This is a genomic window from Methanococcoides methylutens (assembly GCF_000765475.1).
GTDB classification, from domain to species: domain Archaea; phylum Halobacteriota; class Methanosarcinia; order Methanosarcinales; family Methanosarcinaceae; genus Methanococcoides; species Methanococcoides methylutens.
Window position 1 is genome coordinate 1 of sequence record NZ_JRHO01000004.1, and the last position, 56,343, is coordinate 56,343.

The window sequence follows — 56,343 nt, forward strand, 5'->3', positions numbered from 1 at the left end:
ATAATATTTCATGGACTGGCACATTTTATGCCTTATAAATGTAGTGCATGAGCTATGCTCAGAGTAGTATCAGTAGTCTTGAAAAAAGAGTTACGCTTTTAAAGCGAAAAGCTAATTTGATGATCTCGGATTAAATATTCTTAACCATGCAACAATTTGATCACATCGTGCTTTGTGACAAAACCTGTAGTAACTCCTTTTTCGAGTACCAAGACAGCAGGATTTCGCTCAAGCATGTGTGATATGACATCAAGTTCAGTTGTTGGTGAGACGGTCGGGAATGCATCTCCCATCATGTCCCTGATCTTCATCTGGGATATGGTCGAAGCCTTCCTGTCAGCCATATATTTAATAATAGTATCCTCTGAGATACTTCCTACGGGTACTCCATTATCGATCACTGGAACCTGCGAAAAACCATGTTTTTCCATCAGGTTAACAGCAGATTCTACAGAATCCTCAGAAGAAACAAAGATTACAAGAGTATGCATTATGTCCTTTGCAAGTATCTTTTCCTTTTCAACTTCCTCAAAAGCAGTGAATATTTTCCTGAGTGTGGAAAGCCGAGGGTCAACGTCGCCGGATTCTATACGGGCTATCAAAGGCTGACTAACGCCTGCACGCTTTGCAAGACCACTCTGTGTAAGGTTCAGTTCGATCCTTTTCTGCCTTAGTCTCTCAGGAGTCGGAAGTTGCATAATATTACTGATAGTAATGATTATATTTAAAGAGTTTGATTATTTAATTCAAAACCCTGCTCAATTGTTTCAAAAAGCAGACATTTATATGTTTGTCATTCAAATATAATATTAGGGATTTTAGATTAGGTATTGAGGGTAGTGTAATCTTCCTTTAACGTAAATGCTATCGTTCCTTAGTGATTCTTGCTTTCGGGAATAATATTACATTGGTCTACTGTCTGTGTACTTTCAGCAGGGTGTCCGGCATGAAAATGGATGATGTACCTCTAAAAGTGAAACTGATCCTATACATCGGGTTCAGTGTCCTTATAGTAATGGCTGTTACAACGGCTATCATTATCAATACCAGCACCACTCAGAATGAGGAACTTGCATACAAGAAATCCATAGAAAAAGCAAGCAATTATGCAAACCAGTTCAACTCAGATATGCAATCGAACATGGCCATTGCAAGGACGATCGCAAGTACACTGACCGTTTACAATTCCTCAGACAGGGAGGAGGTCAATGATTTCCTAAGGGAGATCCTTGTTGATAATCCCAATTTGATAGGCACCTATACTGGTTTTGAACCCAATGCTTTTGATGGAAGAGATTCTGAATTTGCGGGTACCGAAGGATATGATTCTACAGGGCGCCTTGTACCTTACTGGAACAAGATCGGAGGGACCATGTTCGTGGAACCCCTTATTGACTATGATACCTTAGATTACTACCAGTTGCCAAAACAGCTTGAAGAGGAAGTACTTACAGAACCATACCTATATCAAGGTGAACTTATTGCGAGCTATGTAGCACCAATAATGAGGGATGACGAATTCGTTGGTATAGGAGGGGTCGATGTATCACTTAACTATATCGATGAGATCGTTTCAAATGTCACTGCTTTTGAAGAAGGCTATGCGTTTACCACAAGTAACGAAGGGATACTACTTTCCCATCCTGTACACAAAGAATGGATCGGATCAAAGACACTTGATGATTTTAACGATCCTGAGATATCACGCATGGCCAACGATATCCTTGTAGGAAAAGGAGGTCATATTGAGACCACCGACCCGACAACAGGCGAGTATTCGATAATCTTCTATGAGCCGGTACGTACTGGAAATTACTCCTTTATTCTGGTGATCCCGGAAGATGATATGCTTGCGGATGTTACAGCCCTGCGGAATGAACTTATCCTCATCTCTTCGCTTGCACTTATTTTCATGGCAGGTGCAGCTTATCTGGTCGCGATGTCCATTACACGTCCGATAAATGATATTGTTTCAAATTTTGCATATATCTCGAATTCTGCCCTGAAAGGTGATCTGAAAAGGAGGGCTGAGACGGATGTAGAGGTGGACTTCAGGAAGATACCTTCGGGATTGAATGATATTCTTGACTCGCTCCAGACCTATTCGGATGAACTTGAAGAAGCAAATGAGGAACTAAAATCACTGGACCAGATGAAGGATTCCTTCCTTTCAAATGTAAGCCATGAGTTAAGGACACCTCTTACAAGCATCAAAGGTTATACCCAGAATGTCTATGATGGAACCCTTGGTGATCTTAACGACCAACAAAAGACCTCACTTGGAACAGTAATGCGTAATTCAGAAAGGCTCAGGCGCCTGGTGGACTCTCTACTTTACGTAAGCCAGGCACAGGCAGAGATCATTGAATACGACTTTAAGGAATGTCAGATAGCAGAAATAATGAACAACACCGTTATGGATACTATCATGCTCGTCGAGGCTAACGATCTGCATATTGAAAAGAAGATACCTTCTGGCCTTCCTTTGATAGTAGCTGATAAGGACCGCCTGGTGGATATGTTGAATAACATAGTCGATAATGCGATCAAGTTCACCCCTCCGGGTGGTATGATAACCCTGGGTGCATATGAGGAAGAAAAATACCTCCACCTTACCGTCCACGATACTGGAATAGGTATTCCCAAAGAACTAATTCCAAACCTATTCAGGAAGTTCTACCAGATCGATTCATCGATCAGAAGAAAATATGGAGGAACCGGTCTGGGTCTTTACATCTGCAAAGAGATCGTTGATGCACATTCCGGTGAGATCTGGATCGAAAGTGAGCCGAAAGAGGGGACCACAGTCCACATAAAAATCCCAAAGCCCAGAAGTACTCTGGAAGTCAGTGGAAGCAAGGAATAAGATTAATTTGATGGAATTTAGCTCAGTGAAAATTCCGTACAGTCTACCATGTTTCATTAAGCCTATATTTCCAGATATTATTTATCTACTGTTTTTCGAGATTGAGAATGAAACTCGGCAATAAATATTTATATTACCGATCCAATTCCACACCGTTATGTTCATGAAAACATAACGCTTTACTATACTTGATATGAGGGATCTTATGGAAAAGAATCATCTGATTATTGTTATTGCAGCAGTGATACTCGTTGCGGCTGCAGCTATGTTAGTAATGCCGTCATCACAGGCGGAGGAGAATACAGAGATCACAGTTTCAGCTGCTGCAAGCCTGACAGAGAGCTTTACAGAGATCGAACAGGAATTTGAAGCACAAAATCCGGATGTTAATGTAAATATGAATTTTGCAGGTTCCGGTTCTCTTCGTATGCAGATCGAGGCTGGTGCACCTATCGATGTCTTTGCTTCGGCTTCCCAGAAGCACATGAACATCCTTGAAGAAGGAGATCTGATCGACACCGACACAAGGCATGACTTTGCTGAGAACTCACTTGTTATGATCGTTCCGGCATCCGATGAAGATGAAGAGAACCGCATAATGTCTCTTGAGAACCTGACAGACAGTTCGGTAAAAAAGATAGCAATTGGAGACCCTGAAGTTGCACCTGTGGGAAGATATGCAAAAGGATCAATTGAGGAAGCATCCCTTTGGGACGATGTAAGTGAAAAGCTCATCTATGCAGAAACTGTGAAACAAGTTCTGGTATATGTTGAGAACGGAGAGGTGGATGCAGGTTTTGTCTATATGACAGATGCGATGACGTCAGATATGGATGAGATCAAGATCGTGGCAGAAATCCCGGTCACCACAAGCATCAGCTATCCTATTGCAACCATTTCTTCTTCAACCGAAAAAGAAGCCTCACGGGAATTCATCGACTTTGTGGTTTCAGATGAAGGAAAAGCTATATTCGAAAAGTATGGTTTTACAGTAACAGATGCGAACTAATGGATGATAGTTGATGCTTGAAGATGCCTGGATCCCCCTGTTGATAACCCTTAAAGTGGCAGTATTGTCCACTGCTTTTGTAGCTTTGCTTGGGATTTTGATCTCATATGCACTTGCAAGGCGGGAGTTCAGGGGGAAATGGCTCGCAGATATCTTTGTGACCCTCCCACTGGTGCTGCCACCTACAGTTACAGGTTATCTTCTTGTGGTCCTGCTGGGTAAGAACGGAATAATAGGTCAGACGATATTTGAGTTGACGGGATGGTCGCTGCTTTTCACATGGCATGCTGCCGTGATAGCAGCTTTCGTTGTGTCACTTCCGTTGATGGTCAAAACTACGGCCTCTGCAATAGGTGCAGTGGATCGTGAACTGGAGTATGCAGCCTATACACTTGGACACAGTGAGCTTGAGACCATGCTTTTTGTGACCCTTCCCCTTGCCAAAAAAGGCATACTTGCAGGTATTGTGCTGAGCTTTGCAAGGGCTGTCGGGGAGTTTGGTGCCACTCTTATGGTTGCTGGCAATATTCCCGGGAAGACAAATACGATGTCGTTGTCCATCTATACTGCATTCCAGTCAGGCAATGATGCACTGGCAAATATTCTTGTCATAACCCTTGTTGTTGTTTCTTTGTTGTCCATGGCACTTACTGCAAGGTTTGTAGACCGATGGAGTGTATGAGGTGGTCAAATGGGTATAAAGGTGAGCGTATCAAAGGAATACAGGTCCCGCAACAAAAAGAACAACAAAAAGAGCGGACGCGAGGATGTTTTCTCACTTGATGCTACTTTTGAGACGAGGGATGAACTGGTGGTCCTTTTTGGTCGCTCCGGTTCCGGCAAGACCACGACGCTTCGATGCATCGCGGGGCTGGAAAAACCTGATAATGGTAGCATTATTGTCAATGATCAGACATATTTCGATAGCATTTCGGGCATCAACCTTCAGCCACAGTACAGGAGGCCGGGTTACGTTTTCCAGAACTATGCTCTTTTCCCGCATATGAATGTAAGGAAGAATATCACCTATGGCCTCAAGGGATGGGATAAGGAGAAGAAAGAGGAACGTATGTTCGAAATGCTTCGCCTTTTGCACATCGAGGGGCTGGAGGACAGGTATCCTTCACAGCTTTCAGGCGGCCAGAAACAGAGAGTTGCCCTTGCGCGTGCTCTTGCTCCAAAGCCAGGGATACTGCTACTGGATGAACCGTTTTCAGCTCTTGATATGGTCGTCAGGATGCGACTGAGGGAAAGGATCAAAGCAATTCAGAATGAGCTAAAGATCCCGATCCTGTTCATCACTCACAGCCCCGAGGAAGCATTTTCGCTTGCAGATAGGGTCATAGTCCTCCATGATGGCAAGGTTCACCAGACAGGCAGTCCGAGAGAGGTATTCTATTCACCTGTTGACAGGAACGTGGCTGAGCTTGTGGGAGTCAGCAATATTTTTGATAACGGAAAAGTGATTGGAAGTTCTACTGCAGGGACTGTGGTCGAAGGGAGAGGTCTGGAGTTCATAACAAGTTCCAGTGTTAATTCATCCGGAAAAGTGTCCCTGGGGATCAGGCCTGAGAATGTGCATCTAAAGGCCTATGATGAAGGGCTGTTTTTAGGCGATGGCAATATTTTTGCTGGCAATGTCATTGATATTACGGATAAGGGCAGCAGTAAAATGATGGCTGTTGAACTTGATGGTAGCGATTTTATTTTGCTATGCGAGGTTCCGACACGCTTGTCAGGAGATATCGGTCTTTCACGGGTGATCGTGGAGATCTCGCCGGATGATGTGCTGGTCTTTGAGTGAATTTGCTTTTGCAAGGGTACCTGCTATGTTTTAAAAGATTAAAAAAGCAAAAATAAAGGAAAAGTACGTCCCCTGAATCAATACTTCAATGCAAAGTACATACTTCCCATTGCTACCAGCGTTGCCAGAAGGCTGATGAGCCCACCCACAAATGGCAGTTCGGTCAGGACCAGAAGCAGGAAAAGTCCGGCTGCAAGTACAGTCCATTGATTATATTCGAAACCTGCTTTTCTGAACGTTATCTCTCCGAGCCACATTGCAGTGTACACCTTTGCGAACATCAGTACAATCAACAGCAGCAATAGCAGTAAGAGCGCAATCGGGATACCGATGATAGTTATCATCAGGATGGCAGATCCGATGATTACGCCTATCAGTAAAAGTAGTCCCACGGCGATATTCTTGAAAGTTTCCTCCTGTATGTCCTTTACGATCTCTTCGGTCTTTTCCGGGAAGACAAGGATGAGTATTACTCCAAGACCGAACAGGAAGAGGTAATACGCGATCTTACCGATAAAGGATATCACTTTTAGCACGCCATCACCATCAAAATCGTCTCCGCTTTGTGCGATTCTTTCAGACTTGATCTCCTCTCCGACAATACCGGCCGGGATGGATAGCTCATTGGAGCTACTGTATTCCAAATCGCCTTTTATACTGGAATCAGGTCCGATGGTCAAGTCGTTTGCATCCAGTATCGCATCTCCTTCAACATTACCGGAGAACATCAGGTCACCTGCTGAAGCATCCAGCAGCCCTCCGAAGTTCCCTGCAAGGTCTGCATCGCCACTTCTTATGGTCGCGTCACCGCCAACAGTTGATTCCCCAGTTGTGGACACTGTTCCGGCAGTTACCAGAAGATCGTCACCGACATTTCCACTGAGTTCAAAATTACCGCATGCGACCCTTATGTCGTCACCGATACTACCAGTAATGGTCACATCACCTGAAGCAACAATGAGATCGCCTGAAATGTTCCCATCGATCTGGACTGTGCCGCCTGTAGCCACAACATCCCCCAGCACAGTGCCACTTACTATTAGTGTACCGCCTGCAAGGTAAACATCATCTTCAACTATATCGTCGATGATCACTGTATCCCCGGCATCGAACATCGATGCTGCGCTTGCATTGCCTGCGAATAAAAGCATTAGCATTATCGGTATTAACCATAAAGTTCGATCAATTTTCATAGTAACCCCCGCCTGAATATTGTATATATATTACTGGGTTTTTCTTGCTATTAAGGTTTACTTAAAAAAATTCAATTGTGGGTTTAATGCAGGGAATTCAAAATAGATCCAAATAAGGTGAATGAATTTGATTTTAAGAAAAGGCTGTAATTCTGTCAATAATAATGCATTTGCATATCACGGCCAGGCGGGATGAATAGCCGTGATATGCAAGTTCAGATGTCCCCCCACTTTGAAACTCTGAAAAGTCCCCAGACTTCTCAGACAACTTCTAAGGTCAAGAGAAACGGCAAACTCCTGACCTTGTATGATATATATTAAAATCCGCCCTATAAAAGTGTATCTAAAATATGTGTACTTTGCCGCTATATTGGATATATAAATGTACATATATATACATTGCCACAATCCTTTACTTTATATATAATTAAATCACACCATAGTATGGCGTGGGTTTACTTCTGCAACTTATAAGTACTGCAGTCAGCTACTTTTATATAGCAGGTCCGTAAATCTATACGCAGTTAACGCCGTTAACAAATCAAAGGAACCAGCAAGAGAGTGGTTCAGGTATAGCAGACCGATCGATTGGGGTTCAAAATTGTTTTTTACAGTTTTGCATATCCCTCAACGAGCAGGTGGTAACAGAATGGATGAACAAATCAACAAAAAATATCTCGCCAACAAAATATTTGAAACCCAGTTCGCACTGGAGGATCTCAGGCAGATAGTAAGGCAGGCTTTACCTACGGGTATGAGCGATGAGCAGTCTGCACGCTTTTCTGAGATCGTGTCGGGTCTTGGCGGCCTTATCGAGGAGATAGGCGCAAAAGACGGCCAAACACAACCTGTCAGTATTGTGGGCGACCTTATGTGCCGAACAAGAGAAGAGGAGTTCATAAACATACAGCCCATTCAGGCAGGTGGAAGACTGACACCGGAAGCCCGCAAAGCTGTCATAGCTTATGGGGACGGTTACTCAACCTGTGACAACTGCCGAAAACCCTTCAGGTTAGATAAAATCGAAAAGCCTTCGATTGCGCAATTCCATACAGAGCTCGCAGAGTTCGTTGGAATGGACCAGGCAAGAGTAGTTCCCGGTGCCAGGAGAGGTTTCCAGGCCGTTGCATCAACCCTTGTTGAAAAGGGTGACACTGTGATCGTATCTGCATTTGCACATTATACGGAATTCCTCGCTGTGGAAGGTGCTGGTGGAGTTGTAAAAGAAGCTCCTGTGAACGAAGATAACGTGCTCACAGCCGAATCCGTGGCACACAAGATCGATGAGGTCAGGAAAGAGAGCGGAAAGTTACCGTCTCTTATCATGATCGACCATTTCGACTATCTGTTCTGTAATGAACACGATATCTATGGTATCGGTAAAGTGGCACAGGAATATGGAATCCCATTCCTGTACAACGGGGCATATACAGTAGGTATCATGCCTGTTGATGGAAAGAAGATCGGTGCGGACTTCGTAGTAGGTTCCGGACACAAGAGCATGGCATCAGTAGCTCCTTCAGGAGTATTGGCAACCACGGAAGAATGGTCTGACAAGATATTCAGGACCACACAAATGGTTGGGGATGTCACCGGAAGGAAGTTTGGCATCAAGGAGGTCGAATTCCTTGGTTGCACACTGATGGGAGCTCCACTGCTGTCAATGATGGCATCGTTCCCTTATGTAAAAGAAAGGACAAAGCACTGGGATGAGGAAGTCAAGAAATCCAACTATTTCCTCAACGAGTTCCTGAGGATCGAAGGAAATGAAGTGCTGAGCGAATTCCCGAGAAAGCATGCTCTTTCCAAGGTGGATACCACCAACAGCTTCGATAAGGTAGCAAAGACACACAAACGCAGAGGATACTTCTTCAGTGATGAACTGAAGAAACGCGGAATCGCAGGTGAATTCCCCGGTGCTACAAGAAGCTGGAAGCTGAGCACGTACGGACTCTCATGGGACCAGATACACTATCTCTCGGATGCATTCCTTGAGATCGCTGAAAAATACGAACTTAACATTAACTGAGGTACTATTATGACTGAAAAGAATTACGGATTGGACACAATATCATTACACGCAGGACATCAGCCTGACCCTACCGGATCACGTGCTGTCCCCATTTACCAGACCGCAGCATACCTTTTCAAGGATGCAGACCACGCAGCGAACCTTTTCGCGCTGAAGGAATTCGGCAACATCTATACTCGTCTGATGAACCCGACAACCGGTGTCCTGGAAGAAAGAGTAGCTGCCATCGAAGGCGGCACAGGAGCACTTGGTGTAGCTTCAGGCATGGCTGCCATTTCCTTAACGGTTCTGGCTGTCACACAGCTTGGTGATGAGATAGTCTCTGCCAACAACCTTTATGGTGGTACATACCAGCTCTTCAATCACACCCTTCCAAAATTCGGCAGGAAAGTGCACTTTGTGGATTCCACAAAACCTGAAGAGTTCGAGAAGGCGATCACCGATAAGACCCGTGCCATCTACGTAGAGATCATTGGAAACCCAAAACTTGATGTTCCGGACCTTGACAAGATCGCGAAGATCGCACATGATGCAGGTGTCCCACTTATCGTGGACAATACCGTAGGTGTGGGTATCGCAAAGCCGATAGATCATGGTGCAGACATTGTAGTTTTATCCGCAACCAAGTTCCTCGGAGGTCACGGCACTTCCATAGGCGGTATTATCGTAGATTCCGGAAACTTCAAATGGGACAACGGAAAGTTCCCTGAATTCACAGAACCCGACCCAAGCTATCATGGCCTGAAGTTCTGGGAATCCTTCGGTGACATTCCGGGAATGGGAAACCTTGCTTTCATACTAAGAGTTCGCACACAACATCTGCGTGACCTTGGACCGGCAATGAGCCCGTTCAATGCATTCCAGTTCATACAGGGTGTTGAAACCCTTCCTTTAAGGGTACAGAGACACGGCGAAAATGCGCTAAAAGTAGCAAAACACCTTGCATCCCATCCACTGGTCGAATGGGTAAACTACCCCGGTCTTGAGGACCATCCATCCCATGAGCTTGCAGGCAAATACCTGAAAGGAAGCTACGGAGCGATCCTTGGATTCGGTGTCAAGGGCGGACTGGAAGCAGGCAGGAAGTTCATTGAGAACGTGGAACTGCTCTCTCATCTGGCTAACATCGGTGATGCAAAGACACTGGTTGTCCATCCGGCATCCACAACACACCAGCAGCTTACAAAGGAAGAGCGTGAACAGACAGGTGTGACCGATGATTTCATAAGGATGTCTGTAGGTCTTGAGAATGCAGAAGATATTATTGCTGACATTGATCAGGCTTTAGAGAGGTCCCAGAAGTGAGTGAAAGGTCCGTAGGTATTGTTGGAACTAATTTTCATACGATAGAAGGTGAATTCCTTTTAGAAGGCGGGCAGACCCTGAAAGATATCAGGGTCGCCTATGAGACCTATGGTAACCTGAACAAAGACAAAAGTAATGCTATTCTTGTCTGCCATGCCCTTACAGGCGATGCACATGCTGCAGGCAGACACAGTTCGGATGATCGCAAACCCGGCTGGTGGGAGGATGTCATCGGACCGGGGAAAGCCCTCGATACTGACAGGTATTTCGTAATCTGTTCAAATGTACTGGGTGGATGTATGGGCACCACAGGCCCTGCATCACTCAACCCTGATACCGGAAACCCATATGGCATCACCTTTCCGGTGATAACTATTGGAGATATGGTCAATGTCCAGAAAGAGCTGATAGACTATCTCGGGATCAAAATACTTTTTGCAGTTGTCGGCGGGTCCATGGGCGGCATGCAGACCCTCCAGTGGGCGGTTGCTCACCCGGACATTGTAAGGAAAGCGGTTGTGATCGCTTCCACAGCAGTCTCATCACCTCAGCAGATAGCTTTCAATGAGGTTGGCAGGAATGCCATCGTCTCCGATCCTGACTGGAATGAAGGTGACTACTATTCCGGAAAGTCTCCTGTGCATGGATTGGCCACAGCCAGGATGATAGCTCATATCACCTATCTTAGCGATGACTCCATGCATGATAAGTTCGGCAGGAAACTTCAGCAGGGTGAGAATTATAAATTCGACATGTCACATGATTTTCAGGTCGAGAGCTACCTGAAATATCAGGGAGAAACATTTACTGAAAGGTTTGATGCCAATTCCTATCTCTATGTAACAAAAGCAGTGGATTATTTTGACCTTTCAAAGAACGGTTCCCTTGCAGAAGGTATGAAGGATATCAAGGCAAAGATGCTCTTGATCTCAATTACATCGGACTGGCTGTATCCTCCATACCAATCAAAGAAGGTAGTGGAAGCTCTCCTTTTCAATGACCACGATGTAAGTTATCGGGAGATAGAATCCAGCTACGGCCACGATGCTTTCCTTCTCGAGAGCGGGCACATCAATTATGTTGTCCACAATTTCCTGACACACACATCTGTTGGCGATGTCATGACCGAAGAGGTTGCTACCATCAGAGAGGGGGTCAGCATAGAGACCGCTGCAAAGGTCATGTTCGAGGAAGGATTGACACATCTGCCGGTGGTTAATGAGAAAGGCTGTCTTGCAGGCATCGTTACGTCCTGGGATATCTCAAAGGCGGTTGCATTGAAATCCGTCGATCTGGATGATATCATGACAAAAGAGGTACTTGTGGCAATGCCGGACGAGCCTATCATTGCCGGTGCAAAGCGCATGGAAAGACATAGCATTTCCGCTTTGCCAGTTGTCGATGAGAAGAAAAGGCTCGTGGGAATTATTGATAGCGAGGATATCAATCGACTGATCGGTTGATCTTTTTATATTCTATTTTTACTTTCAATCCATAGCTTACTATTTGTTGTTAATTTTCTTTTGCATTATTAGAAAAAGTCACAAAGAAGAATGAATGGAGGCAAAGCTCCTCCATTTCATCCCATCTCCTTCTCAGTCTCCAGAACCTTCAATGAGATCTTCATCACAGAATCCGGGTTCAGCGAAATAGAATCAATACCTTCCTTCACAAGGAACTCAGCAAATTCCGGGAAGTCGCTTGGAGCCTGACCACAAATTCCGCTGTGCTTGCCATTCCTCTTTGCTCCCTGAACTGCCATGGAAACGATCTTCTTCACAGCTTCATCTCTTTCATCAAAAGACGATGCCAGTATTTCCGAATCCCTGTCCACACCAAGGGTCAGCTGGGTGAGGTCATTGGAGCCTATTGAGAAGCCATCGAAGTATTTGCTGAACTCATCTATCAGCAGGACATTGCTCGGGATCTCACACATCACATAGACCTGTAGGCCGTTCTGTCCTCTTTCCAGACCGTTCTTCTTCATTTCAGCGATCACTTTTTCCGCTTCTTCGATACGCCTGCAGAATGGGATCATGAGTATCAGGTTTGTAAGTCCCATCTCATCCCTGACCTTCTTCATGGCCTTGCATTCAAGTGCGAATCCTTCCCTATAGCGCTCATCATAATACCGTGATGCTCCCCTGAAACCTATCATCGGGTTGCTCTCTTCGAATTCGAAGTACTCTCCTCCGATCAGGCTAGCATACTCGTTCGACTTGAAATCGCTCATGCGTACAACCACAGGTTTCGGATAGAATGAGGCTACAATGGTCGCCACTCCCTGGGAAAGCTTCTCCACGAAATAGTCTTCCTTACTTTTGTATCCGGAGGTGAGCTTCTCAATTTCCTCAAGCACACTCTCATCTTCCACCTTTTCAGGATGGATCAATGCCATTGGGTGGATCTTGATGTAACTTGTAATGATGAACTCAAGTCTTGCAAGCCCGATACCATCGTTTGGTATCATGGAAAGTGCAAATGCCTCTTCCGGATTTCCAAGGTTCATCATCATCTCGGTCTTTGTCTTACCTAAGCCCTTAAGATCAACCGTCTCGATGTGGAAAGGTAGTATTCCTTCGTAGACCCTACCGATATCACCTTCAGCACAGCTCATCGTGACATCCATTCCGTTCTTCAGCTTTTCAGTCGCATCCTCAGCACCCACGACCGCAGGAACTCCCAGCTCACGGCTGACGATAGCTGCATGGCAGGTCCTTCCGCCTTTGTTGGTGATGATAGCAGCAGCACGCTTCATGATAGGTTCCCAGTCAGGGGTTGTGGTATCGGCTACCAGTATCTCCCCGTGCTGGAAGGATGATAGCTTGGAAACATCGTCGATAACATGGACCTTACCGGCAGCTATCTTGTCACCCACACTTCTGCCCCTTACAAGAACATTCGAATGCTCATCAAGGAAGTATGTCTCAAGGACATCTTTTCTCTTCCTTGACTGGACCGTCTCAGGCCTTGCCTGCACGATGAACAGCTCGCCGGTATTACCGTCCTTTGCCCACTCGATATCCATGGGCACGGCCTTTCCTTTCTTCTTGGAATAGTGATCCTCGATTGTGGCAGCATACTTCGCAAGCTGGAGGATCTCTTCATCATTGATACAGAACTTCCTCTGCTCGGCAAGGGGGACTTCCACATTACGGGTAAGTATGCGTGAATCCCCGCGCCCGTAGATCATCTTTATCTCCTTGCTGCCCGGCTTCTTCTTGATGATCGGCCTGTAGCCTTCTTTAAGTGTGGGTTTGAAAACGTAAAACTCATCCGGATTAACAAGTCCCTGAACGACATTCTCACCGAGACCATATGCTCCTGTTATGAAAACAACGTCCTCGAATCCGGATTCGGTATCGATGGTAAATATCACACCGCTGGATGCAAGGTCTGAGCGTACCATCTTCATAACGCCTATTGAAAGGCCGACCTTGAAGTGGTCGAATTTGTGGTGTACACGATAGGAGATCGCCCTGTCCGTGAAAAGAGAGGCAAAGCAACGGTTACATGCATCTTTCAGGGAGTGGTAGCCGTGTACGTTGAGGTATGTTTCCTGCTGTCCCGCAAAAGATGCATCCGGAAGATCCTCTGCTGTTGCGGAACTGCGAACCGCTACGTCAGTCTCAGCTCCGTATTCTTCGCTCAGTTTTTCATAAGCTTCTTTGATCTCTTCCCAGAGGTCATCAGGTATACCTGCATCGAGTACTATACTCCTTGCCTTTTTTCCTCTTTCAGCAAGGTCACTGACATCCCCTGTATCCAGTCCTTCCAGTGTATCTTTAAGTTCCTGAAGCACGCCTGCTGATTCCAGCACATGCCAGTATGCTTCTGCTGTAACCGCAAAACCGTTAGGTATACTGATTTCCTTCTCTGTCAGTTCCCGGTACATCTCACCAAGTGAGGCATTCTTACCGCCTACTAAAGGAATGTCTTCTATACTGATCTCTTCGAACCATCGAATGTATTTGCTATCTCCCATTATTAACCCCCGTTATTAGAATGAATTTTTCCTTTAACTGTTAATATAATTAATTTTTAAAGGTATTAGACTTTTTGGAGAATGGAGAATAGTTGGTAGAAATGACAAGGGTTGATCAGAATTATCAGAAAAGAGGAGACATGGTCAAAAAGCTGATCAGCTTTTTGTAACCATGAAATTGCTATTCTTATTTCAGTCTGTTAAGACCACGATCTTCAAAGTTCCACTTTGTGGAGGCAGACTTGCTGTTACCATTGGTCCGTAGTAAGCCTCTACCCTTGTTCCTTCTGTAAGATCTTCAAAGCTAAGTTCATTTCCATTGCTATCTGTGATGGTCGTTTCCTGAGCTGTTACCAGAAAAATATCGCATGGATAACCTTCCCCGATATCAATGTCATCCTGATCAAGAAGCAGGACTGTGTTCTCACTCCTCACTTCAGTTCCAAGGATCGTCCCTATCGTCTTAACAGGCTGTGGGCCGGTTGGGACATCCTCATCAAGCACAACAATGCTCACAGCTACACTCTGTGGTGGCAGGCTTCTTGTTGTCATTGGTCCATAGTGTGCTTCAATCCTTGTTCCTTCAGTAAGATCATCAATTGAAAGCTCGTCTCCATCAATGTCTGCGATGGTTGTTTCCTCTCCGATCATCAGATACAGGTCACATGGGTAGCCTTCACCAATATTGCTTTCATCCTGATCAAGAAGCAGGACTTTCGTTCCATTCCATGAGTCGATGCCAATAACAGTAGCAATTGTCTTTATAGGCTGTAGTGGATCGCTTTCGGAGATATCTCCATCAACATTAGGAGCATCTGCTTCAAGCACTTCGTCGTCGACCATGATCTTATCGCTGCTATCAGTATCGTTCATTATCATAGCACCGGCAGTGATCGTCGAAAGTATGATCAGTATAATTAGTGGGATGTAAGCGTTTTTTGTTCTCATAATATCACCTGACGTTTTTCATCAAGCAATACAACGAACGAATGTTATATATTCATTACTTTAACTACAAACAAATTCGTAGTCTTCTGCATGCGTTTTTAAAAAAAAGATGGCAGGATTTTATTCTGCCCTTTCCCTGTTAGCTGCCCTGATCTCCCTTATTCTTCTTACTGCGATCTCTGTGAGGAAGAGCAGTAATGCTGCGATAAGGAAGTACAGTTTCTGGCTGACAGGTTGCTGAACACTTTTCAGAGAGTTCGCCTTGGCATCTGTAAGCAGCAGTGCCAGTGCTTCGTTCTCACTGTAGGTCTTACCACCATTCGCCTTGATCAGCACAGGAAGATCCTCGTTCAGGCCAACATCACGATATTCAACAGCATAGTTCACAGCTATCGGATAACCTGAAACATCATGCATTCCGATGTTCTTTGGTTCGATCGTGGTCTCATAGGTATTCTGTCCTGTGACCGCAAGCTCAAGGGTCTCACCCTTGTACTTGAGTTTCGGAACACCTTCATCGTAGCGTGTTATGTAGAGTGTTGCAGGACTTCCAAACCATGTGTCATCTCCTTCAACAACTGTTCCTTCCTCTACCTGTGGATTGCCTATCGCCCAGTTCATGGTTGAGGAGATCAGCCTTGAATTGTTGCCGGAGTACATCTGTGAACTCCAGGTTGCTTGTCCACCTTTACCGTTATCAGTAGTAATGGCTGCTACCCTTCCAAGCCCGTATCTCCATGTGGTGATGACCGGCTTGCCTGTGGCTGTCACAACGATTCTGTCTGCACCTGCTTTTGGTGTAACGTCATTGTAACCGGTAATGTTGCCGTCAACGTCCAGATTGCGTGTGATGAAGTGGTTAGGGTTGTATTCGATAAGCGGGAATGATGTCATGAACGGTTCATCGTCCTCGGTCTCGTCAGGAATGTCAAGGTCCTCGAACTCCAGGTTCGCACGTTCACCCCTCTCGACCGGGAAATATATTCCATCAACGCTTTCCATAAGGTCTTCTGAATAGATGTTGCCGACCTGGTCCCTCTGGGACGGTGCACTTGACTTTACATGGACATAATAGAATTGGATATCTCCATTGTGGATCTCATCTGCAACCACAAGACTGTCTTCATAGGATTGCTCTATACCTCCATCGGAGATGATGATGATATCAAGTTCTCCGACTTCGTTCTCAAGCCAGTCCTGTGCAATGAGAAGTCCCTGGTCAAGGGATGTTTCACTTGTAGATCCAGGAGTCAATGCGGATATGTCCTCTTCAAGCTTCAGGACATTTGCCTGAGTTCCAAGATAGACCAGTCCTCCTGAAACATCAATACCTTCGCTTCCAAAAGCGATGACCCCTGCATATGCATCCCTAAGGTTCTCATCCTCAAGAATGAAAATAGCATTTCCGAGTATGTCGGAAAGCGTCTCATGATGGAATGTACTCTGGGATACATCAAGTATAAGAACAATGCTCCTGCCACCTTTCCAGTCTGTTGGTTTTGAAAGTACCGGAAGCAGATCTTCAAATGAGGAGTTCAGGTAATTGCCCTGGTCAAAGGAGGTCTCTCCCCCCACGACCACAAGACCGTTACCATCTGTTACGAACTCCTTGAGGACCTCAACATCACTTTCTGAAAGTGTCCTTATGTTGCGGTTATCAAGAACTATTGTCTTCTTGTCATCAATGTTTGTAAGCTCGTTCGTGTTGGATACATCATACAGGTTGTACAGTACATTGCCAAGAGGTGCGGACGTATCGCTGGTCATTAGTTTGATCTTCGGCTTGGGCACAACATAGATAGCTTTGTAGAAATCGTTATTGATGCGATCCTTGTCTGATGTTAAAGGTGTTAGTGTAACGCTTAACTCCTGTGCACCAAGCTTCTTGAAAGTGTAAGGTACACGTATTGTCCTTGTGCGTGTGTTCTGTGTGAAGGTACCACTCCTGACAAGGGTCTCTCCGGCGTAGACCTCGAAGCTGTATCTTATCTCCTCTTCACCTGCCTGTGATACAAGCACGTCAAACTGGTTCTCGTTTCCGATGACAACAGTCTTATCGCCCAGTATCTGCACACTTATGTCGTTCTCCTCAAGTTCCGGTTCCACTGAATAAACGGTGGTACCGACTTCCTCAGCAAACTGGAGAGCTTCTTCAAGGTCTTTTCCGAAGTTGCTGTTACCGTCAGTTACCATTACGATCTGATTATCTCCGCTTGAATATTGCTCGACCGCATCCCCAAGGGAAGTGCTATCCCCGGTGAGCCTGACAATGGTGGTCGGGGTGTTTGCGGTCAGGGATTCATAGACCTTGTCGCCTACGCCTTCTTCGAACAATTCCATACTTCCGGTCTCATCCGAAATTATGATCATCTGGGGAGTGTCATCACTTGAAACCTCGCTGACGATCGAGAACGGGGATGCAAGTGCTACTACAAGCAGCGAGAGAACTATGATGCGTGAAAGGATCAATGTCTTTCTTGCACCTTTTTTGATGAGATAGAGTCCACCGGCAATTATCGGCAGGACAAGTAGCAGTACCATTGGATCTTCAAAAGTAACCATCATAGCTCACCCCGGCTTCTGATAATAAGAATCTCAACGATCACCAATAGCATGGCAATAATGATGAGATAGATGTCAATGTAATTCTTGGTCGTGTAGGTATTTTCCCTAACGATCTGGGAACCTTCCTGTGATGTGGCTCGGTCCAGAACACCGGAGGAATCGATGGTGGTATCGGATTCCATGTCATCATAAAGGTTGACAGCAATGTTCTTTCCTGCAACCTCGTAGGTCCCGACCTCATCATAGAGTAACCTGCTGGTGGTCACGGTTCCGGTAGGTGTGGAAACATCCTGTTCATTTGCAAGTGCGGAAATAGCACCTGTCTGGATGTTGTAGTCACCGATATCCCCCGCTCCGCCAAGCCATGCGATCAGCTTTGCCCAGAGGACTGGGTACTCAGGCAGGTTGTGGAAATTGTTCCATGCATTTTCACCAAGCTCATCGCTTAAACCCAGGTACATCACTGTTCCGTCACCGACGCTCCAGTAAGCCAGCATCGGGATGCCTGAATCAGTATTTACAAGGGAAACTGCATCTGACCTGATGGTAGCATTAAGGTATGTGTAAACTGCAATATCCTTGAATCTCACATCTTCTGTAAGTCTTGTCTCCTGCACAACCTTCAGGGTTTCACCGTTGTTGCTTTGCATAGTGGCAATTGGCTTTACCGGAAGCACCTTGAGCAGATCAAAGTTCGCAGCTGCCGGATCAAGTGTAGGTGATGCGATGAACAGCACTTCTCCGCCATCTTTTATGAAAGAATCAAGGAGTGTGACCTCTTCGACAGTCAGTGCTCTTTGTTGTGTGTCTATCACGATAACCTTGTAATCACTAAGATCTGATGGAACATTGTTTGACTGGGTTGCCCTTATGTTCGGCAACAATGAAAGTGAAACTGAAGCCGGAGAGTTTTTAACATCGGTCACAAGGAGCAGTTCGTTGTGAACGTCCGAAGGAATTGAGATGTAAGCTGTATTATCAGTTATGAGACTGTCATCTTTTGTTATCCTGAGTGTTGTAACGCCAGGTCCCAGATTTGTCAGCTTGAACTCGCTGGTTGAAAAAGGACTTACAGTAAGTGTAACGCTCTTCTTTGTCTCGCTTCCGGGGGTATCGATCTCCAGGTTGACATTCTGTGTTATCTCGTTGTAGTTCTTAACAACACAGTTGTAAGTGTAACCGTTCTCTTCAGCCTCAAGCCAGCCCTGGATTATACCAACGTTGTCAGCAGGCGCTCCGACCCTTACAAAGCTTACCTTCATACCATAGGATTCTGCAAGTCTCTTTGCAGAGACAGGGTCCTCCCCTTCCCAGTTGGTGAAATCTGATATGACGATTATCCTTCCGCCTTCGTTAGAAAGCATTCGCATGGCATTCGTTATGGAAGATGACAGGTCTGCCACCGTTCCCTTTCCTGATAATCCGTCAAGCGTGTCCTTTGTAGCTGAAGACCCGGCGGCTTCAAGAACTGTGACCGGGATGTTCTGTGCAAGAATGATACTGTTCTTCTTGCTGACATATGTCTTGGCGATCTCAGTGGCACTGTCGAACCTTCCGTCAGTGTTCATGCTTGCAGAAGCATCGATGACAAAGATAGTGTGCTCTCCGCTCAGGCTTTCCTCGGATGTATAGAATGGGGCTGCCACTGCAACGGATATCAGTATTAGTACCAGTAATTGTGCCAGGAATATAGGGTCCTTGATAAGTCTTCTAAGGGAGGCGAACCGTTTTTTCTTCTGTTCTGCCCGCATCAGGAACATCAGGGACGGGATCTTCAGCTGAAGTGGTTTTGGTCTTAACAGGTACAATATAATAAGTGGAATCACACTTGCAAGGGCTGCAAGTCCCAGTGTGTTCTCAAAAGGCATCAGATCCTCCTCCCGCTAATTGTGTGGAAGAATGCATCAAATACCGGCGTGTCAGTTGTAAATGTAAAGAAATCAGCACCGACATGGTCGCAGATGTTCCTGATCCCATCGATATGAGCCTGTAGTTCTTCCTGGTATTTGTCCTTGAAATTGTTGCTGAGGTAAGTCTTCAGTTCATCATCTGTCTCAAGGTCCATGAGCTTTACATGTCCATGCATGGACAGGTCGCTCTCTGAAGGGTCAAGCACCTGTATAAGCATGAGGTCGTGATGAGATAATCGATAGATAGCTGATTCAATGGAACTCAGATCTTCCATGAAATCTGAAATAATGACAATCAGTGACCTTGAACGTATAACACGTTCGTACTGTTCGACGCAGCTGTTCAATGCGGTCTGACCTTCAAGTTCTACTTCTGCAAGACGGTCAATGTCCCTGAGAAGGTAACGTCTGCCCCTGTGAGTCTGGGATATTGCTATATTATCAGCATATGTGGATATGCCGAACTTGTCGTTGTCCTTGGTGACAAGATATGCAAAACCGGCGGCAAGCATGGCCCCATACTCGTATTTAGTAACATCGACGGTAGAATAATCCATGCTGTTACTGGAATCCAGCAGTATGTGGGTAGTTACTGATTTGTCCTCTTCGAACTCCCTCACATAGAGCTTTTCAGACCTTGCATACACATTCCAGTCAATGGATTTAATATCGTCCCCGGGATGATACTCAACATAGCCAATGGTATCAAGACCGCGGCCGCTATGTGTTGAACGCCTGCTTCCTGCATAGGCACTGGAAACCCGCTTTCTTACCATGAAAGTAAAGCGGTCCAGCTGGCGGAAGAAATCCACATCGATCCTGTGTTTCCTGTCACTCATGGTTTAATATCAGTTTTCGTTATTCATTGGCTTACACTGGTTGCACTTATGAGCAACTCATTTGACCTTTGTCAATATTTCCTTAATGACCTGATCAGGAGTTATACCACGTCTCTCGGATTCGAAGGTCAGGATGATCCTGTGTCTCAGGATCGGATATGCCATGGCCTCGATATCCTCGTTGCTGACGAAGTTCCTGCTGTTTACCAGTGCACGTGCTTTTGCTGCAAGTATCAGACCGATGGATGCTCTCGGTGATGCACCATATTCGATGAAATCCGTCCATTTGCGGGTTGCCATCACTATTTTGATGGCTCTGTCCTTTATGTCGTCAGCAATTGGTATATCCCTTGTGAGACGCTGCAGCTGTAGCACCATTTTCTTGTCAAGTACTTTCCTGACCTGTGGCTCCTCATATTGAGTATAGCGTCTTACGATCTCTTTTTCCTCATCAAAGGATGGGTAGTCCAGCAGGATCTTCAAAAGGAACCTGTCAAGCTGTGCCTCAGGAAGCGGGAAAGTACCTTCCATCTCAATAGGATTCTGGGTTGCAAGTAAGAAGAACGGTTTGTCAAGCAGGAAGGTATCATTTCCAACAGTTACCTGCTTTTCCTGCATAGCCTCAAGCAATGCTGACTGGGTCTTTGGAGAAGCACGGTTGATCTCATCTGCAAGAACTATATTTGAGAAGACTGGCCCTGGTTCGAACTTAAATTCCTTGCTTCCACCCCTTTCCTCGATGATGTGTGTGCCTGTGATATCTGCAGGCATAAGGTCCGGAGTACACTGTATCCTGCTGAAATCAAGGTCCATTGTCCTAGCTATGGTAGATACTGTCAGTGTCTTTCCAAGCCCTGGATTACTCTCCATAAGTGCATGACCGTTACACAGGATCGCAATGACGATCTGTTCAACTGTGTCCTTCTGTCCGACTATGACCTTTGATATCTCATTGAAAAGTGCTGCAAAGGCATCTCCAGCACCCTTGTAGACCCGTTCAAGTTCACCGGATCCGGCGTCATTGGAATTCATTTGATGTTCTCCTTGTATTGCGATAGATCGAATTTGTTAATGTGATAGTAATGTTATAGTTCGTATGATAGGCAATTTGATGACCTCAGTTCTTAGCCATCTCCTCGAAGTATTCCTTTATGATACTTTCATACCCTTCGGGGAGTTGCTCATAATAGGCAGGTGATGAAATTAATCCGACCTCATAGGCGGACGAGCTCACAAAATCAGGTGGAAGTTCCTCACTTTCTTCCCCCCCTATAAAACCGGTCCCTGCTCCCGGTGGAAGTGAGAGGTCGACCTCTTCTCCTTCAACTACGATCACAGCCGGCTCGCCTATGAGATCTTCTTCGCCACCGTTCCCGTCTCCGTCACCATCCAGTGGAAATGTCTCATCAGGAGATGTTGCATTCTCATTACCAGGCATTCCCGGAAAGTCCTGGATAATATCTGCAAGGTCATCGGGGTCAACGTCCGACTGATAATCGGTCACCATGACAAAACTGAAAATCGCAAGGGAGACAACAAGAAGTGCCATGCTCGCCTTGAACCTCTTCTTTTCGAGAAGTTCGGAAGAGTTGACCTTTGAAGCGATCTCGAGAACATTGCCCATGAGCTCATCAACAATGATGTTATGGATATTTTTGTTATCGTTCGCAGTTCGCAGCCTCTCGTTCAGTGAAGGGAACTTTTCTTCGATAAGTGATACTATCTGTATCTTTCTGTCCCGGTAATGTATGGCAAAGGTAAGCAGGACTGAAATGAAGATGGATATTAATGCAAGGAACAAAAAACCGGTTGAAATGGCATCTGAGGGACCGTATGTTGAATCTGCATATAGTTCAAAGGTCCTGAATTTAAAAAGTACCTGGTCGAACTTCAGTATCTTCAGCAGAGTAAATAATATTAATGTGATAATGGAAAAATCAAGTATCTTATAGACACGCTTGTATTTATTAGCAGCAGACTCCTGTTTTTTAATAAATGAATCAATATCCATAAGTACAGATCCTTTAATGATAAATTTCTAAGATTACTACGACCACTATTCTTCCCTTTATATAAAAATGTGTGTTTAGTTATCCAGAAGGTAGCCATTATAAGAGCCAAGAACCTTCAGCATGGATACTTTAGAATCAATATGATATAGAGCATCTTTTATAACTGCATCGGATGTGCTTCCTTCCAGATCGATATAGAAAAGGTAGTCACCGAGCGAACGCTTGGATGGTCTTGACTCGATCCTTGTAAGATTTATATCCCTCTTTGCAAATTCACCTAGGATCTCATATAGAGAACCAGCCCTGTCATTCCCGATGTAGGCTATTACGGATGTCTTGCGTACATAAGCATCATTGGTGTTGCTTTCATCCATTTCCGTATCATTTTTTCGGATGGCAATAAAACGGGTATGATTCTGCTCCCGGTCCTGGATATTTGGCATCAGTATATTGAGACCATATGCTTTTGCTGATTCTTCTGATGCAATGGCTGCCATTTCCTCGAACTCGTTGGCAAGTTTAGCAGCATGTGATGTGCTTCCGGTTGTACGTATCTCCACATCCTTGAAATGTGTCCTTATGAACTGCCTGCACTGTGCAAGCGCCTGTGGATGTGAAAGTATGATCCTGATATCAGAGATCTTGCCTTTGGATAGCAGGCAGTGCTTGATCGGTACAACGATCTCTCCTATAATAGTAACATCACTTTCAAGCAAAAGATCAAGCGTGATACCAACTGAACCTTCAATGGAATTTTCAATGGGAACGATACCCATGTCTGTTCTTCCTACGATGACCGCGGAAAAAGTGTCGGTAATATCATCATAATACAAGAGGGATGCTTTCCCTTCGATCCCCTGTTTTTTCATCCAGCCTTTTGCAGCTTTATCTGAGTAGGACCCTGCAGGTCCAAGTACGCCAACGATCATCGGTTAGAATGGGATTGCTTTATAAAAATAGTTTGTGTTACCAACATGTCATTTTTTAATTAGCCTGAAGATAATTCCCAGTCCAGCCAGATTGATCAATATTATGAGAATAGACCCAAGCGTACGACGTATATCTTTTTGTCCGGCATCCCCTGATGCTTCCGAAACATCCGGCATCGGATCGAACCTGATAACCTGATCGGTATCTGAATAGACGGTTCTTTCCAGAAGCATTTCTGGCTCTTCCGTTGTCTTCACCCTTATATCATACTGCTTGTCCCGCTCAAGTCCATAGAAAATATATGAATCATCTCCAGTTGCATCCGCAATCGTTTCATTGCTCCTGGATATTGTGACAGTACCGGTTTCAGGTAGTATCACCTTGAAATTGACATAACTCTTTGATGCGAGAGACCTGCCGTTCGTAAAACGCATCTCATCAGGCAGGTCAAGTACGCTAAGTATGGTAGGTGCAATATCCTGCTGCCCGAATTCGCCTTCAGGGACCTCATTGTCCAGGTTCCTGGATGTGACAATAAAAGGTATCCTCAGGACTTCCGGCTGGCTGGCATATTTATCCGATTTGCTCCCCCCTCTTCCGTCTGCAGACTGGAATGTCATTCCGTGGTCAGAGGTTATGATCAATGCCAAATCGTTTTTTTCTGTTAATTCGTACAGTTCACCTATCATTATGTCGAGGTCTTCGATAGTATCCGCATAACCTTCACCCCTGCGATAGAGTCCTGCCGTATCCACTGCACCGACGTTGATAGTAAGGATGAACTTCTGTTCAGGATAAGTTTGATGCATCAGGTCGAGAACCTCAATTGCAGTGTCCATAGCCCAGCGGTTGTAGGCATAGTAACGTTCAATGCTACCTTCAGGATATTGATCAATGTATTCAGGTGCTGATTCTGCATTTATTTCCAGGGCCTCCGTAATGGATGTCCACAGATCTTCATACTGGCTATCATAATTGAAATTTGCAATAACTTCCATCTGAGGGTCATTGATGGATGTCGTGAGGTCATGTACGATCACATCCTGTTCTGCGAGTATTTCCGGGATGTCACCTTTTTGAAGTATTCCAAAAGCAAGGTATCCATTTTTATGTGCAATGTCATAGATCGTTGCATCGGTGTAAGCAACCATTGCAGGAGTTGCTCCGGAATTTCCCGTTACGATCACCGAATGTCCGTCCTCACCTTCTGTTGAAGGGGTTAGTACAGTAACCACTCGCAGGCCTTTATCTGACAGCATCGAAATATTTCTGGCCACTGGCTTTTCAATGGTTGTACCATCGAGTGCATAAGGGATCATTTCAGGATAAATGTAGGATGAACCAAGTCCATCGATAATTAAAATGACTGCTCCATCTGGTGTGCTGATCGGATTGACCTCTGTTTGGGAAAGTGCGCCTGCCTGGGGTGCGGTAAAGGAAACTATGAAACAAATAATTAGAAAAATCCACCCAACTGTATGAATATTATTAAATGTATGCCCGTTTTTCATCTTGTGGACAATAATTGTTCAGAATAAAATAAGTACTGTTTTTTAATTTCTGATTTGATTTTTTTATTTTTCCTTGTTATTTACAACTTTATCTACTAATTATGCCTTGTTTTTTAACATATGTTATATAAATTCATTTATTGTCCATTATATGCTTTCAATTACAGATATTAAATAAATTATTCATAGTGCCTGTTGAATTGCTTTTTCTCTAATAATTTTTGAAGAAATAAAAAGTATAATTTATTGAATCGATTTGCTTTTATATTATATTAGTAAATTGCATTACAGACAATCATATAAAAGAATATCCATTCAAAAAATGACATGTTTTTTATCAAAAGTATAATTTTTAAAATAATCAATAACAATCGGCTTTATATTTTTTAATCAAAATTAATACTCATTTTACATTTTGTCAAAAACATTATATATTAAAATTTACAAAAACAAATGTTTATATATTGCAGATCCAGACTTTATTTTGAGTAAATCTGGCTAATTTGTGAGCTTGAAATTAATATTTGTTGCATCTGGCCTGACCAGATCTCAAACTGTAATGGAGTGATATAAATGACCGATCTAACCCAAAAAGAAAGATTATTGAAAGCATTAAAAAAAGAAACAGTTGACAAGATCCCTGTACTATCCGTTACGCAGACAGGTATAGAAGATCTTATGGATCAGACCGGTGCTGCATGGCCGGAAGCCCACTCAGATCCTGAAAAGATGGCAACTCTTGCTATCGCATCCCATGAGGTCTGTGGTCTGGAAGGCGTGAGGTACCCATACTGTCTTACCGTCCTTGCAGAAGCAATGGGCTGTGAGGTTAACATGGGCACAAAGGACAGGCAACCATCTGTTACTGATCACCCATATCCAAAAGGTGTTGATAACCTTGAGATGCCTGCAGACCTCTTAAACAATGGAAGGATACCTGCTGTCCTCGAAGCATCAAAGATCATAAGGGAAAAGGTAGGAGATGATGTCCCACTAATTGCAGGTATGGAAGGCCCTGTAACCCTTGCATCAGATCTTGCAAGTGTCAAAAAGTTCATGAAATGGTCGATCAAGAAACCTGATGACTTTGAGACCATCCTTGATTTTGCAACAGATGCATGTATCGAATACGCAAATGCATTAGCAGATGCAGGTGCAGATGTTATCTGTGTGCCGGATCCTGTAGCATCCCCGGATCTTATGAACCCTTCCACATTTGATGCAATGCTCAAGCCAAGGCTTGCAAGATTTGCAGAAGCTGTCAAGTGTCCGATGGTACTACACGTCTGCGGTAATGTTACACCTATCCTTGACATGATGGCAGACTGCAAGTTTGAAGGTCTCAGCATTGAAGAGAAAGTAGCAGACCTTAAAGGTGCAATCGCAACAGCAGGTGACAGGGCAGTGATCGTAGGCAACGTCTCCAGTCCTTTCACATTGCTTGCAGGTGATGTTGCAAAGGTCAAAGAAGACTCAAAGAATGCTCTGGAAGACGGTGTTGCTGTATTAGCCCCTGGCTGTGGTATTGCACCAAAGACACCTATCGAGAACATCAAAGCACTTGTTGAAGCAAGAGACGATTTCTTTGCTTGAATAAATTGAATTAGCTAAAGGTCCTGATCATCAGGGCCTTTAACTTATTTTTAAATTCCAGCTTTAATTTCACATCATTCGATCAAGGTTGATAGATCAGGGAGTCAGTAGCATGCGAACGGGAATTGCAATAGACCTTGGAACAAGTGGTTTCAGGGCACAGAAAGTGGATCTGGATAGTGGTGAGATAAAGAGGACTGTCATTACTATGAGAAATCCTCTCCCAGGTGCAAATGTTATGGATCATCTGGATTTTGCTATGACCTATGGCCAGGACAAAGCACATGAGCTTGTTATCAATGCTTTCAGGCATATTGTTGATGAACTTGAACCTGAGAACGGCAAAGTGAATAGAATAGCTATTTGTGGAAATCCAATACAGCTGTCACTTTTCCAGGGAATTCCTATCGATGATCTTGCATATGCAGGCGAAAGGAAAAAACAATTGATGGACATCCAGGAACAAGAGCGTTATGCTGCGATAATTGACAGCACACAGATAAAAGGACTCGAGGACCTTGATTGCAAGATCGTTATCCCACCTGCGATCAAACATGAAGTTGGCGCCGATGCTCTTGCACTGATAGTCAAATCCGGGATGCTGGATTCTGAAGATATTACGATCGCGACAGATTATGGGACCAATGCAGAGATGGCCCTTAAGGTGGGAACTGTTATCTATACCGGCTCAGCAGCTGCAGGTCCTGCACTTGAGGGACAGGAGATCGAAGACGGAAGCATTGCTCGCCCCTTCGTGATCTCAGATATAGAGTTCAATGACGGGAACCTGCGAAACTTTTTACTTGACGAAGAGATGAACACTGTACAAGGTTCCCTTGTGAACTACAAGAATGGTGATGTGGTCGAAGGAGGATCCATAAAGGCATCCGGCATCACCGGAACCGGAGTAATAGCACTTATTGATGAAGCTATGGAAAACGGGATCATTCAATTGCCAAATGTAAAAACAAGCGATAAAATGCTTCACCTTCAGGACAATGTAAATTTCACAGAAAAAGACCTTGTAGAAGCAGGAAGAGCTATTGGTGCCATACGTGCAGGACACGTGACACTCTGCAATGCTGCCGGGATATCCATGGAAGATGTGCAGGTGGCTTATATGTCCGGTGCAGCAGGCACATATATGGATGCTTTGAAAGCACATCGTATCGGCATGATCCCCTACAATGTCTCAAATGTCTGCCAGATAGGGAACACATCCCTGATAGTTGCAAAAGAGATACTGCTCTCAGAAGACAGGTTATGGGAACTACAGAAAATTGCCAGAGATATCGTTGGTACTCATGTCATGTTCGCAACAGATGAAGCTTTCAAAGAAACATATATTCTGGAACTTTCCTACTGGAACGAAGGAATGCCATTCAAGGCTCTCAAGAAGTTCCTGAAGAAAAAGGGACTTCCAACAATTGATATTGTTAAAAAAACGCCTGAGGTCGAAAAACGTGTGAAAAAGGATATCCCTGATCTCGGGAATGAGGGGTTAAGCGTTCTTGAAAAGGTTGGAACATATCTAAAAATGGAAGTTGAAGGCTGCATTGATTGTCATCAATGTATGGAGATATGTCCAAATAATGCCCTTAAAGAGGAGGAACGTAATGTCAGCATACGTACAGATCTCTGCGATGGTGCGCATTGTCAGAAGTGTATTCACGCATGTCCGGAGGATGTGCTTGACTGGAATAAGCTCAAAGTGATGGGATAAAACCTGGTAAAACTAAATAATTTAGATATAAGCTCACACCTAAAAAGGTACTCAGTACTGGATATTGATCTAAAAGTAAAGGATTGGATCGAAGGAAGCTACTATAGATCATTAGATGTGAGCACTTTCAATTATTCGTTGATTTATAATAATCTTTTCGTTTCAGTCGATTTCCCTAATAAAAATGTGGAATTCATATATATTGGAGAGACCATTAGTATTGTTACACCAGATATCCAGTGAATTCAAAAGAAATAAATACGTTTGTCTTCCCACTAATAGCTAAAAAACGTACAGAACGGGAGATGTATACTATATACAGTTCCAGAGTACACACAGGTTTTAAGCCTGCTAAAAAGGAGTCAATTGCATCAATTATAGGCAGTACGCCTGAATTCGATAGCGAAGCTTCTGTATTTTTTTCCTGGGACCTTGAAAATGACTGGAATATCCTGGATGTTTCTGACAATGTCTCTCTTTTTGGATATACTGTTGAAGAATGTCTGGATGAAAGATTCTCATATTCTGATCTTGTTCACCCTCATGACCTGGATAGAGTATTCTCTGAGCTGCAAATTTATCGGGAACTTGAAGGGACCTCCTCTTTTGTTCAGAACTACAGAATATTGGCAAAAAATGGCTCTGTAGCGGATGTAAAAGTACTTAATACTCTAACAATTACTGCTGATGGGTCGGTTGGATCAGCCTATGGTTTCATGATAGAAATGACAAGCTTACCAAATATTACTCATTCAAATCATGCAAGTTTTTATTTAGAATCAATTATCGATTCGCTAAAAGAATCTATTTTAATAATAGGTAATGATTTTGAGGTTATCTATGCGAACGATTCTTTCTATGAATTATTCAAAGTTGGACCTGAAGATGTAATTGGTAAAAATGCAAGAAAGTTTGCTCAGTTCAGGCAAGATTCCCCTGAGCTCTTTAGTAAATTAAAAGATGTCTGTGCGGAAGGAAAACCTGTCAAGAATCTCGAATTCACATATACTTTTACCAACGTTGGGATGCGAACGATCTCGTTGAATGCAAATCGTCTTTCTTTGTCCACCGATGATGGATGTCTGTTGTTTGTAGCATTTGAAGATATCACTGAACTGAAAAAAGCAGAAGAACTGCTCTCATCTGAAGAAAAATATGCTTCACTCGTTGAAAAAGGAACTGAGGGCATAATTGTTGTTCGAGATGATATCATAAAGTATGCTAACACGAAATTCTGTGAACTTAGGGGGCTGCAAAAAGAAGATATAATAGGTTCTGATCTCTTTTCCCATATTCCTACTGAATATCATCGAATGATCTCAATAAAGATCAAAAAATGGTTGGCAAGTAAAAAGAAGGATCCTAAAAGTTATGAGGTAAACATCTTTTCAAAAGATGAAGAGAACATACCGGTGGAAATTACAGCCTCCCATGGCGACTATGGAGGAGAACCCGGCCTGATCATAACGATTAATGATATTCGTGAAAAAAGAAAAGCAAAGGAAGCCCTTATCGATACTGAGAAAAACTTCCGACTCATCTTTGAGAAATCCCCAATGGGAATTGTTCGTTTTGATCAGAAAGGCACCATCACCAACTCCAACGAAGTATTCGATGAATTATTCAATCATCTTCAAGAAAATGTGCTAGGACAGAGTTTATTTGATTTCCTGAAAGATGACAAAATAAGACAGGGTCTTAATGATGTACTTACTGGAAAATCCAATAATTTTGAATCAGAGACCCAACTTAAAAAAGATAACAATTCACTGATACTTCGTTTGAATCTAAGTTCATTGATCGTAGATGGCTTCCCTCAAGGAGGAATGGCTATCTTTGATGATGTAACACTTCACAAGATGGGAGAAGAGTCCCTTCAGCAAAATGAAAACCGTCTCAAAATACTTCTTGAACTTAGCCAGATGGCGGATGATGATGTATCCAGTATCATTAGATTTGCCCTTCGGTCGGCCCTGGACCTCACACAAAGCAGTGAAGGATATATCCTACGATTAGGGGATAATGGGATACCTGATCTTTGTTTGTCTCTTTTAAAAGATGAAGAAGGCCAGTATGATTTCAATGAAGAAAGTATTAATTGTTCTTCTGATCTAAAAAGAACCATTAAAGAAAACGGTTCAACAGGCAAACCTTTATTCTCTAACATTCTGACAGACCACAATAATAGATCTGATATATCAGAAAAAGCAGTGCATCGCATAGAACTTCCGTTTTATGATGGCAGTTCGATCAAATTTGTGCTGGGCGTCGAAAATAAGGATACATCATACAATTATCTTGACACACATAACCTCAAACTACTTCTGCAATCGATGTGGAAACTGATCATTCACAGAGAAGCGAATGAAGCATTAGAAGCTTCAGAGGAAAAGTATTCAACACTTGTTGAAAAAGGAAATGATGGCATCATCATCATTCAGGATGGCATGCTTAAATTTGCCAATCCAATGTTCTGTGAGATCGTGGGATTGTCCCCTGACAAAGTACATGATACAAAATTTACCAGATACATTTCACCTGAATACATAAGAATGGTAGAGAAATTATTATCGAAGATACTGGAAAAGAAAAAGAGCATAAGTCGTAGATCTGAAATTATTCTAATGGGGAAGAGTAGAGGATCCATTCCAGTTGAGATTACCACTTCCCGCATTGACCACAATGGTAAACCTTCAATAATGGCAATCATTCATGATATAACCAAACCGAAAGAAAAAGAGCGGGAATTACTAGAAACTCTGGAAGTTCAAAAGGTTTTGCAGGCTGTAATAAAAAGCAGTCCGGCCGTTGTTTTCTTCTGGGGTTCCCAATCAGAATGGCCTGTGGAATTCGTTTCTGAAAATATCGAAAAGTTTGGTTACTCCCCGGAGGAATTTATTTCAGGGAAGTTGAATTATAGTGATATTATTCACCCATCAGATTCTGAGAGGGTGCACGCATATTTTGACAGGAAGAATTATGAAGGTACGTCGGAATATCGCATCGAGTATCGTATAATAACAAAAACCGGAGATGTGCGCTGGGTAGAGGAAAGATCAACTCCTCAATATGATGAAGAAGGAAAGCTTGCTCATATTCAGGGTATAATAATAGACATCACTGAACGTAAAAGGATCGATCAGTTCCTTAATATTGAATCTGAGGTGGGAAACCTGTTCACCCCATCCGGAGACCTTCAGGAAACATTTGACCAACTTCTGGAGTTCTCTTTACACATAAAGGGTCTTGATTGTGGTGCCCTTTATATTGTTGACAAGAACAATGGTGATCTCAACCTCGTATCTCATAATGGACTTTCAGAAGAATTTGTGAAAACGTATTCCCACTATGGCCCGGATTCCATACAAAACAGGTTCTTCCTAACAGGTTATCCGCTCTATAAACTTTATTCAGAGATATTTCCACTGACACGTCATGATAAGCGGGTGGATGAAGGACTTCTTGCTACTGCAGTTATTCCTGTAAAGTACCGGGAAGAGATAGTAGCAGTTCTTTTCCTTGCGTCTCATGACGAATACGACATATCCTATGATGTTCATACATCAATTGAGACCATTGCTGCACAGATAGGCTCTATAATAGGTCGTATTGAAACCGAGGTTGACCTCCAGAAGAACCAGAACGATCTGAAATTACTTCTGGACAGCATTAATGATCTCATATTTGTCCTTGATAACGAAGGATGCGTTCTTTATACAAACGAAAGCGTGACGGGCAAACTTGGTTATTCAAAAGAAGAAATTACAGGCATGAATTTCATCAAAATGCATCCTCACAATAAAGTACTGGATGTAGCAAATTACTTTAGTGAGGCTGTTTCAGGTAAAGAGACTGTGTTTACACTTCCTCTACTAACCAACACAGGGATGGCAATTTCCGTTGAAACAAGATTGAATAAAGGCATCTGGAACAAACAGGAAGCATTAGTAGCTGCCTGTCGTGAGGTGAATTGAATCTGATATCTGGCGAATCAAATAGCTTTAAAATAAAATATTAAAATTAGTTCAATTAAATTTATATCTCACATTAAAGAGTCTTATTTATTAATTGATATCTGTTAATTATTATAAGCTGGGCCATAGAACAGTGATGTTTATGGAGGAGTAAATTGTGATCGACATAAATCCTCAACGTACGTTGGTGCGATATAATGTTAAAGTAGAACAGGAAATGACTCCTGAAGAAGTTGCAGAGAACCTATTTCCAAAAGATGAAGCTATACGTGAAGTTGCAAGAGCTGTTTTTGAGGGAGATGAAGATGAAGTTGTTGAAAGTCTTCAGAATGCGATAGCTAAAGGCAAAGATCCTTTATCCCTGATAAATGATGCACTCATGTTAGGAATGGAAATTGTATCCGAACTTTACGATGACAATATGCTCTATCTTCCTGATGTTATTATCTCAGCTCAGGCAATGATCGAAGGAATCGAATTCTGTAAAGAGCAATCGGGACAGGAGCATGAGTATAGAGGCAAGATCGTTTCCTATGTTGTAGAAGGTGACATACATGACATTGGCAAGAAGATCGTAACAGTGCTTCTCAGGGCAAAGGGCTATGAGGTCATTGATCTTGGAAAAGATGTTCCTGTAGAAGAGGTAATAGCTGCCGTGAAAAAGGAAAAACCCATCATGCTTACCGGAACCGCCCTTATGACAACTACTATGTCTGCATTTAAGGATGTAAATTCCCGCCTTCTTGATAGTGATATTAATGTTCCTGTTGTATGTGGAGGGGGGGCAGTTACACAGGATTTCATTTCGCAGTACGATCTTGGCCTCTACTGTGAGGAAGCAGCAGACGTTCCAAAGATCGCAGATGCTATACTGAAAGGATTTGATGTTGAACGCCTCAGGAAGGAGTTCCATAAACATTGATGGTGGTTAATTTATGGATATAAAACGTTATACAAAAATGGCATACGATGATTTTGAGGACATGGTCTTCGGACATTCCCTTTATCCCATAAGTACTGGCTTTGATCTTGAGATCGGAGCCGGTTATACTTCTGCAGAAGTGAATTATGCACCCCGTCCATCCTCAGGAGAATCTAAAGAGAAACTTATCGCAGAATATGAAAAGATCACAACTGATATCCTTCAAAGGATGGTTCAGGTGGGCTTTCCTTCTGTAGTGCTTGAGACCGAACATGTTCTTCAGATGACCACTAATCCTGAATGGGGAGCAGAGGTCGCACATGCTCAGAAGACCATCATGGAAGAATATTACGATGAATATGGTATCAAATGCGCATTGCGCAATACTCTTGCCGATATCCGCGGAGGTCGTGAAAGTCTTGACCTGCGTGGAGATCCTTATGATGTTCTTATGGAATCTTTTGAACAGGTAGCGTCCAGCGGTGCGGATATGCTTTCGATCGAATCACTTGGAGGAAAGGGTGCTTTTGACTCCGCGATCCTGCGTAACGACATACCTGGAATTTTGTTCTCAATAGGAATTCTTGGAACTATTGATGTTGAATTCATCTGGTCCGAGATAAGCAGCATCGCAAAGAAACACAATGTTATTGCTGCAGGAGATACCGATTGTTCACAGGCAAACACTGCTATGTTCATTGCAGGAGGTCTCCTTGACAGAAAACTTGCTCACACAATGGCTATAGTTGCAAGAGCTATATCTGCACCAAGATCGCTTGCTGCATACGAGGCAGGAGCAGTCGGACCAGGAAAGGATTGTGGTTACGAGAATACGATCATAAAGGCAATTACAGGTTACCCCATTTCACAGGAAGGAAAGGCTTCCACCTGCGCTCATTCGGATCTGATGGGCAATCTTGTCATGCAGTGCTGTGATCTCTGGTCTAATGAGTCTGTAGAATATCACGGCGAATTTGGTGGTACAAGTGTCCAGTGCTGGGGTGAAACACTATCCTATGATTGCTCAATGTTGAATGCGGCTATTGAAGCTGGTTATGGAAAAGTGTTCAGGGATGTGCTTATGGTTTCGGATCGTTACCGTGATCCTCAGGCCTTCATGCTTGCATTTGATAATGCGTACAGGATAGGAGAAGCCATCGTAAAGGATGGGGATGACATCTATTTACGTTCCAGGAACGCTGCAATTGAAGCCTGTGATATTATTGAAGCAGGTTCAAAGGGACAGTTAGAACTTTCCAAGTTCGAGAAAGCATCTCTGGCAAATGCTACTAAGATACTTAATTCCCTTACCGATGAAAAAGATGTTTTTATTGAAGAGCAAATGGACAAATTCAAAGCTGAAATGCCTGAATTCAGACCTGAAAATTATGGTTATTAAAAAAATATCTTCTCATTTTCTACTTTTTCTTTTAAATTTTGGCACAATCTTTCTTTTTATAATTGCGGTACAGTGTTATTTCCTGCTGATCAAGATAATCTTTTTGTCAAGTCAAAGGTTGCGCAGAGATTTGCTATTTAAGTGTTATGGCATACCAAAGAGTTGCCAATCATTAATGATTATTATAAAAGATCAATTATATTTGCATAACCATACCAATCTTTACAAAATATTTCTATATTAATATTCCACGATTTGTTTGTTTTTTGATTATTCTGCCTAATGTTGGTGTTTTTAATATCTGTTAATAATAAATTAAATTGTTATACGCAATATAAGACTTTCTACAACATTGTATCTAGTTTTAAGAAATATTGGTTAATTAAAGCCTATTATCGGAATCAATAGACATTAATTTTAACATTTAATATGTTTGATCACATCTTCAGTAAGGAGGTAGATTTATATATAAGTTCAAAATAAACGACTATATTTTATATTATATAAGAATATCTATACTACAAAACATTATATTTTTTATTAATACTACCAAATTTATAAATTTTCATTATCAACAGACGTATTTTATGTTTCAAATTTACTATTGAATATTATGAAATTCATTCGTTGTATTTATATAGTAAAACTAGTAAAACAATATGTTTATATATGTAAATACCAGACGTTTTATTAGGATTTCAGGTTGAAATCTTATGGATTGGATCGAAGGCGATCTTCTAAATTTAGAATGTTCGTCTCAATACATAAAAAAGAACAAAGGAAGCAAAACATGACCAGTCTCGATATAGACCCCAGTGAAATTCTGGTAAGGTACAATGTAAAAATGGAAAAGGCAATGACGCCTGAAGACGCTGCAGCTGAACTCTATCCAAAGGAAGAGTTATTCAGACCAATTGCAGAAGCTATCTTTGAAGGCGAGGAAGACGACGTTATCGAAGGCCTTGAAGCTGCAATCGCTGCAGGCAAGGATCCAATTGCATTGATCGACGATGCCCTTATGGTAGGTATGAAGGTTGTCACAGATCTGTACGACGAAGGAATAATTTTCCTGCCAAACGTCATGATGTCTGCAGATGCAATGCTCGATGGTATCGAATTCTGTAAAGGACAATCTAACGAAGCTCCTGTTTCAAAGGGCAAGGTCGTATGCCACGTAGCAGAAGGAGATGTTCACGATATCGGTAAATCCATTGTTGCTGCACTTCTCAGGGCAAACGGATATGAAGTAGTTGACCTTGGACGTGACGTTCCTGTGGACGAAGTTATCGAGGCTGTCAAAGCTGAGAACCCAATCATGCTTACAGGTACTGCACTGATGACAACAACAATGTACGCTTTCAAGGCTGTCAATGACAGGCTTCTTGAAGCAGGTCTTAAGGTCCCATTCGCCTGCGGTGGCGGAGCAGTTAATCAGGACTTTGTTGCTACCTATGACCTGGGTGTCTACGGTGAAGAAGCTGCTGACGCACCAAAGATGGCAGATAAGATAGTTGCCGGTGCAAGTATTAGCGCACTGAAAGAGGAATTCCATAAACACTAAGAGGTGAGAAAAATGGCAATCAACAGATACACAAAAATGGCATATGGCAGTGCAGATGATATGATCTTCGGTAAGTCAAAGTTCCCTGTAAAGGCAGGACTTGATCTCGAGATCGGTGGCGGATACACATCCCCTGAAGTAAACTATGCTCCAAGACCTGAAGCAGGTGCATCAAAGGAGAAACTCGTCAAGGAATACCAGAGGATCACCACAGATATCATGAACCGTATGGTTCAGGTAGGTTTCCCATCTGTAGTACTCGAAACAGAACACGTCGAGCAGATGACCAACAACCCAACATGGGGAGGAGAGGTCGCACACGCACAGAAAGAGATCATGGAAGAGTTCCACGATGAGTACGGCATCAAATGTGCATTAAGACACACACCTGGTGATATCCGTGAAGATCGTGACTTCCTTGGCCTTAGAGGAGATAAGTTCAATGTCCTGATGGAGTCCTTTGAAGAGGTTGCTGCAAACGGTGCTGACCTTCTTTCTGTAGAATCAATGGGTGGTAAGGAAGTATTCGATTATGCTATCCTGAGGAACGATGTTCCTGGTATGCTCTATGCTATTGGATGCCTTGGTACCATGGATATGGATTTCCTCTGGCAGGAGATCGCCAGTGTTGCAAAGAAGCACAACGTCGTTGCAGCTGGTGATACTGACTGTTCCGAAGCAAATACTGCAATGTTCATTGGTGGCGGTCTGCTTGACAAGAACCTTGCTCACACTCTTGCAATCATTGCAAGGGCTATCTCAGCACCAAGATCACTCGCAGCATACGAGGCAGGAGCTGTAGGTCCAGGTAAGGACTGTGGATATGAGAACACCGTAATAAAGGCAATCACAGGTATGCCAATGACACAGGAAGGTAAGACTTCCACATGTGCACACTCTGATGTCATGGGTAACCTTGTCATGCAGTGCTGTGACCTCTGGTCAAACGAGTCTGTAGAATACCACGCAGAGTTCGGTGGTACATCCGTACAGTGCTGGTCAGAGTCCCTCGGCTACGACTGTGCTTTGATGAACACTGCACTTGCAACAGGCCAGGAGAAGACCCTCAGAGACTTGTTCACACTTTCCGACAAGTACAGGGATCCACAGGGCTATGTTCTTGCATATGACAATGCATACCGCGTTGGTGAGGCAATTGTCAAGGACGGAAACGACATCTACCTCCGTGCAAAGAATGCTGCAATCAAGTCTGTAGAGATCATGGAAGAAGGTGCTGCTGGCAAGCTCGACCTCACAAGGTTCGAGATGGGTGCACTCACAGATGCAAAGGCTGCACTGGAAGCACTTACAGACGACCAGGACACCTTCATGAGCGACTGCATGGCTAAGTACAAGGAAGAAGTCAAGGTATTCCTGCCTGAGAACTACGGTCTCTAAGCAGATTACCGGAAAGTTCTCCCAAACGTGGACTGTAGCCCCGGATCTTTCGGGGCTACTTTTCATCACCTTGTATTACAGACGTTTTAAAACCCCCTTTACTAACTACGATAACACCCTTTACCTAAACCAAATAAACAGATAGGAGGCGATATCCAGGAATTTACAAACTCCTTTATCTCCTTACAATTGTGAGTTTTTTTTATGAGCGAGATTTCGCATTATAATTCATTGTAATTTAGATTTATTTATTTATTTATTTATTTATTTATATAATAATAATTGATAGTTTACAACATCCATTATTACAATAAAACAGGAAGTGATTCTATTTGACAAATAATGAAGAGACACCAGAGAACTGTATTTTATGTAAGCCTGAGAATGAATTTCACATAATCGATAAAACATCAGATCATGCACCACTCGGATTCATGGGACTTGGTCTTGCTGCTACAATGCTTGGCCTGATGGGGTCAGGATTCTTTGCAGATGCTACGATGGTAGTATCAATGTCCATCTTCCTTGGTGGATTTGCACAAGTATTTGCAGGTATTGAAGGCTGGAAGAAAGGAGATGTTTTCGGAGCAACAGCATTCTCAGCCTTTGGTTTATTCTGGTTCTCCTTTGCGTTCATACTGATGTCCACAGGACTTGCAAGTGGTGTTCTCGGTGCAGCCAGTGCAGCATCCGTTGGTTTCTACCTTCTTATATGGGGTCTGGTTTCCCTGGTCCTATTGCTTGTTACATTCAAAATCGGCATCAAGGCAATAATTGTGGTATTCGTCACACTCACACTGACATTTTTACTGAATGCAGCAGCAAACTTTGGAATTGGAGTTGGTTCACTTGCAGGTTATATGACCTTATTACTTGGTCTTTCTGCAATGTATACTTCACTTGCACTTGTAACGAATTCCGTATTTGGCAAGACAGTTGTACCACTGTAAATCTACGACATAAGATACGTATTAAAGGTTATCAGCCGGCATTTAAACGGCTGTGACCTTATATGAAAAATGAAGGGATCAATATGTGGACCATCTATTCAATAAAGGGAATATCATTTGCCTTCCTTTTAGTTTACCTGGCAATTGCAATGCTTGAATTAACTATAGGAATTTATGCTGGCCTCTCTGCAATTGAATCAATTGGATATTATTCGCTGTTTATTTGTATAATCGGATCTGCCAGAATATTTGTTCCACAGATAGTCTCTCAGTTTACCGACAAAGATCATCCATATGGATACAAAAAATATGGTTCATTGATGTCTCTTTTTGTTGCCTTAATGTTTGTTCTGTTTGGCATCTATGTTCTAAAAACGATGATTACAGCTATATCAGTCGATAATTATTACAAATTTTATCCATTTGTACTTGCCACATTGTTTGTTGCAATAATTCTGGATATTTTAATATTAAAAAACAAAAAAGAGGAAGCATTCTTAGGACTAAAAGATATTTTCACTCCATCTATGGTGGAAACCGACCTTTTATTATCAATTGTAGTTGCAGGGATTCTGATATCCGGAACAATCTATCCACTGGCAGAAATTCTGGTCGTATTTCTTATCGTTGCATTTCTTTTCAAGGAGTGTGCATCCATCATTGTCGAATCCAGTAATACATTATGTGATGGCTGTAGGCTAGATGAAAATACTGTATGCAGAATAGTGAATTCGATAGATGGAGTGGAGGATTGCTATATGGTTCGTGCGCATGGAGCTTCGCAGAGCATTTTTGTTGATCTCCGTGTTAAAGTGTTGTCTGATATGCATATAAGGGACACACAAAGGTTGGTGGCACGCATCGAAAATGATCTGAAAAGAACTTATAGAGGGGTTTCGGACGTATTTGTTCACGTCGAACCCCTGTGAACTTAATCTTTGTGATGTGAATTACAGGCTGAATTGGATCATACCTGTCCGATCTGGCCATTAGAAAGAACGGTGATAAATAATGCAGTATAGTTTAGGCATTGATGCAGGCGGAACATATACGGACGCGATACTTGTGAGGGATGCGGACAGATCGGTAGTGACTTCCAATAAGGCACTGACAACATATCCTGATCTGATCGAGGGAATTCAGAATGCAATTAATGGAATTGATGAAGAATACCTGAGAAAAGTAAAACTTGTGTCGCTTTCCACAACACTTGCCACAAATACTGTTCTTGAAGATACCGGCTATCCGGTAGGTCTTATTCTTGCAGGTGATCATAATATTGAGAAGGATTTCCCAACGAATGATATCATTTTTGTTTCAGGTGGCCATGACCATATGGGAGAAGAAATGGCACCTTTGGATATAGAAGCTGTGAAGAACTTCGTTCTGAGGGTAAAGGATAATGTATCAGCTTTTGCTGTATCCGGACATTTTAGCATACGCAATCCTGAACATGAACTCCGGGTAAAGGAGATGATCACAAAGCTCACAGGTAAACCGGTAGTATGTGGGCATGAACTTTCCCAGGATATAGGTGCCTATGAGAGATCAGTAACAGCTTATCTTAACGCACAATTACTCCCTGTTGGAAAACATTTCATTAATGCAATAATATCCGAAATGAAGAGAAGGCAGATGGATGCAAGGCTCATCATGCTCAAATGCGATGGTTCTGTGGTTGGTATCAGGGATGCACTGGAAAGACCCATCGAAACGATATTCTCAGGTCCTGCTGCAAGTCTGATCGGTGCCTCCTATCTTTCTGATATTGATACATGCGCTGTCATAGATGTTGGTGGTACAAGTACTGACGTTTCCATGCTTTGTGAAAACGTTCCGGACCTCAGTGAAGCAGGTGCAATTGTTGGTGGCTGGCAGACAAAGGTCAAGGCAATTCATATGGAAACATCTGCAATGGGTGGTGACAGCCATATCTGGACCAAGGACAAAAACATCCACATCGGTCCCAGGAGAGTAGAACCTTTATGTCTTGCTGCTGTTAAATATAAAGGATTTCTCGAAAAATTAAAGAGAATTGTAGTTCCTTCTCGCAGGCTTTTTGATGAGAATATCCAGCCAACCAAGTTCTTTGTAAGAACTAACCATGAGATCGTTGAACTGACAGAGAATGAGGAGATGGTCCTGTCTGTGATAGGTATAGATCCTGTTTCGTTCGATGATATGAGTAACAGACTTAAAAAACCCCCATCTTCCTTTGTATTGAGCTCTCTCATAAAGAAAAGATTAATCCAGGCCATCGGTTTTACACCAACAGATGTACTGCATGTTCTTGGTGAGTATAATGAATGGAACTCAGAGGCATCCAAATTGGGTGCTGATGTCATTGCAAAGCTGAACAATACCGGTAAATATGAGCTTTCTGCCTCTCTTAAAAAAAGATTTGCCAGGAACATGTCACTTGAACTGATGTCTTATATCCTTCCGGGAGTGGACCGTTCAGGAATTGAAAAGATCGTTGATGGAAAGTTCAAGGCAAAGTTCGACGTGGAAATTCCAGTAATACTTCTTGGAGGGCCTGTAATAGCCTATAAGGATGAGGTCAGATCTTTCATAAACGCTGACGTGATAGTTCCGGATCATGCTGAAGTGGGTAATGCTGCAGGTGCTCTTTTTGGCAAAGGCATCAAAAGGATCGAAATTATGATAAAACCGGTTTCAGTGAATGATCCAGATAGGGATTTCTTTGTATTCTCTCCTGATGGAAGGCTAAAGTTTGACACATACGTACAGGCATTAACTTTTGCTAACGATCATGGCAGATCGATGGCCTATAGCTACATGAGTGAATGTGGTATTCGGGAAAGTAACGTTAATGTAACGGTAACGGAAAAGCATGTTTCACCGGAAGGCTGGCGCCATCCACCGATGGAGTCAAAAATAACTTTTGTTGGTGTCGGTATTATTTGAATTTGAATGAAGAAAAGTTAGATATATCTTCATAAAAGAAGCAAGATTTGTAATCTATTATAATAAAATAGGTATGATCAAAATAAATATAGAGGAGTACACTTTAGAGTGCATCCCCATCTGTTTCGCCTGTGCGTATCCGAATAGCTCTTTCGACCGGGTAGATGAATATCTTTCCATCACCAACTTCACCCGTTGAAGCGTTCTCCATGATGATGCCGACCACTTCATCGACCTTTGCTTCTGGAACCACGATCTCAACCTTGATCTTGGGTAACAGGTCTACGCAATATTCACGTCCTCTCCACTGATGGACCATTCCTCTCTGTTTTCCACGTCCTGTGACATCCGTTATGGTCATGCTCTCGAATTTTGCATTCTCCAGTGCAGCCTTAACATCATGTATCTTTGTAGGCCGTATGATGGCTTCTATCTTCTGCATTCTATCAGGCCTCCTCTCTGCTCAGAACATACTCAGGATATGCCCTGATACCGTGTTCGACCTGGTCAAGGCCTGCGATCTCATCTCCTGCAGAGACACGGATCCCTATTGCCAGATCAATTATCTTGAATACAATATAGGAGATTCCAAATCCCCATGCGATACTCAGAACCATTCCTATGACCTGGATGACGAACTGGCCATATCCTCCGTAGATCAAACCTACTCCTTCTGCTGCATATACTGCATCGGAAAGAATACCGTTCCCCATTCCGATTGAGAATATTCCTACAGCTAAGAGTCCCCAGCTTCCTGCATAACCGTGTACTGCAATAGCACCTACAGGATCGTCCACCTTCAGGACATTCTCATTGAACATTACTCCTTTGTAGACAACAATTCCTCCTACAAGTCCGATAACCAGTGCTGCCCAGTTGTTAACTGAACCGCATGGTGCTGTAATTGCCACAAGACCTGCGAGGAGACCGTTTGCAGTAAGTGAGGGGTCGGGTTTCCCTGTCTTGATCCAGGTGATCAGCATCACAGCTACTGCACCGGCAGCTGCTGAGATGAATGTGTTTACAATCACCAGATTCATGTATGCATCATTACCGTCAAGTGTACTTCCTCCGTTGAAACCTATCCATCCCACTGCCAGGATAAGAGTTCCGAGGAATGCAAATGTAAGGTTGTGGCCTGGAATAGCCACTGGCTTTCCATTTCTGAACTTACCTATCCTGGAACCTACAAGCATCACTCCTGCAAGAGCAGAATAACCGCCTATTGAGTGTACTACTCCTGATCCTGCAAAGTCATGGAATCCCACACCAGCGAATTTTACAATGGGGCTTTCAACACCTGCGAGTAGTGCTTTGTCAGCACCGCTCCAGACCCAGTGACCATATACCGGATAGATAAATGCTACAAGTGCGATCGTGTATATAAGGTAAGCTTTCAGGTCAGTTCTTTCTGCCATTGCCCCGGAAACTATGGTTGCTCCGGTTGCTGCGAACACCATCTGGAACCACCAGCTGTTCCAGAGAGCATTGTCAGCTCCTTTAAGGAAGAACTGGTCAATGCCTATCAGACCTGCTGCATCGGCACCATACATGATGCCCCATCCCACTGCCCAGTATACCAGAATACCAAGACAGATGGTCATGAAGTTCTTCATGAGAATATTGGCAGTGTTCTTGGACCGTGTAAGTCCGACCTCTACTAGTGAAAATCCTGCATGCATCAGGACCACTATTGCCCCTGCAACAAGCAGCCAGACAAATGTCAATGCTGTTTCCAGATCAGCAATTGCCTGTGCGTTTTCATCCACTGTTGCAGCGGATGCTGTTAATGTAGTTGCTGTAAATATAACGAAAAGTGCCAGCAACATCAGGTAAGCACATTTCGTCTATCCATTTCCTAAATTTATCATCTATTGTAACTCCTGTACCTTCGATCCAAATAGGCACACGGAATCTTACTGTATACTTAATATTATTTAATATTAACTATTTGATTGGACTTGCCCATAAAGTCTCATACGTTGTGATTAATTACTTTACTTTATAGTCAAGTACCATACATTATGGTCAAATCGCATGCATGTAATCGATTTCCTACTATTACACGGACAGAAAATTGTCATTTGGTTGTAAAATATGCGATATTAAAATTTCATCAAAATTGCCGCAGTTCAAAAAATGGTGAACTAAATGTTTAAAAAAAAAGTGCAAAACAGGTTGTAAAAACCATACAAAAAAGAAGTTGCCCCTACAACATCAGTTTGTAAGGAGCATGCTGAAATTGCAAGTAACCATCTTAATGATGGTGTGAATGGTCGTGTTCATGGTGTGCTTCAAGTTTTTCAATCTCAATTCCATAACGTTTGAAAGCATCCGTTGAAAATGTATCTACTATCCTCACAAGTTCATCTTTTTCCATATTGGAGATCGCTGAAAGTATCTTTAACTTGAGGTTCTCATTCTTTCCCGTTTCTATTAATTCCAATTGCGGCTCTTCGAAGTAGGCAGTTACATTCATTTTTACTGTATCTGCATCAGAATCGAGGAACATCTTGATATGACCTATGAACTCAGGGCTATGCTCCATAACTTCTGTTTTTATGTTCGCCATTATTTCTTTAGCGATCACCTTTGCCCTATCGATACCCGTCCTGTCCTTGATCGTGTACTCTGCAGCGTAGGTTGCAACACCTGATGCGTCGATAGAGTTCTCAGTTTCTTGCTCATCCTTGATAAATTCCATCTCTTTTTTGCTAACAAGGGATATGCCATTTGCAGCAGCAAGGGATGATTTACCCATCTCTTTCGACTTCATTTCCTGAATTTTTATATCCGGAGATCCATTAAGCATCTCTTCAGGAAGAATCATGTCCATGAAACTATAGAATTTCTCATCACTATTATTTGCAGAAATGCGTATAACTTTTGCTTTTCTATTGAGCTGCTGTACAGACTCTTCTATAATAGGTATCTGGATGTTGTCCATAAGGTCGATCTTATTGATGGCAAGGATCTCTGCATCCTCTATCTGCCGGGTGGAGAAATGTTTCATCTCTTTTAGCAGGTGTTTGAACCTGCTTCCGTCTATAAGAGTCACAAGGGGTGCAATTTCCGCACCTTCACCAAGGTCCATCAGTTCTATCTCTCTTTTGATCACGTTCGGGAATGCAATTCCGGTAGGTTCTATTATAAGGACATCCGGGTTGTAAGAATTAAAAAGTGTGATCACAGTCGACCGCAGGCCCATCTTGAGTGAACAACAGATACATCCGTTCGTAATCTCTTTTGTATCGAAACCGAACTTATTGATGATATCACCATCGATCCCGATCTCCCCGATCTCGTTGACAATAATGGCAACTTTATGCCCCTTATCTACGAGATACTTACCAGTATTGATTATCGTGGTGGTCTTTCCGCTTCCGAGAAAACCGCCAACTACAAGTGTTAGCATTTTAGTAGCTCCTCTTTTGTTTTTATGAACGTTTCATCCGATCCAAAAATGATACGTCCTCTTCTCTTTATATGTTCGCTATTACTGGTTATTATACCTTTTGATATTGATTTCAATTGCCGGGTCTGCCACCCGAAATGCTTGTTTACAACTTCAATTGATGCTGAAAAGTCACCCACTATCCATGAAATAGTCGGATATCATATAAAAGACAAAAAAGAATGATCATTCCATTGCTTTCATGATCAGGATTGAACAGGAAAACGATTCAAAACCACAGTTACACCGAACAGAACTGCAGTTCCTAAAAATATCACCCCTATATCGAATGCTCCTGTAAATGTTCCTGCCATCAGTGGCAGCAAGGCCAGTCCGGCATAGATGCAGGTGTTGTAGATCCCCATTGCAGTTCCATGATCGATCTTCATGTTAGTAATAGCCAGTGGAAGTCCAACTAGCATGATCCCTGATCCAAGACCTATAACAGTAAATCCGGTCATCGGGAAATAGATGGTTGCAATGATCCCGGCTGTTGCTATAAGGATACCCTTTTTGATCAGTTCCTCATAGCTAAAATTGAAACGTGCTATTGTTAGCGATGAGATCATGGTTGAGAAGTATAATAATGAGATCGCAATCCCCAGTTCGGTCTTTGTCAGAAAACTACTGCTATATTCCGGATACAGGGACACGAGCACACCACTTGATCCTGCGAGCAGGAACGAGATGATCCATATACTGAGTGAACTTCTGCTCGTAATGAATGAGAGATAGGATCCCACTGACATTGATCCGATCTTCGCCACATTATCCATCTCATGTTTTCCGGCAGGACAGGCCATATAATAGAATGCGAAAAGGAGGATGAATGCAGTCAGTATAACAAACAGGTATATTCCATATTTAATACTGATATCTGCAAGGTAGCCGGTGACTGCAACACCTGCAGCAAGACCTCCATTGATCAGAAAGTTGAATTCTCCTATGTAGCGCATCTTTTTTGTGAAAAGTGCTAACCTTGAAAATGCAGCAGGGAAGAACGCACCACATGATGCTCCCTCAATAAAGCGTGCCAGAACGAGGACCATGAAATCATCTGTGACGGCCATAAAAATTCCTGATATGAATGAAAGTAGTAATCCAAGTACTACAAATTTCATGCTACAAAATCTGTCACTGAGAATTCCGAAAGGTAGCATGGTGAAAAGTGCACCCAGGAAGAACGATGAATATAATAGGCTTGATGAGGTGATAGCTGTTGTCTGCCCGGTGGCAGCAAGCTCAGGCAGTATGGGTATAACTGCATTGGAAAGTCCCATTATTACAAAAGCGGAAGAATAGAGTAAGAACCTTTCATGATCCATGATAATGTCTGTTATTCCTCTGGAAGTTAGATAAGCTTTTACATTCTGACAAGGCTCTTAAAAGAGCTATACTTCTTCTAAGATTGCGGTCTTGCAAGTTATACGCTTTTGATCTACATAAAAGAGAAATTAATAAATAATGAATAAATAGCTTCAGCTAAACCCGTATAGCAGTTCATTTTCTCATTAGAATGCTAATAAAATTCCTTTTAGCGTAAGATATCATATCTTTTGTTGAAGACATATGATTCAATTATGGAGACCATACCACTTTTGTGTTTAATTATGTAATCTCCGGCTTTTCCCTTCAGTGTTCCTTTAGGAGTTCTTACGCTAAAATCAGTGTCCATACGTAATGCATGACCTATTGGCGTCTGTATTTTCTGCCTATTTAGAGACAGTTTTCTATCCAGACTTTCCTTTAAGGTGTCCACTTTAAATTCTCCCATATATAAAGGATAGCAATTATAATATAAAGATAACTAAGATTTAGTTTATAGTTATATATATTTTTATTTAAATTTATTACTGATGAAAATTATATATTCGATCCTGATAATCTTTGAGCAAATAATAAATGAGTGAAAATATGAACATCACGCTTATCGGAATGTCAGGTGTGGGCAAGACCACAATTGGGAAGTTGCTTTCAAAGAAGCTGAATTATGGTTTTGTTGATGTCGACGATCTCATTAAGAAAAGGATCGGCATGAGCCTGCAATCATTCATTGACAATTCCGGAGATGCTGCCTTTCTTGAACTGGAGGAACAGGTTGTTCTTGACCTTGAGCCATCGGGAAACTACATAATTGCAACAGGTGGCAGTATGATCTATTCTGAAGTTGCCATGGAGCATCTAAAATCCATCTCAACTATTGTTTACCTGGATACTCCGTTTGGTCGGATAGCTCGCAGGATTGACCCTTCAAAAAGAGGAGTTGTGGGTTTAAAGGATAAAAGCTTGAAAGAGCTGTATCATGAGCGTAAGGCACTATATGAAAAATATATGGATGTTCACATTAAAATAGAAAAAGGTGAAAGAAAAAGTGCCATTGCAGATAGGATCATTGCTATCTGCTTCGATTAAAATGGCACATTATCCGCTTATTCATTCCTCAAATTGAACATTATTTATCGATTCAGTTATATAGTTAGTTAGTTGGCTGATTGTTTAGTTCGTAAGTGCCTGTATAGGTGCAGGTATTCTTCCACCGCGCCCGATAAATTCCTCGGAACTGAATTCAGACACAGCCATAACAGGTGCACGTCCCAGAAGTCCACCGTACTCCACGCTGTCACCAACCTTTTTACCAGGTGCAGGTATCAGGCGCACAGCAGTTGTCTTCTTGTTTATCATACCTATGGCCATCTCATCTGCAATGATCGCTGAGATCGTGGAGGCCGATGTATCACCGGGGATGGCTATCATATCCAGTCCCACAGAGCAAACACTTGTCATAGCTTCAAGCTTTTCAAGGCTTAACGCACCAATCTCAACTGCATGAATCATGCCTGCATCTTCACTTACAGGGATGAATGCACCGCTTAAACCCCCTACATATGAAGATGCCATTGACCCGCCTTTTTTCACGGCATCATTGAGAAGTGCAAGAGCTGCTGTGGTTCCGTGGGTCCCACAGTTCTGAAGCCCCATTGCTTCAAGAATAGCAGCTACACTGTCACCGATCTCGGGTGTTGGTGCAAGGGACAGGTCCACAACGCCAAACTCAACATTGAGGCGACGGGAAACTTCCCTTCCCACCATCTCCCCCATTCTGGTGATCTTAAAAGCTGTCTTCTTGATGGCTTCTGATATTTCGCCGAGGTCAGGGTCCTTGAGTTCCCTGATGGTGGAGTTCACGACCCCCGGACCGCTTACACCGACATTGATAACACAGTCAGGTTCACCGATGCCGTGGAAGGCGCCGGCCATGAACGGATTATCTTCCGGTGCATTGGCAAAGACGACGAGCTTTGCACATCCGATCCCATCATCATCCTTTGTTGCTTCAGCAGTCTTCTTGATGATCTTTCCCATCATTGCCACAGCGTCCATATTGATGCCTGCTTTTGTGGTAGCCACGTTGATGGATGAACATACCTTATTGGTGCTTGCAAGTGCCTGAGGAAGGGAATTGATAAGTTTTATGTCTCCGGGAGTTGCTCCTTTATGCACAAGGGCAGTGAAACCTCCAATAAAATCAATTCCAACATCTTCTGCCGCACGGTCAAGTGTCTTTGCAATAGACACATAATCATCCGTATCACAGCTTTCAGCAACGATAGCTATCGGAGTTACAGCTATGCGCTTATTGATGATGGGGATGCCATAGAGGTTCTGTATCTCCTCTGTGGTCCTGACAAGATCCTTAGCATAACCGGTGATCTTCTCATAGATCCTTTCATTGAGCACATCGATATCATTGTGACAGCAACCACGAAGGTTGATACCCATTGTCACGGTCCTGATATCGAGGTTCTCCGCTTTGATCATGTGGATGGTTTCCAGTATCTCTTCCGGATGGACAAGCATATTTGATCCTCCTTTTAGATCCTGTGCATGAAGCGGAATGCATCTTCGTGCTGGACACGTACTTCCACTCCAAGTTTTTCCCCTTCTTCAGACATTGCTTTCTGGAATGCTGTGAGATCGAAGTTCTCATCTTTCACACCTGCCAGCATTATCATGGTGAACAGGTCTTCCATAAGGGTCTGACTGATGTCAACGATATTCACATTGAAATCTGCCATCACCTTAGTGATATTAGCAACAATACCTATCTTGTCGATACCGATAACAGTGATTATGAAGCGGGTTGAGGTCATATCTCTATCCTTCTTTGAATGATTAGTTGAATGTGATGCTGAGCTATACTATGTGATGGATTATAGCTCTTTACCTTTTCGAAGGGAAATAGTCCGGGATAATGAAAATATCAATTTGATCCAGAGATCCAGGTAGAAAGTAGAAAAAGTAGAAAAAGTAGAAAAAGTAGAAAAAATATTGAGAAAAAGTGAATATTGCAGAAAATACCGCATATTCACAAAGGCATATTATTGTTCATTCATGTCGAAGGTCATGACCTGTCCGTTCTCATCAGTGATAGTCATAACTTCATCGATAATTGACATTTCTGATTTGACATTGCCGGATGCATCATAGCTGGTCCAGATGACCATCTCAGCTTCTTCTGACCAAAGGTATTCAATTTTAGCAATATCTTCTGTAACAGGTTCGATCTCGACAACTGCTTTACATAGTGTCACTCCATCAATTACCTCAGTCCCAACGATCTCCATATCCATACTCTCGCCGGTTTGTGGGTTTGATGCTTGCCATGTAGTTCCCACAGGACACCATTCATTTTCAGCATCTTCCGGTGTTGTGACAGTGATCTCCACATCATCATCAGTATAGGTCGTTGTCTCAGCATCGTCGCCAGAACATCCTGCAGCCATCATAGTGATAGCGATCAATAAAATTAACCATATTTTGTTCATAGTAATTCCCCATAATAAGTTCAGTTTGTTAGGACTTAAGCATATCGAAGGCTGATGCCATCTTATTTTAGAGAGTTTAAAATAAATCGATCTCGCAGGCGTTTTCTGGAAACGCCTACCTTTCAATTGTAGAATATGAAAAGACCCGCAATGTAGGCAACATATGTGATAAGGATCACACCGCCTTCCCACCTGTCGAGCCGTTTTCTTGTTATCCCAAAGATCACAAGCATCAACATGATAAGGATCATAACCGGGAAGTCATAGTTAATTGACTGAGGGAGAATAGGAAGTGTTCGGATCTGTGAAGAGAACCCCAGTATCATGGCAATATCCATTGTGTTGGCTCCAAGGATGTTGCCTATGGAGAGGTCCTGATGTCCCTTCAATGTTGCAGATATAGCAGTTATGAGTTCTGGTAATGATGTTCCAAGGGCTACAAGTGTGAGTCCGATGATCATTTCAGGGATTCCCAGCCAGTATGCGATCTCAGTTCCGGAATCTACGAGTAGTCGGCTGCCGATGACCACACAGGCTGAGCCAAGTATGAAATAGAATATATCAGACTTCATTTCTTTCAGGGATAACTTTTCCCTTTTATTTTCCGATCCATCGAATATTGCAGACTGGAGGCGGTAGTTGTAGTAAAGGAAACCTACGAAAATAGCAAGCAATATCAGACCATCAATTGATGTTAGAACTCCATCCAGTGTTAAAGCTATAAGTGTGAGTCCAGAAATGAGCATGATGGCACCTTTATGGAGGAATCCTCCATCTTCCAGGGGTATTGCCTTTATCGTTATGACCAATCCCAGTGCCAGACCGATATTACAGATAGCTGAGCCAACTGCATTTCCTATGGTGAGGTCGGTGTGACCAATATATGCAGCTATTGCAGAAACTGTGAACTCGGGAGCAGTTGTGGCAAAGCTTACAATTGTGGCCCCTATAATGATCTTTGGAAGCCCGCTTTTTGTTGAAATGGATACTGCGGATTCGATGAACCAATCCGCCCCCTTAGTAATCAGAATAAGGCCTAACAGGAAAAGCAATAAAGTCGAGATCACCATGGTCTCCCCTATAGCTTTCCATTACATTTAAATTGAATGTCTTAATCCTCGCTGGTAATAACAAGTACGGGTCCGACATCTGCTGCAATTATCCAGCGTGTGAGACTGCCAAGCGGATCTCTCCTCAGGGACTCGGATCCCATGACAGTAAGGTCCACAGCTTTCTCTTCTGCTATTCTTATAAGATCTCTACCGATATCCTCGCTGCTGAGAACGATCTTTTCAGCTGGGATCCCTGCTTTTTTAGCTTCGTTCATTGCATATTCCATGTTAGCTTCGATGTTCTCTTTGACAACTGCCAGCATCTTCTCAGAGAGCTCTTTTGGAAAGATGGATTCAAGTTCCCTTCTTTTTTCCAGATAGACGATTATGAGATTGCCGCCTTCTTTTTCTGCAACATGAAGTGCATGATCGACACCCCTTTTTGACATTTGTGTCTCGTCTATTGGAACAAGGATGTTCCTGTATGCTATATCCCCCATAATGACAACTCCATTAGTTTATTTGCTTTCCATCTATTTACCGGATTCCCTTTTATTCCAACCCGAGTACTGTAACAGCAGCAACGATCAACACTCCAAGCCCAATCATTCTCACAGCATGTTTTATGACACTTTGCTTTGCTATCTTCCCGGAATATATCCCCAGTATGGCAAGAACTGAGATGCTTAATACGACAGCTATCTCAAGAGCCATCTCGTCAAAGAAATAGAAGGGTGAGATCGGGACAAGGGATCCCATAAAGCTCGAACCACCATGAGCTATGGAATCGTTCCATATCTTCTTCTTTGTCCGGGCCTCCAGATCAGTTGATTCCAGACTCCTTAGCAATGGTTTCTCGAGTTCAGCCAGGTTTCCGTATTCTACGGCACTCTCTGCAAGATAGGATCCAATACCATTTGTCATGGCAAGAGCGACTGCACCTCCAAGGGCTGCATTTATGATAATTGACGGATCGTCAACAACATGTGACGTTCCGATTACCACACCAAGCACAGCTAGAAGACCGTCGATGCTGCCCAGAATGATGTATCTTCCCTGTTCTTTATTAAACTTCATATCCAATTCTCGGCCGGGTCTTTTGAACTTTCGCAGGTGATCAGAAGAGGACGGCCTGATAAAACATTAAACCGTAGACCTGATCATCATACCAGAACATCTACCCGCTTTTCAACCATATGCTTGCGGAAGGCAGATTCTGGAAGTCTAAATGCTTATTTGTTCATACTTTTGATTCATACATTCGTCAATAGCTTCGCTGGACTAAACTGCTGACGATTGTTGATGAGGACTGGTTTGATACCCAAGAATAGTTAGATAGCACCCATACCCGATATTCATATTGTGTCTGTAAGTACATAGACTTTACGAAAAAGTACGCTTTGTCTGAAAAATAGGGTATTTATCGAACAACAACATGGATTTTCGGACAAAAAAATACGAATCGTTGGATAAGTGGCAAATTATGACATGTTTTTATTTAACTTTTTATCGCCCTCAGACAAATAATTTTTAATATTAGATGACATAATATTTAATATTAGATAACATAATTTTTATATGAAAAACCAAAGAAGGATGTGAGATTATCAAAACAACAAATAAAATAATTCTTGCATCAGTGTTTGGCATCTTCATTTTGTTGATCGCATCCCTCTTATTCATGCCATTTATATTTTCTGGACCCGTGTCCCCCTTTTTTGTAGTCCACAACCACGATATTAATGACCATACTGTGGTCATTGACGTATTCGATTCACGCAACGTGTCCATAATAACAGAAACTTATAAGTTGGAACCTAAGAGTGATATCTCCCGAAAGAGACCTTTGGGATTACGGCTCCCATTATCAAAAGGCGAGTTTAAGATAAATGTCACTGTGGATAACGAAACTATGGAAACACATCACGTAGAATTGCCACATCCGCATACAATGGTCGATATACGACTATATTATGAAGACTATATGGGAAACGTGACTCCAATCTCTGTAGAAGTAGCGGCGGTTGTATAATCCTCTTTATTAATTTATTTGAAAAATATTTCGGATATTTAAATATAATTTTTGTCTAAATGCCCGATTTTTCGGACAAAGCGGAAAAAGTAACCATAGGAACTGATCCTTGAAACGGAAAAATAGAAACGCAATTTACTGTTTCCCAAAGAGAGAAAGATCAAACAGCATATGGTCAAGTATCGTAAATCTCTGGCCAAGGATGACCATGTTTCCAAAACGATTGGTATATAGATATCAACTTTAAGTCATTCTACAAGAGCTTCTATACTACGATTCCAAATCTTACCAAAATTAATTTTCTGATGGGACTTAGGAAGATCATCGAGAGCGAAGATAGAATGTTGAGGTTGATTGGGGTTGATTATAATATCTTATTCGTGTTATCAGCTCTGTTACCAACTTCGGTATATTAGTATCCTATTATGGGTTTAAAAACCATTATTAATCAATAATTCAAATTTAAAGAGTATACAAAAACAGGAGAAATAAAAATGTCAAATTCACAAACAATGTCAACAGAAGAGCTGTTTGCACTCCCAAAGAATAAATTTATTGACAGATGTAAAGAATGGTGCAATGAGTTCAATGATGGAAAACCTATGAAAACTGATGAAAATAATCCATGTCCAGTTCACATATGGGTTGCACTTAATGGGGAAAAATGTGCTCATGATACCGTTGCAAATATTGCACAGTGTCCTGTATGTGACCAGCCAATGTGTCCGGATTGCATGAATCATAGTGTCCACCAACTCTCAAGGGTAACTGGCTATATATCCAATGTTAGTGGATGGAATGCTGCAAAAAAACAGGAACTTAAAGACCGCGTTCGATCTGATATAAAATGATATGAACCATACGTAAATAGGAAAATAATGCGGGAACAGAAGCGAATTGTTTAACGTTTTTTTGGGGAGGTTGTCAAACCAGAGTCACAGCCAGTTGGCAAGGTCCCTTTAGCTCCTACTCCCATATTCTATATTATTTTTAGAGTAAATACGGCTATTGGTTCAAAATCTCGTAACTAAAAAAAGTTTTTTGAGGTTGGAGTCACCGGAAAAATGCACATGGATGTTAAATCGGACTTCAGGAAAAGTTGAAAAATAGCCTCTTCGAAGTCCTGTATAAAAAACTACTCCATATAATAGACGATGTTCTGGTTTAAAATTTCTGATGACTTCTATCAATACTTAAAAAAGGAGTCAAGCGGCTATATCATGAGCCATTTGCTTGAAAATTGGACTTTTAGACTTATGGAAGGCAGATTCTATAACATATTCCAATTCCTCTTCCATAAATGGCTTTTGAAGATAGCCCGCAGGATTTGCAATAGATGCTCTTGCTCTTGTCTCTTTGTCCGGATCACCGGTAAGAAATATAAATGGAACAAAGTGTGACTTCAATATTTCTGTTGCAGCTTCAATGCCATCCATTTTCCCCTTCAGGTAAATATCTATGATAATAAGATCTGGCTTTTTCTCTTCAACCATCCTTATAGCATCTTCCCCGGATGTAGCATGTCCTGCAAACTTGTATCCCATATCCAGAAGCTTAAGTTTGATCATCATGGCAACGATCATCTCGTCTTCAACTATGAGGATATTCTTTTCTTTCATAGCTCCCTCTCTTGAAATAGAATATCACTTTTTAAAATATGAAAAATGCCGGAGATGATCCGGCATTCTTTAGATGTACCCCCTACATCATATTCAATTTACTTTGCATGCCAAGCGCAGGATTTTCCTTCCTTAACCTTCTTTGACATGATCTCAACTTGCCTGACAGATTGCCAAAGGCCATGGACATTACAGCTTGCTAATGCTTTAAGCTTCATGATCACAGCTTTTGTACCACAGTCTCCACAAACGTTCACACCACGAATGTGACAGATCTCATATGCACGTATTCCAACAATTTCTTCTGTAGGTTCTACAGTAAATGTTGCTTCTGCTTTCTCATCGGAAGGTGAAAGCTCCACTCTTCCGATCTTCGTATCTCCCAGATACAGTTCAATCCACTCGATATAGTGGTCATCCTGCATCACATGTGGGACTTCTCCGAGTCTTACAGTAACCTCAAATGAACCTTCTGCTGTCATCACATCTTCAGCTTCGATGACAGGAACGTGCTTCATCTCGGTTTCTGTCATATTCTCCGGATCTTTCAGGTGGTTAATTACTTGTTCGGTCATAGGATCTCACCCCTTAATTCAATATATTATATGCTCTTTGAAAATATATAGTTGCCAGCAATTTGCTGACAACTATTCCTCATGTTCAGAACTTGTAATTCTTCACCGAGTGATACAGGATCACACCGAAGAATACAATTATTACAGCCAGGAGGCCGAAATATGAGACTGGATCCCATACGAACTGCATTCCACCTGTTCCTTCCCATCCTACAAGGACCGTTCCCTGAAGGATTACAGGCGTTACAACGCAGACACCTGCTAATATGAAGATGAACAGGATATCCAAGATCTGCCCCAACATGCCTCTTTCTTTTACTGCTTCAGCCATGTCTTTTCCTCCTCAGTCATAGTACTCAAAGTCGAACATGTGTTCCTTTATGGAATTATAGACCCTTATACATCCAATGGTCTCTATACCGATCAACAATAGATAGAATACTATGTAGATCGGCCAGATCCTACCGAGTTCAGGAACTTCACCCCAAAGAGTTGACAGGATATTGTAGACAATATATGTCTCTGAGAAGTAAAGCAGTCCCAATACCAGCATGATTACTCCTGCATCCTGCTTCAATTTGTTATGATATAATGCTTCATCTGCCATTTTATCTCCTCCCGTTCATCTCCTGTGTGCAGGTTCAGGCCATCCAAGGTCTTCTCCCCAGTCGTGTTTTGATTCAATGCTTCTGTATCTCCACGAGAAGTAGAAGTATGCAACCACATAGAACACCAGACCGAAGACAAGGTTGTAGCTGTAACCCCAGTTCAGTGTTGACATGATCACGATCGCAAGGAAGATCGTGAAGTATGCAAGATAAGGCTGCAGTGGTCCGACAAATGGACGTACCTTCTGTGTGTGTTCCGGGAACATCTTCCTGAAGCGTATCAGGGAGAATGGGATCATCACATAACATACCAATCCTGATGTGATCGAGAACGTAATGACCTGATCAAGGAAACCACTGAATGCAAATGCGATCGCAATTGGCATTGTAAAGATAACTGCCCTGTATGGAGTGCTGTACTTTGGGTGTACTGCTGAGAACCATGGTGTAAGGAAGTGGTCCCTTGAAAGGGCGAACCATGATCTTGATGAATCACAGACAGTACCGTTCGCACTTGCCAGACAGGTAAAGAGTGTACCTACTGCCAGGAATGCAACCAGGAACTTAACTCCGCTTTGTGTTGCTGCTTCGTAAAGTGGGTATGCAGAAACACCAAGCTCAGCTGTTGGGATAAATCCTGAACAGACATAGAGTGTCATACCTGCTGCAAGCAACAGTGTGATCATACCAGCCTGCTGACCAAGAGGAACTGCTCTTGTTGGGTGCTTACATTCCTCAGCACACATTGCAGCTCCTTCAATACCCAGGTAGAACCAGGGACCGAACTGGAGTGCTGCAAAAATACCAATAAAACCATTTG

At 42.7% G+C, this 56,343-nt stretch carries 45 protein-coding genes and 1 pseudogene; 19 read left to right on the top strand and 27 right to left on the bottom strand.

All coding sequences use genetic code 11. The features are described from left to right. Positions 1 to 140: 140 nt before the first annotated feature. The gene (locus tag LI82_RS01045; protein ID WP_048193125.1) at positions 141 to 698 is read right to left on the bottom strand and encodes a CBS domain-containing protein; all 558 of its coding nucleotides are present in this window, start codon (positions 696 to 698) and stop codon (positions 141 to 143) included. A gap of 248 nt (positions 699 to 946) precedes the next feature. On the opposite strand from LI82_RS01045, the gene LI82_RS01050 reads away from it, so the two are divergent. The 4 genes from LI82_RS01050 to LI82_RS01065 all read left to right on the top strand — a co-directional run bounded on the left by LI82_RS01050 (position 947) and on the right by LI82_RS01065 (position 5,679). Beyond that, positions 947 to 2,866 carry a sensor histidine kinase gene (locus tag LI82_RS01050; RefSeq protein WP_048193126.1) on the top strand — a complete coding sequence of 640 codons (1,920 nt, stop codon included), beginning with the start codon at positions 947 to 949 and terminating at the stop codon, positions 2,864 to 2,866. Positions 2,867 to 3,071: 205 nt separating this feature from the next. Beyond that, entirely contained in the window at positions 3,072 to 3,875 is an 804-nt protein-coding gene (gene modA / locus LI82_RS01055; protein WP_048193168.1) for a molybdate ABC transporter substrate-binding protein, read from the top strand. Positions 3,876 to 3,888: 13 nt separating this feature from the next. After that, the gene (gene modB, locus LI82_RS01060; protein ID WP_048193127.1) at positions 3,889 to 4,557 is read left to right on the top strand and encodes a molybdate ABC transporter permease subunit; all 669 of its coding nucleotides are present in this window, start codon (positions 3,889 to 3,891) and stop codon (positions 4,555 to 4,557) included. Positions 4,558 to 4,566: 9 nt separating this feature from the next. Further along, on the top strand, positions 4,567 to 5,679 hold the full coding sequence (locus tag LI82_RS01065; protein WP_048193128.1) for an ABC transporter ATP-binding protein: 1,113 nt from the start codon (positions 4,567 to 4,569) through the stop codon (positions 5,677 to 5,679). Between the two features lie 77 nt (positions 5,680 to 5,756). Here LI82_RS01065 and LI82_RS01070 read toward each other — a convergent pair whose 3' ends face one another. Then, a complete protein-coding gene (locus LI82_RS01070; RefSeq protein ID WP_135607237.1) occupies positions 5,757 to 6,872 on the bottom strand; it encodes a DUF4097 family beta strand repeat-containing protein in 1,116 nt (371 codons plus the stop codon). A gap of 649 nt (positions 6,873 to 7,521) precedes the next feature. Between LI82_RS01070 and pscS the strand changes: the two genes are divergently transcribed. The 3 genes from pscS to metX are packed head-to-tail and all read left to right on the top strand — an operon-like array spanning position 7,522 to position 11,672. Further along, positions 7,522 to 8,901: an O-phospho-L-seryl-tRNA:Cys-tRNA synthase gene (gene pscS / locus LI82_RS01075; RefSeq protein WP_048193130.1), complete on the top strand. Its 1,380-nt coding sequence runs from the start codon at positions 7,522 to 7,524 to the stop codon at positions 8,899 to 8,901. 9 nt (positions 8,902 to 8,910) lie between these two features. Continuing rightward, on the top strand, positions 8,911 to 10,209 hold the full coding sequence (locus LI82_RS01080; RefSeq protein ID WP_048193131.1) for an O-acetylhomoserine aminocarboxypropyltransferase/cysteine synthase family protein: 1,299 nt from the start codon (positions 8,911 to 8,913) through the stop codon (positions 10,207 to 10,209). Beyond that, complete coding sequence (gene metX, locus LI82_RS01085; protein WP_048193132.1) at positions 10,206 to 11,672, top strand: homoserine O-acetyltransferase MetX; 1,467 nt, start codon at positions 10,206 to 10,208, stop codon at positions 11,670 to 11,672. Before LI82_RS01080 ends, metX begins: the two co-directional genes overlap by 4 nt. 116 nt (positions 11,673 to 11,788) lie before the next feature. Here metX and ppsA read toward each other — a convergent pair whose 3' ends face one another. The 9 genes from ppsA to LI82_RS01130 all read right to left on the bottom strand — a co-directional run bounded on the left by ppsA (position 11,789) and on the right by LI82_RS01130 (position 24,909). After that, entirely contained in the window at positions 11,789 to 14,194 is a 2,406-nt protein-coding gene (gene ppsA, locus LI82_RS01090) for a phosphoenolpyruvate synthase (protein ID WP_048193133.1), read from the bottom strand. A gap of 192 nt (positions 14,195 to 14,386) precedes the next feature. Beyond that, positions 14,387 to 15,142, bottom strand: coding sequence for a hypothetical protein (locus LI82_RS01095; RefSeq protein ID WP_048193134.1), 756 nt, complete (start codon positions 15,140 to 15,142; stop codon positions 14,387 to 14,389). Between the two features lie 120 nt (positions 15,143 to 15,262). Further along, positions 15,263 to 17,707 (bottom strand): vWA domain-containing protein, encoded by a 2,445-nt coding sequence (locus tag LI82_RS01100; RefSeq protein ID WP_048193135.1) that lies wholly within the window; start codon positions 17,705 to 17,707, stop codon positions 15,263 to 15,265. Next, complete coding sequence (locus tag LI82_RS01105; RefSeq protein WP_048193136.1) at positions 17,704 to 19,575, bottom strand: vWA domain-containing protein; 1,872 nt, start codon at positions 19,573 to 19,575, stop codon at positions 17,704 to 17,706. The genes LI82_RS01100 and LI82_RS01105 overlap by 4 nt, the downstream gene beginning before the upstream one ends. Beyond that, entirely contained in the window at positions 19,575 to 20,456 is an 882-nt protein-coding gene (locus LI82_RS01110) for a DUF58 domain-containing protein (protein WP_048193137.1), read from the bottom strand. Before LI82_RS01110 ends, LI82_RS01105 begins: the two co-directional genes overlap by 1 nt. Before the next feature lie 57 nt (positions 20,457 to 20,513). Beyond that, positions 20,514 to 21,488, bottom strand: coding sequence for an AAA family ATPase (locus LI82_RS01115; RefSeq protein WP_048193138.1), 975 nt, complete (start codon positions 21,486 to 21,488; stop codon positions 20,514 to 20,516). 85 nt (positions 21,489 to 21,573) lie between these two features. Beyond that, positions 21,574 to 22,467: a DUF7502 family protein gene (locus tag LI82_RS01120; RefSeq protein WP_048193139.1), complete on the bottom strand. Its 894-nt coding sequence runs from the start codon at positions 22,465 to 22,467 to the stop codon at positions 21,574 to 21,576. A 75-nt stretch (positions 22,468 to 22,542) separates the two neighbouring features. Continuing rightward, a complete protein-coding gene (gene pheA / locus LI82_RS01125; RefSeq protein WP_048193140.1) occupies positions 22,543 to 23,397 on the bottom strand; it encodes a prephenate dehydratase in 855 nt (284 codons plus the stop codon). A 48-nt stretch (positions 23,398 to 23,445) separates the two neighbouring features. Then, positions 23,446 to 24,909, bottom strand: a complete 1,464-nt coding sequence (locus tag LI82_RS01130) for a sulfatase-like hydrolase/transferase (protein WP_048193141.1) — start codon at positions 24,907 to 24,909, stop codon at positions 23,446 to 23,448. A gap of 573 nt (positions 24,910 to 25,482) precedes the next feature. Between LI82_RS01130 and mtaA the strand changes: the two genes are divergently transcribed. The 10 genes from mtaA to LI82_RS01180 all read left to right on the top strand — a co-directional run bounded on the left by mtaA (position 25,483) and on the right by LI82_RS01180 (position 41,357). Beyond that, complete coding sequence (gene mtaA, locus LI82_RS01135; protein WP_048193142.1) at positions 25,483 to 26,502, top strand: methylcobamide:CoM methyltransferase MtaA; 1,020 nt, start codon at positions 25,483 to 25,485, stop codon at positions 26,500 to 26,502. A 112-nt stretch (positions 26,503 to 26,614) separates the two neighbouring features. After that, a complete protein-coding gene (locus LI82_RS01140) occupies positions 26,615 to 28,225 on the top strand; it encodes a methylamine methyltransferase corrinoid protein reductive activase (RefSeq protein ID WP_048193143.1) in 1,611 nt (536 codons plus the stop codon). Between the two features lie 305 nt (positions 28,226 to 28,530). Continuing rightward, the gene (locus tag LI82_RS12320) at positions 28,531 to 32,199 is read left to right on the top strand and encodes a PAS domain S-box protein (protein ID WP_052402647.1); all 3,669 of its coding nucleotides are present in this window, start codon (positions 28,531 to 28,533) and stop codon (positions 32,197 to 32,199) included. 157 nt (positions 32,200 to 32,356) lie between these two features. Further along, positions 32,357 to 33,121, top strand: coding sequence for a methanol--corrinoid protein MtaC (gene mtaC / locus LI82_RS01150; protein WP_048193144.1), 765 nt, complete (start codon positions 32,357 to 32,359; stop codon positions 33,119 to 33,121). Positions 33,122 to 33,134: 13 nt separating this feature from the next. Beyond that, positions 33,135 to 34,520: a methanol--corrinoid protein co-methyltransferase MtaB gene (mtaB, locus tag LI82_RS01155; RefSeq protein WP_048193145.1), complete on the top strand. Its 1,386-nt coding sequence runs from the start codon at positions 33,135 to 33,137 to the stop codon at positions 34,518 to 34,520. Between the two features lie 790 nt (positions 34,521 to 35,310). Beyond that, entirely contained in the window at positions 35,311 to 36,081 is a 771-nt protein-coding gene (mtaC, locus tag LI82_RS01160) for a methanol--corrinoid protein MtaC (RefSeq protein WP_048193146.1), read from the top strand. Between the two features lie 12 nt (positions 36,082 to 36,093). Next, positions 36,094 to 37,479 carry a methanol--corrinoid protein co-methyltransferase MtaB gene (gene mtaB / locus LI82_RS01165; protein WP_048193147.1) on the top strand — a complete coding sequence of 462 codons (1,386 nt, stop codon included), beginning with the start codon at positions 36,094 to 36,096 and terminating at the stop codon, positions 37,477 to 37,479. 332 nt (positions 37,480 to 37,811) lie between these two features. Next, positions 37,812 to 38,429 carry an acetate uptake transporter gene (locus LI82_RS01170; RefSeq protein ID WP_081955699.1) on the top strand — a complete coding sequence of 206 codons (618 nt, stop codon included), beginning with the start codon at positions 37,812 to 37,814 and terminating at the stop codon, positions 38,427 to 38,429. 62 nt (positions 38,430 to 38,491) lie between these two features. Further along, positions 38,492 to 39,358: a cation diffusion facilitator family transporter gene (locus tag LI82_RS01175; protein ID WP_048193148.1), complete on the top strand. Its 867-nt coding sequence runs from the start codon at positions 38,492 to 38,494 to the stop codon at positions 39,356 to 39,358. Between the two features lie 82 nt (positions 39,359 to 39,440). Then, entirely contained in the window at positions 39,441 to 41,357 is a 1,917-nt protein-coding gene (locus LI82_RS01180) for a hydantoinase/oxoprolinase N-terminal domain-containing protein (RefSeq protein ID WP_048193149.1), read from the top strand. Positions 41,358 to 41,460: 103 nt separating this feature from the next. On the opposite strand, the gene LI82_RS01185 is transcribed toward LI82_RS01180, so the two are convergent. The 5 genes from LI82_RS01185 to LI82_RS01205 form a co-directional block, all read right to left on the bottom strand. Next, positions 41,461 to 41,799 (bottom strand): P-II family nitrogen regulator, encoded by a 339-nt coding sequence (locus LI82_RS01185; RefSeq protein ID WP_048193150.1) that lies wholly within the window; start codon positions 41,797 to 41,799, stop codon positions 41,461 to 41,463. 4 nt (positions 41,800 to 41,803) lie between these two features. Then, a complete protein-coding gene (locus LI82_RS01190; protein ID WP_048193151.1) occupies positions 41,804 to 43,186 on the bottom strand; it encodes an ammonium transporter in 1,383 nt (460 codons plus the stop codon). A 428-nt stretch (positions 43,187 to 43,614) separates the two neighbouring features. Next, positions 43,615 to 44,772: a GTP-binding protein gene (locus tag LI82_RS01195; protein WP_048193152.1), complete on the bottom strand. Its 1,158-nt coding sequence runs from the start codon at positions 44,770 to 44,772 to the stop codon at positions 43,615 to 43,617. 245 nt (positions 44,773 to 45,017) lie between these two features. Beyond that, positions 45,018 to 46,136 carry an MFS transporter gene (locus tag LI82_RS01200; RefSeq protein WP_048193153.1) on the bottom strand — a complete coding sequence of 373 codons (1,119 nt, stop codon included), beginning with the start codon at positions 46,134 to 46,136 and terminating at the stop codon, positions 45,018 to 45,020. 209 nt (positions 46,137 to 46,345) lie between these two features. Further along, complete coding sequence (locus LI82_RS01205; RefSeq protein ID WP_135607238.1) at positions 46,346 to 46,585, bottom strand: hypothetical protein; 240 nt, start codon at positions 46,583 to 46,585, stop codon at positions 46,346 to 46,348. 128 nt (positions 46,586 to 46,713) lie between these two features. Between LI82_RS01205 and LI82_RS01210 the strand changes: the two genes are divergently transcribed. Next, a complete protein-coding gene (locus LI82_RS01210; protein ID WP_236622635.1) occupies positions 46,714 to 47,223 on the top strand; it encodes a shikimate kinase in 510 nt (169 codons plus the stop codon). 84 nt (positions 47,224 to 47,307) lie between these two features. Here the strand turns inward: LI82_RS01210 and LI82_RS01215 are convergent, their stop codons facing one another. The 6 genes from LI82_RS01215 to LI82_RS01240 form a co-directional block, all read right to left on the bottom strand. Continuing rightward, positions 47,308 to 48,669 carry a PFL family protein gene (locus LI82_RS01215; protein ID WP_048193156.1) on the bottom strand — a complete coding sequence of 454 codons (1,362 nt, stop codon included), beginning with the start codon at positions 48,667 to 48,669 and terminating at the stop codon, positions 47,308 to 47,310. A gap of 14 nt (positions 48,670 to 48,683) precedes the next feature. Continuing rightward, positions 48,684 to 48,962 (bottom strand): ACT domain-containing protein, encoded by a 279-nt coding sequence (locus LI82_RS01220; protein WP_048193157.1) that lies wholly within the window; start codon positions 48,960 to 48,962, stop codon positions 48,684 to 48,686. A gap of 228 nt (positions 48,963 to 49,190) precedes the next feature. Then, positions 49,191 to 49,637, bottom strand: coding sequence for a hypothetical protein (locus LI82_RS01225; protein ID WP_048193158.1), 447 nt, complete (start codon positions 49,635 to 49,637; stop codon positions 49,191 to 49,193). A 122-nt stretch (positions 49,638 to 49,759) separates the two neighbouring features. After that, positions 49,760 to 50,707: a calcium/sodium antiporter gene (locus tag LI82_RS01230; RefSeq protein ID WP_048193159.1), complete on the bottom strand. Its 948-nt coding sequence runs from the start codon at positions 50,705 to 50,707 to the stop codon at positions 49,760 to 49,762. Between the two features lie 41 nt (positions 50,708 to 50,748). Next, positions 50,749 to 51,189 (bottom strand): universal stress protein, encoded by a 441-nt coding sequence (locus tag LI82_RS01235; RefSeq protein WP_048193160.1) that lies wholly within the window; start codon positions 51,187 to 51,189, stop codon positions 50,749 to 50,751. A gap of 52 nt (positions 51,190 to 51,241) precedes the next feature. Further along, positions 51,242 to 51,766, bottom strand: a complete 525-nt coding sequence (locus LI82_RS01240) for a VIT1/CCC1 transporter family protein (RefSeq protein WP_048193161.1) — start codon at positions 51,764 to 51,766, stop codon at positions 51,242 to 51,244. A 1,449-nt stretch (positions 51,767 to 53,215) separates the two neighbouring features. Here LI82_RS01240 and nrdD point away from each other — a divergent pair. Beyond that, positions 53,216 to 53,572, top strand: a complete 357-nt coding sequence (gene nrdD, locus LI82_RS12325) for an anaerobic ribonucleoside-triphosphate reductase (RefSeq protein WP_052402649.1) — start codon at positions 53,216 to 53,218, stop codon at positions 53,570 to 53,572. Positions 53,573 to 53,926: 354 nt separating this feature from the next. Here nrdD and LI82_RS01255 read toward each other — a convergent pair whose 3' ends face one another. From LI82_RS01255 to LI82_RS01275, 5 genes and pseudogenes are all read right to left on the bottom strand, one after another. Continuing rightward, positions 53,927 to 54,340 carry a response regulator gene (locus tag LI82_RS01255; protein WP_048193163.1) on the bottom strand — a complete coding sequence of 138 codons (414 nt, stop codon included), beginning with the start codon at positions 54,338 to 54,340 and terminating at the stop codon, positions 53,927 to 53,929. A gap of 98 nt (positions 54,341 to 54,438) precedes the next feature. Continuing rightward, the gene (locus LI82_RS01260; RefSeq protein ID WP_048193164.1) at positions 54,439 to 54,915 is read right to left on the bottom strand and encodes a class II SORL domain-containing protein; all 477 of its coding nucleotides are present in this window, start codon (positions 54,913 to 54,915) and stop codon (positions 54,439 to 54,441) included. A gap of 85 nt (positions 54,916 to 55,000) precedes the next feature. Continuing rightward, positions 55,001 to 55,246, bottom strand: coding sequence for a hypothetical protein (locus tag LI82_RS01265; protein WP_048193165.1), 246 nt, complete (start codon positions 55,244 to 55,246; stop codon positions 55,001 to 55,003). A 12-nt stretch (positions 55,247 to 55,258) separates the two neighbouring features. Beyond that, complete coding sequence (locus LI82_RS01270) at positions 55,259 to 55,522, bottom strand: hypothetical protein (RefSeq protein ID WP_048193166.1); 264 nt, start codon at positions 55,520 to 55,522, stop codon at positions 55,259 to 55,261. A 15-nt stretch (positions 55,523 to 55,537) separates the two neighbouring features. Next, positions 55,538 to 56,343: pseudogene (locus tag LI82_RS01275) on the bottom strand (amino acid permease); the annotation flags it as partial.

What these genes read in the sequence shown, in the direction of transcription:
- LI82_RS01065 (WP_048193128.1), top strand. Translation starts at nt 4,567, where the DNA reads ATGGGTATAAAGGTGAGCGTATCAAAGGAATACAGGTCCCGCAACAAA.
- LI82_RS01230 (WP_048193159.1), bottom strand. Translation starts at nt 50,707, where the DNA reads ATGGTGATCTCGACTTTATTGCTTTTCCTGTTAGGCCTTATTCTGATT.
- pheA (WP_048193140.1), bottom strand. Translation starts at nt 23,397, where the DNA reads ATGATCGTTGGCGTACTTGGACCTGCAGGGTCCTACTCAGATAAAGCT.
- LI82_RS01115 (WP_048193138.1), bottom strand. Translation starts at nt 21,488, where the DNA reads ATGAATTCCAATGACGCCGGATCCGGTGAACTTGAACGGGTCTACAAG.
- ppsA (WP_048193133.1), bottom strand. Translation starts at nt 14,194, where the DNA reads ATGGGAGATAGCAAATACATTCGATGGTTCGAAGAGATCAGTATAGAA.
- LI82_RS01185 (WP_048193150.1), bottom strand. Translation starts at nt 41,799, where the DNA reads ATGCAGAAGATAGAAGCCATCATACGGCCTACAAAGATACATGATGTT.
- mtaB (WP_048193147.1), top strand. Translation starts at nt 36,094, where the DNA reads ATGGCAATCAACAGATACACAAAAATGGCATATGGCAGTGCAGATGAT.
- LI82_RS01205 (WP_135607238.1), bottom strand. Translation starts at nt 46,585, where the DNA reads ATGGGAGAATTTAAAGTGGACACCTTAAAGGAAAGTCTGGATAGAAAA.
- LI82_RS01180 (WP_048193149.1), top strand. Translation starts at nt 39,441, where the DNA reads ATGCAGTATAGTTTAGGCATTGATGCAGGCGGAACATATACGGACGCG.
- LI82_RS01235 (WP_048193160.1), bottom strand. Translation starts at nt 51,189, where the DNA reads ATGGGGGATATAGCATACAGGAACATCCTTGTTCCAATAGACGAGACA.
- mtaB (WP_048193145.1), top strand. Translation starts at nt 33,135, where the DNA reads ATGGATATAAAACGTTATACAAAAATGGCATACGATGATTTTGAGGAC.
- LI82_RS01130 (WP_048193141.1), bottom strand. Translation starts at nt 24,909, where the DNA reads ATGAAAAACGGGCATACATTTAATAATATTCATACAGTTGGGTGGATT.
- LI82_RS01195 (WP_048193152.1), bottom strand. Translation starts at nt 44,772, where the DNA reads ATGCTAACACTTGTAGTTGGCGGTTTTCTCGGAAGCGGAAAGACCACC.
- LI82_RS01105 (WP_048193136.1), bottom strand. Translation starts at nt 19,575, where the DNA reads ATGCCTTTTGAGAACACACTGGGACTTGCAGCCCTTGCAAGTGTGATT.
- LI82_RS01265 (WP_048193165.1), bottom strand. Translation starts at nt 55,246, where the DNA reads ATGGCTGAAGCAGTAAAAGAAAGAGGCATGTTGGGGCAGATCTTGGAT.
- LI82_RS01260 (WP_048193164.1), bottom strand. Translation starts at nt 54,915, where the DNA reads ATGACCGAACAAGTAATTAACCACCTGAAAGATCCGGAGAATATGACA.
- LI82_RS01190 (WP_048193151.1), bottom strand. Translation starts at nt 43,186, where the DNA reads ATGTTGCTGGCACTTTTCGTTATATTTACAGCAACTACATTAACAGCA.
- LI82_RS01050 (WP_048193126.1), top strand. Translation starts at nt 947, where the DNA reads ATGAAAATGGATGATGTACCTCTAAAAGTGAAACTGATCCTATACATC.
- LI82_RS01225 (WP_048193158.1), bottom strand. Translation starts at nt 49,637, where the DNA reads ATGAACAAAATATGGTTAATTTTATTGATCGCTATCACTATGATGGCT.
- LI82_RS01095 (WP_048193134.1), bottom strand. Translation starts at nt 15,142, where the DNA reads ATGAGAACAAAAAACGCTTACATCCCACTAATTATACTGATCATACTT.
- LI82_RS01240 (WP_048193161.1), bottom strand. Translation starts at nt 51,766, where the DNA reads ATGAAGTTTAATAAAGAACAGGGAAGATACATCATTCTGGGCAGCATC.
- pscS (WP_048193130.1), top strand. Translation starts at nt 7,522, where the DNA reads ATGGATGAACAAATCAACAAAAAATATCTCGCCAACAAAATATTTGAA.
- mtaA (WP_048193142.1), top strand. Translation starts at nt 25,483, where the DNA reads ATGACCGATCTAACCCAAAAAGAAAGATTATTGAAAGCATTAAAAAAA.
- LI82_RS01200 (WP_048193153.1), bottom strand. Translation starts at nt 46,136, where the DNA reads ATGGATCATGAAAGGTTCTTACTCTATTCTTCCGCTTTTGTAATAATG.
- LI82_RS01210 (WP_236622635.1), top strand. Translation starts at nt 46,714, where the DNA reads ATGAGTGAAAATATGAACATCACGCTTATCGGAATGTCAGGTGTGGGC.
- LI82_RS01045 (WP_048193125.1), bottom strand. Translation starts at nt 698, where the DNA reads ATGCAACTTCCGACTCCTGAGAGACTAAGGCAGAAAAGGATCGAACTG.
- LI82_RS01100 (WP_048193135.1), bottom strand. Translation starts at nt 17,707, where the DNA reads ATGATGGTTACTTTTGAAGATCCAATGGTACTGCTACTTGTCCTGCCG.
- LI82_RS01120 (WP_048193139.1), bottom strand. Translation starts at nt 22,467, where the DNA reads ATGGATATTGATTCATTTATTAAAAAACAGGAGTCTGCTGCTAATAAA.
- LI82_RS01070 (WP_135607237.1), bottom strand. Translation starts at nt 6,872, where the DNA reads ATGAAAATTGATCGAACTTTATGGTTAATACCGATAATGCTAATGCTT.
- LI82_RS12320 (WP_052402647.1), top strand. Translation starts at nt 28,531, where the DNA reads ATGTATACTATATACAGTTCCAGAGTACACACAGGTTTTAAGCCTGCT.
- LI82_RS01215 (WP_048193156.1), bottom strand. Translation starts at nt 48,669, where the DNA reads ATGCTTGTCCATCCGGAAGAGATACTGGAAACCATCCACATGATCAAA.
- modA (WP_048193168.1), top strand. Translation starts at nt 3,072, where the DNA reads ATGGAAAAGAATCATCTGATTATTGTTATTGCAGCAGTGATACTCGTT.
- LI82_RS01175 (WP_048193148.1), top strand. Translation starts at nt 38,492, where the DNA reads ATGAAAAATGAAGGGATCAATATGTGGACCATCTATTCAATAAAGGGA.
- LI82_RS01255 (WP_048193163.1), bottom strand. Translation starts at nt 54,340, where the DNA reads ATGAAAGAAAAGAATATCCTCATAGTTGAAGACGAGATGATCGTTGCC.
- LI82_RS01220 (WP_048193157.1), bottom strand. Translation starts at nt 48,962, where the DNA reads ATGACCTCAACCCGCTTCATAATCACTGTTATCGGTATCGACAAGATA.
- LI82_RS01270 (WP_048193166.1), bottom strand. Translation starts at nt 55,522, where the DNA reads ATGGCAGATGAAGCATTATATCATAACAAATTGAAGCAGGATGCAGGA.
- modB (WP_048193127.1), top strand. Translation starts at nt 3,889, where the DNA reads ATGCTTGAAGATGCCTGGATCCCCCTGTTGATAACCCTTAAAGTGGCA.
- LI82_RS01140 (WP_048193143.1), top strand. Translation starts at nt 26,615, where the DNA reads ATGCGAACGGGAATTGCAATAGACCTTGGAACAAGTGGTTTCAGGGCA.
- LI82_RS01080 (WP_048193131.1), top strand. Translation starts at nt 8,911, where the DNA reads ATGACTGAAAAGAATTACGGATTGGACACAATATCATTACACGCAGGA.
- mtaC (WP_048193146.1), top strand. Translation starts at nt 35,311, where the DNA reads ATGACCAGTCTCGATATAGACCCCAGTGAAATTCTGGTAAGGTACAAT.
- LI82_RS01110 (WP_048193137.1), bottom strand. Translation starts at nt 20,456, where the DNA reads ATGAGTGACAGGAAACACAGGATCGATGTGGATTTCTTCCGCCAGCTG.
- nrdD (WP_052402649.1), top strand. Translation starts at nt 53,216, where the DNA reads ATGTCAAATTCACAAACAATGTCAACAGAAGAGCTGTTTGCACTCCCA.